Source organism: Nocardia sp. NPDC003979 (genome assembly GCF_053605015.1).
Genome location: NZ_JBSGIJ010000002.1, coordinates 514,576 through 570,392, shown reverse-complemented (window position 1 = coordinate 570,392; position 55,817 = coordinate 514,576). Strand labels below are relative to the sequence as shown.

General features: G+C 67.2%; 53 protein-coding genes and 1 tRNA gene (2 of these 54 only partly in view). 24 read left to right on the top strand and 30 right to left on the bottom strand.

The window, feature by feature from the left end; genetic code table 11:
• Together ACWEVR_RS06255 and ACWEVR_RS06250 are read right to left on the bottom strand one after the other, a co-directional pair.
• A protein-coding gene (locus tag ACWEVR_RS06255) for a class I SAM-dependent methyltransferase (RefSeq protein ID WP_452466051.1) crosses the window boundary here: on the bottom strand, positions 1–421 show its 5' end (the start). The gene continues 896 nt to the left of window position 1, outside the view; only the first 421 of its 1,317 coding nucleotides appear in the window; the start codon lies at positions 419–421; its stop codon lies beyond the left edge, outside the window.
• Positions 418–1,851, bottom strand: coding sequence for an FAD-binding oxidoreductase (locus ACWEVR_RS06250; protein ID WP_452466167.1), 1,434 nt, complete (start codon positions 1,849–1,851; stop codon positions 418–420). Before ACWEVR_RS06250 ends, ACWEVR_RS06255 begins: the two co-directional genes overlap by 4 nt.
• A gap of 312 nt (positions 1,852–2,163) precedes the next feature.
• On the opposite strand from ACWEVR_RS06250, the gene ACWEVR_RS06245 reads away from it, so the two are divergent.
• Complete coding sequence (locus ACWEVR_RS06245) at positions 2,164–2,598, top strand: SRPBCC family protein (RefSeq protein ID WP_357150941.1); 435 nt, start codon at positions 2,164–2,166, stop codon at positions 2,596–2,598.
• 1 nt (position 2,599) lies between these two features.
• Here ACWEVR_RS06245 and ACWEVR_RS06240 read toward each other — a convergent pair whose 3' ends face one another.
• Genes ACWEVR_RS06240 through ACWEVR_RS06230 form a run of 3 tightly spaced genes read right to left on the bottom strand, consistent with a single transcriptional unit; the run spans position 2,600 to position 4,370 of the window.
• The gene (locus ACWEVR_RS06240; RefSeq protein ID WP_225281210.1) at positions 2,600–2,950 is read right to left on the bottom strand and encodes a VOC family protein; all 351 of its coding nucleotides are present in this window, start codon (positions 2,948–2,950) and stop codon (positions 2,600–2,602) included.
• Positions 2,947–3,777, bottom strand: a complete 831-nt coding sequence (locus tag ACWEVR_RS06235; protein WP_452466050.1) for a MerR family transcriptional regulator — start codon at positions 3,775–3,777, stop codon at positions 2,947–2,949. Before ACWEVR_RS06235 ends, ACWEVR_RS06240 begins: the two co-directional genes overlap by 4 nt.
• A gap of 41 nt (positions 3,778–3,818) precedes the next feature.
• Positions 3,819–4,370 (bottom strand): hypothetical protein, encoded by a 552-nt coding sequence (locus ACWEVR_RS06230; RefSeq protein ID WP_452466049.1) that lies wholly within the window; start codon positions 4,368–4,370, stop codon positions 3,819–3,821.
• Positions 4,371–4,609: 239 nt separating this feature from the next.
• On the opposite strand from ACWEVR_RS06230, the gene ACWEVR_RS06225 reads away from it, so the two are divergent.
• Together ACWEVR_RS06225 and recR are read left to right on the top strand one after the other, a co-directional pair.
• Positions 4,610–4,924, top strand: coding sequence for a YbaB/EbfC family nucleoid-associated protein (locus tag ACWEVR_RS06225; RefSeq protein ID WP_210740525.1), 315 nt, complete (start codon positions 4,610–4,612; stop codon positions 4,922–4,924).
• Positions 4,924–5,532 carry a recombination mediator RecR gene (gene recR / locus ACWEVR_RS06220; RefSeq protein ID WP_067640390.1) on the top strand — a complete coding sequence of 203 codons (609 nt, stop codon included), beginning with the start codon at positions 4,924–4,926 and terminating at the stop codon, positions 5,530–5,532. Before ACWEVR_RS06225 ends, recR begins: the two co-directional genes overlap by 1 nt.
• On the opposite strand, the gene ACWEVR_RS06215 is transcribed toward recR, so the two are convergent.
• Positions 5,529–6,164 carry a hypothetical protein gene (locus tag ACWEVR_RS06215; protein WP_452466048.1) on the bottom strand — a complete coding sequence of 212 codons (636 nt, stop codon included), beginning with the start codon at positions 6,162–6,164 and terminating at the stop codon, positions 5,529–5,531. The genes recR and ACWEVR_RS06215 overlap by 4 nt on opposite strands.
• A gap of 126 nt (positions 6,165–6,290) precedes the next feature.
• On the opposite strand from ACWEVR_RS06215, the gene ACWEVR_RS06210 reads away from it, so the two are divergent.
• Together ACWEVR_RS06210 and ACWEVR_RS06205 are read left to right on the top strand one after the other, a co-directional pair.
• Entirely contained in the window at positions 6,291–9,056 is a 2,766-nt protein-coding gene (locus ACWEVR_RS06210; RefSeq protein WP_452466047.1) for a circularly permuted type 2 ATP-grasp protein, read from the top strand.
• Positions 9,053–9,916: a transglutaminase family protein gene (locus ACWEVR_RS06205; protein WP_452466046.1), complete on the top strand. Its 864-nt coding sequence runs from the start codon at positions 9,053–9,055 to the stop codon at positions 9,914–9,916. The genes ACWEVR_RS06210 and ACWEVR_RS06205 overlap by 4 nt, the downstream gene beginning before the upstream one ends.
• A 39-nt stretch (positions 9,917–9,955) precedes the next feature.
• Here ACWEVR_RS06205 and ACWEVR_RS06200 read toward each other — a convergent pair whose 3' ends face one another.
• The 3 genes from ACWEVR_RS06200 to ACWEVR_RS06190 form a co-directional block, all read right to left on the bottom strand.
• The gene (locus ACWEVR_RS06200; protein WP_452466045.1) at positions 9,956–10,672 is read right to left on the bottom strand and encodes a type 1 glutamine amidotransferase; all 717 of its coding nucleotides are present in this window, start codon (positions 10,670–10,672) and stop codon (positions 9,956–9,958) included.
• Positions 10,669–11,904, bottom strand: a complete 1,236-nt coding sequence (locus ACWEVR_RS06195) for a MurT ligase domain-containing protein (protein WP_452466044.1) — start codon at positions 11,902–11,904, stop codon at positions 10,669–10,671. Before ACWEVR_RS06195 ends, ACWEVR_RS06200 begins: the two co-directional genes overlap by 4 nt.
• Before the next feature lie 68 nt (positions 11,905–11,972).
• Entirely contained in the window at positions 11,973–13,634 is a 1,662-nt protein-coding gene (locus ACWEVR_RS06190; protein WP_452466043.1) for a hydroxysqualene dehydroxylase, read from the bottom strand.
• Between the two features lie 383 nt (positions 13,635–14,017).
• On the opposite strand from ACWEVR_RS06190, the gene mycP reads away from it, so the two are divergent.
• Complete coding sequence (mycP, locus tag ACWEVR_RS06185) at positions 14,018–15,352, top strand: type VII secretion-associated serine protease mycosin (RefSeq protein WP_452466042.1); 1,335 nt, start codon at positions 14,018–14,020, stop codon at positions 15,350–15,352.
• Here mycP and ACWEVR_RS06180 read toward each other — a convergent pair.
• Positions 15,301–16,290, bottom strand: a complete 990-nt coding sequence (locus tag ACWEVR_RS06180; RefSeq protein ID WP_452466041.1) for an EamA family transporter — start codon at positions 16,288–16,290, stop codon at positions 15,301–15,303. The two genes, mycP and ACWEVR_RS06180, sit on opposite strands and share 52 nt — an antisense overlap.
• 72 nt (positions 16,291–16,362) lie before the next feature.
• Between ACWEVR_RS06180 and ACWEVR_RS06175 the strand changes: the two genes are divergently transcribed.
• On the top strand, positions 16,363–17,262 hold the full coding sequence (locus ACWEVR_RS06175; RefSeq protein WP_452466040.1) for a LysR family transcriptional regulator: 900 nt from the start codon (positions 16,363–16,365) through the stop codon (positions 17,260–17,262).
• Positions 17,263–17,345: 83 nt separating this feature from the next.
• Here the strand turns inward: ACWEVR_RS06175 and ACWEVR_RS06170 are convergent, their stop codons facing one another.
• Positions 17,346–19,070, bottom strand: a complete 1,725-nt coding sequence (locus ACWEVR_RS06170) for a nucleotide-binding protein (RefSeq protein WP_452466166.1) — start codon at positions 19,068–19,070, stop codon at positions 17,346–17,348.
• A gap of 426 nt (positions 19,071–19,496) precedes the next feature.
• Positions 19,497–21,296: a 2-isopropylmalate synthase gene (leuA, locus tag ACWEVR_RS06165; RefSeq protein ID WP_452466039.1), complete on the bottom strand. Its 1,800-nt coding sequence runs from the start codon at positions 21,294–21,296 to the stop codon at positions 19,497–19,499.
• A gap of 284 nt (positions 21,297–21,580) precedes the next feature.
• Here leuA and ACWEVR_RS06160 point away from each other — a divergent pair, with 284 nt between their 5' ends.
• The 3 genes from ACWEVR_RS06160 to ACWEVR_RS06150 all read left to right on the top strand — a co-directional run bounded on the left by ACWEVR_RS06160 (position 21,581) and on the right by ACWEVR_RS06150 (position 25,011).
• A complete protein-coding gene (locus ACWEVR_RS06160) occupies positions 21,581–22,345 on the top strand; it encodes a sulfite exporter TauE/SafE family protein (protein WP_067640427.1) in 765 nt (254 codons plus the stop codon).
• Between the two features lie 83 nt (positions 22,346–22,428).
• Complete coding sequence (locus ACWEVR_RS06155; protein ID WP_452466038.1) at positions 22,429–24,063, top strand: GMC oxidoreductase; 1,635 nt, start codon at positions 22,429–22,431, stop codon at positions 24,061–24,063.
• A gap of 42 nt (positions 24,064–24,105) precedes the next feature.
• On the top strand, positions 24,106–25,011 hold the full coding sequence (locus ACWEVR_RS06150) for an ion transporter (RefSeq protein ID WP_452466037.1): 906 nt from the start codon (positions 24,106–24,108) through the stop codon (positions 25,009–25,011).
• On the opposite strand, the gene ACWEVR_RS06145 is transcribed toward ACWEVR_RS06150, so the two are convergent.
• The 3 genes from ACWEVR_RS06145 to ACWEVR_RS06135 all read right to left on the bottom strand — a co-directional run bounded on the left by ACWEVR_RS06145 (position 24,998) and on the right by ACWEVR_RS06135 (position 27,370).
• Complete coding sequence (locus ACWEVR_RS06145) at positions 24,998–26,200, bottom strand: low temperature requirement protein A (protein ID WP_452466036.1); 1,203 nt, start codon at positions 26,198–26,200, stop codon at positions 24,998–25,000. The genes ACWEVR_RS06150 and ACWEVR_RS06145 overlap by 14 nt on opposite strands.
• Positions 26,201–26,240: 40 nt before the next feature.
• Positions 26,241–26,699, bottom strand: coding sequence for an SRPBCC family protein (locus ACWEVR_RS06140; protein WP_452466035.1), 459 nt, complete (start codon positions 26,697–26,699; stop codon positions 26,241–26,243).
• Between the two features lie 98 nt (positions 26,700–26,797).
• Positions 26,798–27,370: a TetR/AcrR family transcriptional regulator gene (locus tag ACWEVR_RS06135; protein WP_067640437.1), complete on the bottom strand. Its 573-nt coding sequence runs from the start codon at positions 27,368–27,370 to the stop codon at positions 26,798–26,800.
• A gap of 71 nt (positions 27,371–27,441) precedes the next feature.
• On the opposite strand from ACWEVR_RS06135, the gene ACWEVR_RS06130 reads away from it, so the two are divergent.
• The 3 genes from ACWEVR_RS06130 (at position 27,442) to ACWEVR_RS06120 (ending at position 30,453) form a co-directional block, all read left to right on the top strand.
• The gene (locus ACWEVR_RS06130; protein WP_452466034.1) at positions 27,442–28,014 is read left to right on the top strand and encodes a dihydrofolate reductase family protein; all 573 of its coding nucleotides are present in this window, start codon (positions 27,442–27,444) and stop codon (positions 28,012–28,014) included.
• Between the two features lie 136 nt (positions 28,015–28,150).
• Positions 28,151–29,416: an aspartate kinase gene (locus tag ACWEVR_RS06125; protein ID WP_067494539.1), complete on the top strand. Its 1,266-nt coding sequence runs from the start codon at positions 28,151–28,153 to the stop codon at positions 29,414–29,416.
• Between the two features lie 2 nt (positions 29,417–29,418).
• The gene (locus ACWEVR_RS06120) at positions 29,419–30,453 is read left to right on the top strand and encodes an aspartate-semialdehyde dehydrogenase (protein WP_357150975.1); all 1,035 of its coding nucleotides are present in this window, start codon (positions 29,419–29,421) and stop codon (positions 30,451–30,453) included.
• A gap of 47 nt (positions 30,454–30,500) precedes the next feature.
• Here the strand turns inward: ACWEVR_RS06120 and ACWEVR_RS06115 are convergent, their stop codons facing one another.
• Together ACWEVR_RS06115 and ACWEVR_RS06110 are read right to left on the bottom strand one after the other, a co-directional pair.
• Entirely contained in the window at positions 30,501–31,841 is a 1,341-nt protein-coding gene (locus tag ACWEVR_RS06115) for a serine hydrolase domain-containing protein (protein ID WP_452466033.1), read from the bottom strand.
• 49 nt (positions 31,842–31,890) lie between these two features.
• Complete coding sequence (locus tag ACWEVR_RS06110; protein ID WP_452466032.1) at positions 31,891–33,129, bottom strand: APC family permease; 1,239 nt, start codon at positions 33,127–33,129, stop codon at positions 31,891–31,893.
• A 709-nt stretch (positions 33,130–33,838) separates the two neighbouring features.
• On the opposite strand from ACWEVR_RS06110, the gene ACWEVR_RS06105 reads away from it, so the two are divergent.
• Positions 33,839–34,501: an arsenate reductase ArsC gene (locus ACWEVR_RS06105; protein WP_067640448.1), complete on the top strand. Its 663-nt coding sequence runs from the start codon at positions 33,839–33,841 to the stop codon at positions 34,499–34,501.
• Here ACWEVR_RS06105 and atzF read toward each other — a convergent pair.
• Together atzF and ACWEVR_RS06095 are read right to left on the bottom strand one after the other, a co-directional pair.
• Positions 34,458–36,143, bottom strand: a complete 1,686-nt coding sequence (gene atzF / locus ACWEVR_RS06100; protein ID WP_452466031.1) for an allophanate hydrolase — start codon at positions 36,141–36,143, stop codon at positions 34,458–34,460. The genes ACWEVR_RS06105 and atzF overlap by 44 nt on opposite strands.
• 8 nt (positions 36,144–36,151) lie before the next feature.
• Positions 36,152–36,844 carry a GntR family transcriptional regulator gene (locus tag ACWEVR_RS06095; RefSeq protein WP_452466030.1) on the bottom strand — a complete coding sequence of 231 codons (693 nt, stop codon included), beginning with the start codon at positions 36,842–36,844 and terminating at the stop codon, positions 36,152–36,154.
• A 182-nt stretch (positions 36,845–37,026) separates the two neighbouring features.
• On the opposite strand from ACWEVR_RS06095, the gene ACWEVR_RS06090 reads away from it, so the two are divergent.
• Complete coding sequence (locus tag ACWEVR_RS06090) at positions 37,027–37,152, top strand: hypothetical protein (RefSeq protein WP_452466029.1); 126 nt, start codon at positions 37,027–37,029, stop codon at positions 37,150–37,152.
• 45 nt (positions 37,153–37,197) lie between these two features.
• On the opposite strand, the gene ACWEVR_RS06085 is transcribed toward ACWEVR_RS06090, so the two are convergent.
• From ACWEVR_RS06085 to ACWEVR_RS06075, 3 genes are read right to left on the bottom strand one after another with little or no spacing between them, the layout of a single operon-like run.
• Positions 37,198–37,692 (bottom strand): hypothetical protein, encoded by a 495-nt coding sequence (locus ACWEVR_RS06085; protein WP_452466028.1) that lies wholly within the window; start codon positions 37,690–37,692, stop codon positions 37,198–37,200.
• 55 nt (positions 37,693–37,747) lie between these two features.
• On the bottom strand, positions 37,748–38,959 hold the full coding sequence (locus tag ACWEVR_RS06080; protein ID WP_452466027.1) for a WXG100 family type VII secretion target: 1,212 nt from the start codon (positions 38,957–38,959) through the stop codon (positions 37,748–37,750).
• Complete coding sequence (locus ACWEVR_RS06075) at positions 38,956–39,279, bottom strand: hypothetical protein (protein WP_452466026.1); 324 nt, start codon at positions 39,277–39,279, stop codon at positions 38,956–38,958. Before ACWEVR_RS06075 ends, ACWEVR_RS06080 begins: the two co-directional genes overlap by 4 nt.
• A gap of 77 nt (positions 39,280–39,356) precedes the next feature.
• On the opposite strand from ACWEVR_RS06075, the gene ACWEVR_RS06070 reads away from it, so the two are divergent.
• A complete protein-coding gene (locus ACWEVR_RS06070; RefSeq protein ID WP_452466025.1) occupies positions 39,357–39,785 on the top strand; it encodes a YbaB/EbfC family nucleoid-associated protein in 429 nt (142 codons plus the stop codon).
• A 344-nt stretch (positions 39,786–40,129) separates the two neighbouring features.
• Positions 40,130–40,765, top strand: coding sequence for a hypothetical protein (locus ACWEVR_RS06065; protein WP_452466024.1), 636 nt, complete (start codon positions 40,130–40,132; stop codon positions 40,763–40,765).
• Positions 40,766–41,777: 1,012 nt separating this feature from the next.
• Here ACWEVR_RS06065 and ACWEVR_RS06060 read toward each other — a convergent pair.
• Positions 41,778–42,461: an HAD family hydrolase gene (locus ACWEVR_RS06060; protein ID WP_452466023.1), complete on the bottom strand. Its 684-nt coding sequence runs from the start codon at positions 42,459–42,461 to the stop codon at positions 41,778–41,780.
• Positions 42,458–43,303 (bottom strand): GntR family transcriptional regulator, encoded by an 846-nt coding sequence (locus ACWEVR_RS06055; protein ID WP_452466022.1) that lies wholly within the window; start codon positions 43,301–43,303, stop codon positions 42,458–42,460. Before ACWEVR_RS06055 ends, ACWEVR_RS06060 begins: the two co-directional genes overlap by 4 nt.
• 219 nt (positions 43,304–43,522) lie before the next feature.
• On the opposite strand from ACWEVR_RS06055, the gene ACWEVR_RS06050 reads away from it, so the two are divergent.
• The 5 genes from ACWEVR_RS06050 to ACWEVR_RS06030 are packed head-to-tail and all read left to right on the top strand — an operon-like array spanning position 43,523 to position 47,365.
• Positions 43,523–43,744 carry a hypothetical protein gene (locus ACWEVR_RS06050; protein WP_452466021.1) on the top strand — a complete coding sequence of 74 codons (222 nt, stop codon included), beginning with the start codon at positions 43,523–43,525 and terminating at the stop codon, positions 43,742–43,744.
• A 2-nt stretch (positions 43,745–43,746) separates the two neighbouring features.
• Entirely contained in the window at positions 43,747–44,208 is a 462-nt protein-coding gene (locus ACWEVR_RS06045) for a hypothetical protein (protein WP_452466020.1), read from the top strand.
• Positions 44,205–45,932 (top strand): replication initiator, encoded by a 1,728-nt coding sequence (locus ACWEVR_RS06040; RefSeq protein ID WP_452466019.1) that lies wholly within the window; start codon positions 44,205–44,207, stop codon positions 45,930–45,932. Before ACWEVR_RS06045 ends, ACWEVR_RS06040 begins: the two co-directional genes overlap by 4 nt.
• Positions 45,933–45,942: 10 nt before the next feature.
• Positions 45,943–46,143: a helix-turn-helix domain-containing protein gene (locus ACWEVR_RS06035; RefSeq protein WP_452466018.1), complete on the top strand. Its 201-nt coding sequence runs from the start codon at positions 45,943–45,945 to the stop codon at positions 46,141–46,143.
• Positions 46,112–47,365, top strand: a complete 1,254-nt coding sequence (locus ACWEVR_RS06030; protein WP_452466017.1) for a tyrosine-type recombinase/integrase — start codon at positions 46,112–46,114, stop codon at positions 47,363–47,365. Before ACWEVR_RS06035 ends, ACWEVR_RS06030 begins: the two co-directional genes overlap by 32 nt.
• Positions 47,366–47,486: 121 nt before the next feature.
• Here the strand turns inward: ACWEVR_RS06030 and ACWEVR_RS06025 are convergent.
• The 3 genes from ACWEVR_RS06025 to ACWEVR_RS06015 form a co-directional block, all read right to left on the bottom strand.
• Positions 47,487–47,560: transfer RNA gene (locus ACWEVR_RS06025), tRNA-Pro, on the bottom strand.
• A 66-nt stretch (positions 47,561–47,626) separates the two neighbouring features.
• Positions 47,627–48,910 (bottom strand): hypothetical protein, encoded by a 1,284-nt coding sequence (locus tag ACWEVR_RS06020; protein WP_452466016.1) that lies wholly within the window; start codon positions 48,908–48,910, stop codon positions 47,627–47,629.
• Positions 48,911–48,949: 39 nt separating this feature from the next.
• The gene (locus ACWEVR_RS06015) at positions 48,950–49,912 is read right to left on the bottom strand and encodes a metallophosphoesterase (RefSeq protein WP_452466015.1); all 963 of its coding nucleotides are present in this window, start codon (positions 49,910–49,912) and stop codon (positions 48,950–48,952) included.
• Between the two features lie 133 nt (positions 49,913–50,045).
• Between ACWEVR_RS06015 and ACWEVR_RS06010 the strand changes: the two genes are divergently transcribed.
• On the top strand, positions 50,046–50,510 hold the full coding sequence (locus ACWEVR_RS06010) for a GatB/YqeY domain-containing protein (RefSeq protein WP_067494932.1): 465 nt from the start codon (positions 50,046–50,048) through the stop codon (positions 50,508–50,510).
• Between the two features lie 51 nt (positions 50,511–50,561).
• Here ACWEVR_RS06010 and ACWEVR_RS06005 read toward each other — a convergent pair whose 3' ends face one another.
• Positions 50,562–52,940 carry a penicillin-binding protein gene (locus tag ACWEVR_RS06005; RefSeq protein ID WP_452466014.1) on the bottom strand — a complete coding sequence of 793 codons (2,379 nt, stop codon included), beginning with the start codon at positions 52,938–52,940 and terminating at the stop codon, positions 50,562–50,564.
• Between the two features lie 371 nt (positions 52,941–53,311).
• On the opposite strand from ACWEVR_RS06005, the gene ACWEVR_RS06000 reads away from it, so the two are divergent.
• Positions 53,312–53,635, top strand: a complete 324-nt coding sequence (locus ACWEVR_RS06000) for a WhiB family transcriptional regulator (RefSeq protein ID WP_019044565.1) — start codon at positions 53,312–53,314, stop codon at positions 53,633–53,635.
• Between the two features lie 99 nt (positions 53,636–53,734).
• Here the strand turns inward: ACWEVR_RS06000 and ACWEVR_RS05995 are convergent, their stop codons facing one another.
• The gene (locus ACWEVR_RS05995) at positions 53,735–54,865 is read right to left on the bottom strand and encodes an ArsA family ATPase (protein ID WP_452466013.1); all 1,131 of its coding nucleotides are present in this window, start codon (positions 54,863–54,865) and stop codon (positions 53,735–53,737) included.
• Positions 54,862–55,817, bottom strand: the 3' portion of a protein-coding gene (locus tag ACWEVR_RS05990) for an ArsA family ATPase (protein ID WP_452466012.1). The gene runs 82 nt beyond the window's last position; the window shows 956 of its 1,038 coding nt (coding positions 83–1,038); its start codon lies beyond the right edge, outside the window; its stop codon occupies positions 54,862–54,864. The genes ACWEVR_RS05995 and ACWEVR_RS05990 overlap by 4 nt, the downstream gene beginning before the upstream one ends.

Sequence of the window (55,817 nt, the reverse complement as noted above, 5' to 3'; positions counted from 1 at the left end):
TGCGACGCCAGCGTGGCAGGGTCTCCTGCGGCGGCGGGGCGATCGGCTTGAGCCGCTCCCAGCCGAGCGAGCGCGCGATGGTCACCAACGACAGGGCCGACGGACGATGGAACTTGATGTCCTGCATGGCCTTCAAGATGTCGTACGGGTCACCGGGGTGCACCCCCTGCGCCACCATGTCGCCCGCGATGTAGGCGCGGGCCATGCCGAGGTCGCCGGGGGCGGTGGCCAGGTAGTTGATGCCGCGCGGGTTCTTGATGTCGAGGGTGTAGGGCGAATCGGCGGGCCCGGTCGCGCTGCCGTCGTAGGCCGTCAGCCGGACCGGGATGTCACCGTCGATGAGGCTCTCGAACACCTCCGCGATGCTGAGCCGGGTTCCCAGCTCGGCGAGGATCTCTGATCTGTCCTTGAATGTCGTCACTTGCGTTGCACCGCCTTCGAATACAGATTCAGCAGTCGTTGGTCCGGGTCGTAACGGTTCTTCAATGCGGTATAGGTCTGGCCGCCGTAGAGCTTCGCGAATTCTGCCTCGTCGTAATAGGAGTCCGAGTACAGGGACTTGTGTCCGTCGAATTCGGAGACGATCTTCTCGATGGCGCGGTTGGCCGCCCCCTCCGGCTGACCGGGCACGGTGGGCACCGCCGACCAGAATCCGAAGTTGACGTAGGTGTGGCGCGGTTCGAGGGGGTACAGCGGCCACGGTCGGCTGCCGTCGGCGGCGCCGGTCTCGCGCAAACGCAACGGGCACAGCCAGATCGGTTCGATCGGGATCTCGCGCAGGAACCACTCGGCGAAGTCGGCGGTGCGGTGGACCGGCACCTCGATGTCCTGCACCACCCGCTCCTGCGGCGCGAGTCCCTTGCGGGCCCGGCGCCGGTCGTCGAAGTGGTACTTGCGGTCGAGCGCGACGAGCTTCCAGTAGAAGCTGCTGCGGCGCAACGACTTGGGCCAGAACCGGCGGATCTTCGGGTTCTGGGTGCCGAAGGCGCGTGAGCACCAGAACCAGTCGGTGTCCCAGCGCCACAGGTAGTCGGCGATGGTGAGCCGGTCGGTCCTCACGCCGTCGTCGTGCTGCAGGGAGCGGTAGTAGATGTCCATGCCGGTGTAGTCGCTGACCGGGCCGGGTTCGTCGGTCTGCCTGCCGAGGGTCAGGTAGCTCTCGGTGGCACTGAAGACGACGCCGTCCAGGTAGTCGACCTGTTCGCCCTGGTAGGAGCGTTCGGTGACGATGCGTTCCAGCTCGGTTTCCAGCGTGCGCAGGTCGTGGAACCGCACGTGCCGCAGCGCGACATAGGGCTTGACAGCTTCGAGCTCGATTTTCAGGCGAACGGAGTAGCCGAGGGTGCCGTAGGAGTTGGGGAAACCGTGGAAGAGGTCGGCGTGCTCGCCGGTCGGCGTCGCGGTGAGGATCTCGCCCGACCCGGTCAGGATGTCCATTTCCAGCACGGATTCGTGCGGAAGACCGTTGCGGAACGAGGTCGACTCGATGCCGAGCCCGGTGACGGCGCCACCGAGGGTGATGGTCTTGAGCTGCGGAACCACCAGCGGGGCGAGCCCGTAGGGCAGGGTGGCCGCCACCAGGTCCTCGTAGGTGGTCATGCCCGCCACGTCGGCGGTTCGGGCCTGCGGGTCGACGGCGATCACCTGCCCCAGCCCCGACACGTCGAGCCCGGGCGCGGTCGTCGCCGCCCTGGCACGGAAAAGGTTCGATGTCTTCTTCGCCAACCGGACGACGGCACCCGGTGGGATGGCGCGATAGCTTGCCAGCAGTCGCTCCACACCCGCGCGGTGCGCGGCGTATCCAGACTCGCGTGCGGCCGGTTCGTGGCCGGCCCTACCCAAAAGACTCACTGCCACTGTGTCGACGCTAGTACGCGCCCGCCTGCCCGGCTACCAGATAGATGCACGCCACGGTGAAATGTCACTCAGCTGTTTCTTCCAGCCCCTGATAGGCAACACAGTGGGACGCAAGGCAAGATGTATCCGAGCCCCGCACGACCCGACCTCGAGGAGGGTCCGCCGCGAAGCGGCGGTTCGCGGCCGTCCCGACGATCAGGTGCCGTGGCGTAGGCGACGAAGGAGCAAGCCACGGTGCCTGATCGTCGGGACATGCGGGGCCGCGAACTCGAGCGCGCCAGCGCTCCAAAAACACAGGAGTCAACGGTGGGTCAGGTCAGTGCCAGCAGTTCGATCGTCGTCGCGGCGGATCCGCAGCGTACCCTCGAGGCGATCGGCGACTACGAGACGGTTCGTCCGCGCATCCTCTCCTCGCACTACCGCGACTACAAGGTGATCGAGGGCGGTAAGGGCGCGGGCACCGTGGTGGAGTGGACCCTGCAGGCCACCGAGAAGCGGGTGCGCAATGTGCGCGCGAGCGTGACGGTCGCCGATTCGATCCTCACCGAGCGCGACGCCAACTCCACCATGGTCAACACCTGGACCGTCACCCCCGAGGGCGCCGGCTCGCGCGTCACCGTGCGCACCACCTGGAAGGGCGCGGGCGGTATCGCGGGCATCTTCGAGGGCATCTTCGCGCCGCTCGGCCTGAAGAAGATCCAGGCCGAGCTGCTGGAGAACCTGAAGCGCGAACTGGCCTGAGTCAGTATTTGCCGATGTCGAAGAGGTTGCCCTCGGGATCGGCGACGGTCACCCACTGCACGCCGTACTGGTCGAAGTCGCCGATGTGCTTGCCGCCCAGGCTGATCGCGCGTTCGAGGGCATCGGCCCACTGCGTCGAGTGGAAGTCCAGGTGCACGGCGTTCTTGCCCGGTGTCCGGTCGGGTACCTGGATGAACATCAGTACCGGCGACATGCCTGTCGACCGGCCGACCTCGGCGAAGAACGGTGAGGCCGCCGGTTCGACGGGCATGTCGAGCAGTTGGGCGTAGAACTCGGCGAGGGCGGCCGCGTTGTGGCAGTCGACGACGACATTGGCGATGGCGAGGGTCATCGGGTTTCTCCTTCGGTGATGGGCCAGCACACTTCGGTGCGGTATTCGGCCGGGTTGTCGGTGTGCTGCGGTCCCACGAGGTAGCGCTCGCGGATCGGTTCGTCGGCCAGGGCTTCGTCGTGTTCGGCGACATAGCTGCCGAGGGCGCCGTAGGTGCGGTCGAAGTCGTCGAACGCGCCGGTGTGCACGGCCACGGCGTAGCGGCGGGCCGGCATGTGGGTGAGTTCGAGGCCGGGTGGCGGGGTGAGTTTCGTGCCCGTGGGCAGTGGCAGGTAGGCACTCACCTCGCCCGACTCGTCGGTGAAGAATTCGGTCGAGTAGGTGGCGCCCGCGATTCCGCCCGGTGTCACGCCCGCGGTGAGCACCGTCTGGAACAGCTGGTCGAAGGCGAGACCGCACCATGCGCCGATGGCGTCGCGGGCGACCCGGTCGGTGCGGGTGAGCGCGGTGCACGCCGGCTCGATCCGGTATTCCACCCGCAGCATCGGCGCGGGCACGGTGAGCAGCGCGCGCAACGAGGTGACCACGTCCCTGGTGCGCTGCAGTTCGGCTTCCATCGCGCTCAGGTGCTCGCGCAGGGTCGCGTCGCGGGTGGTCGGGTCGGGTGCGGCGAGTACCTCACGGATCCGTGGCAGCGGCATGGCCAGATCGCGCAGCCTGCGGATGAGGTGCGCCTGCTCGACCTGGTCGACGGAGTAGCGGCGGTACCCGGAACCGGGCGCCACCGCGACCGGCTCGAGCAACTCGATCTCGTGGTAGTAGCGCAGCGTCTTGACGCTCAGAAGCGTGAGGCGGGCGAACTCGCCGATCGTCACGGTGGCTGTCATGCAGACAAGCCAACACCCTCCAGTAGCGGGAAGGTCAACGATCAGGCCGGGGTGAGCACGAACGCCGCGAGCAGGCCGCCGCCGCGCCACCACGAATAGCCGAGCCAGACGCCGGGCGTCACCTCTCTGATCTCGTCGTACACCGGCGTGGGGTAGTTCAAGGCCCAGGCCGGGGCGGCGTCGAGGATCGAGGGCGCCCGGTAGACATCGGCCGGGAAGGCCTCGAATCCGGCACCGGTGACCCGGTTCGTCAGCGTGCCGCCGTCAGGGCCCGTGCGGAACACCTTGCCGATCCACACCGACTGCGCGATGCCGTCCAGTCGTTCCGGACGGAGCACCCAGCCGTTGGTGACGCCCATCGGCACCGCACCGGCGCCCGCGTCGCGGTAGATCTGGTCCTGTTGGCCGACGCTGCAGCGGAACCGGAGCGCGTCGATGGTCGCGGCACGATTGCCGGGGTCGAGCACACATCCGGCGCCGTAATCGGCGACGGGTGTCGGTGGATCGGCGGCGGCGGCGCCGACCGGGGTGAGAACGAGCAGGCTCGCACACAGAGCCGATGTGGTCACCAGACGAGCACGCATGGCATTCATCCGATCTCCTAGGGTTGTCGACCCATAGCCCGACCTGTGTCGATCCTAGGCCGCGCGCAACGCCGAAGGCCAGGCACCGCCCGCCGAGTCCCCCGACTAGGCTGGTACGTGGACAAGGCCCGAGCCCCCACCCGATGCACCACCCGGTCGTCGGCCGCGGCTCACGGGGCCGAAAACCCGCGGCGCCAGCCGCCAACGACACAGGAGCCTTTGTGCAACCCGGTGATGGTCAGTTCGACATGCAAGCGCTGCTTGCCCAGGCCCAGCAGATGCAGCAGGCCGTGATGCAGGCCCAGGCCGAGCTCGCCGAATCGGAGGTGCAGGGCCAGGCCGGTGGCGGTCTCGTGCAGGCGACCATCAAGGTGAGCGGCGAGATCACCGCCCTCACCATCGACCCCAAAGTCGTCGACCCGTCCGATGTCGACGGTCTGCAGGATCTGGTGATCGGCGCGATCAACGACGCGATGGCCAACGCGCAGCAGCTGGCCGCCGAACGGCTCGGCCCGCTGTCGCAGGGCCTGGGCGGTTCCATGCCCGGACTGCCTGATTTCTGATGTATGAGGGGCCGGTACAGGATCTGATCGACGAGCTGGGCAAGCTGCCCGGTGTCGGTCCGAAGAGCGCGCAGCGCATCGCTTTTCATCTGCTGCAGGTGGAGCCGCCGGAGATCGACCGGTTGCAGGCCGTGCTGCAGAAGGTGCGCGACGGCGTGCAGTTCTGCGTGTCGTGCGGCACCGTCGCCGACGGTGAGCTGTGCCGGATCTGCGCCGACCCCCGCCGCGACCGCACCATGATCTGTGTGGTCGAGGAACCCAAGGATGTGCAGGCGATCGAGCGCACCCGTGAGTTCCGTGGTCGCTACCACGTGCTCGGTGGTGCGCTCGATCCGCTCAGCGGTGTCGGGCCCGACCAGCTGCGGATCCGGGAGCTGTTGACCCGCATCGGCAATCAGGACGACGGTGTCGACGTGAGCGAGGTCATCATCGCGACCGACCCGAACACCGAGGGCGAGGCCACCGCCACCTATCTGGTGCGCATGCTGCGCGATTTCCCCGGCCTCACCGTGACCCGGTTGGCGTCGGGCCTGCCGATGGGTGGTGACCTGGAGTTCGCCGACGAGCTGACGCTCGGTCGCGCGCTGTCGGGTCGCCGGGCGCTCTAGAGCTCGACCCGGGCCCAGTTCGCTTCGTCGGCAACGGGTTTGCCGTCGGTCCAGTCCCAGATGATGCGGGCGACCTCGTCGGCGTCGCCGAGTTTCGTCCCGAAATGCCGGTCGGCCGAGCCGTCGCGGTATTCCAGGGTGTAGGCGCCGTCGGGGTCGCGGTAGGTCTGGATGTAGTTCTGTTCGCCGCGTTCGACGATCAGGTACGGGTTCGGTGCGGCCAGGCCCGCCACCCAGCGGTGCGCCAATTCCTCGGTGAGGTAAGGGAATTCGCCCGCGCCGCCGTGGGTGACGGCGATCGGGATGTGCCCGGCGGGATCGATCAGCCACGACAGCTGCGGGTCGTAGACGGCGTAGCCGCGCGGGGTGGCCAGGTCGAACAGCAGATTGCGGACGAAGCCGATCGCGTCGTACGGCGACGGCACGAACAGGGTGTCGCCGGTCGGGCCGCTGACGGGACTGCTGAGAAAGCCGTCCTCCTCGGGCAGCGCGCTGTCGCGGGCGTTGAGTTCGGCCGCGATCTCGGCGATGGCGTCGGTCTCGGGCAGACCTTCCTGCGCGGTCAGGTAGGCGTCGATCTCGTCGAGGGAGGAGGCCGCGCCCGACGGCAGAAGGATGTGGTCGTAGCTCACCTGGTCAACCCTACGTAGGTGCTCGGACCGAACTCACCGAGGGCGGGAACACTCCGCCCGGGGCGGTGGCGGGGGAGAATCGGGGCCGATGTGCGTGGTGTCGACCGGCGACGATACGGAGGGCCCGTGACCGAGCTCGATGAGGCGCGACTCGCGCCGGGCGTGCGGGCGCAGGTGGCCGAGCAGTTCGCCCGGTACCGGTCCGCGAGCCGGGCCGACGCGCCGTTCGACGAATGCGGCGGGCCGACCCCGGGCTATTACGACGAACTGGTCGACGGCCAGGGCCGGGTTCGCCCGATGTGGGCCGAGCTGTCGGCGGCCTTCGCCGAGCGCGGTGTCGCGGGCCTGGCCGACATCGATCGCCGGGTGCGCAGGCGGATCGAGGACGACGGCGTCACCTACACCGGCCCCGACGGCAGCGCCGGACCGTGGCGGCTCGATCCCATCCCGCTGCTGGTCTCCGCCGACGACTGGACCCGCCTGGAAGCGGGCCTCGTGCAGCGTTCCCGCGTGCTCGACGAGGTACTCACCGATGTGTACGGGCCGCGCAGGCTGCTCACCTCCGGTGTACTTCCGCCGCAGGTGGTGTTCGGCAGCGCCGGGTACGTGCGGGCCGCGCACGGCATCACCGTCCCCGGCACGCATCAGCTGTTCTTGCACGGCTGCGACATCAGCCGGTTCGGTGACGGTGACTTCCGGGTGCTCGCCGACTGGGCGCAGGCGCCGTCGGGCGCCGGGTACGCGCTGGCCGACCGCCGCGTTGTCGCCTCGGCGATCCCGGAGTCGTTCGAACACGCCGGGCCACGTCCGCTGAGCCCCTTCGCGCGGGCGATGCGGTCGATGCTCGCCGAGGCGGCCCCCGAATCGGCCGACGGCGCGGAACCCGTTGTGGTCGTGCTGAGTCCGGGTGCGCAGTCCGAAACCGCCTTCGACCAGGCCTATCTGGCGCAGACCCTCGGTTTCCCGCTGGTGGAGAGCGCTGATCTGGTCGTGCGCGACGGTGCGCTGTGGATGCGGTCGCTCGGCAGTCTCGAACGGGTCGATGTGGTGTTGCGGCGCGTCGACGCGGAATTCGCCGATCCGCTGGACTTGCGTCCCGATTCGCGGCTCGGAGTCGTGGGGTTGGTCGAGGTGTTGCGGCGCGGAGCGGTGACGGTGGTCAACACCCTCGGCAGCGGGCTGCTCGAATCACCCGCGCTGAGCGTGTGCCTGCCACGGATCGCGCGGACGGTACTCGGTGAGGAACTGCTGCTCGACGGGGTGCAGTCGTACTGGGGCGAGGTGGAAACCGAACGCGCCCATCTGGTTTCACATGTCGGTGACCTGGTGATCCGTTCGGCCGTCGACGGGACGACCATCTTCGGACCGAATCTCACCGCCGCCGAACGCGCGAAACTCGCGGCACGGATCGAGGCCGAGACGTGGCGGTGGGTGGGTCAGGAACCCGCCGAATTCTCCGTCGCGCCGTCGGTGCGGGAGCGGTCGGGGCTGGCGCCCGCCCCGGTGGGGATGCGGTTGTTCTCGCTGGCGCGGCGTGGTGGGTACACGGCGATGGCCGGTGGTCTCGGCCAGCAGTGGTTGCGGCGCGAACCGGGACATGCCGCGATCAAGGTGGCGGCCAAGGATGTCTGGGTCCGCGCGGCCCCGGCCGCCGCGCCCGCCGCCGCCGATCTCCCGCACGAGGACCGCACGCGCCGCGCCACGCCGGTGGTGGAGGCGGTGAGTTCCCCGCGCGTCCTCAACGACCTGTTCTGGATGGGTCGCTACGGCGAACGAGCCGAAGCGGTGGTCCGGCTGCTCGCCGCGACCCACAGCGTCTACCAGGACTATCGCTACCGGCCGTGGCTGGAAGGCGGTGCGGCGCTGCCGGTTCTGTGGCACGCGCTCGCGGTGACAACCGGTACCGACCGTGTTCTCGAGGCGATGGAGGAGCCCGCCGAGCGAGCGGCGGCGGTGCCTGCCGACAGTGGGTCCGGTGCGGACTCGCCGGAGGCGTCGACCGCCGGAGTGTCTCGCGTACCGAGAGCTGCCGAAGAAGAGTCGTCTCCCGGTTCGGCGGTCGCGGACGTAACGGCCGCGGAGTCTCGCGTCGTCGGAGCATCGGCGGAAGGGTTCCGGTATCTGGCGGCGTTGACCGGGGACCGGCAGCGGGCCGGGTCGTTGGCCTACGCGATCGACCATTACGGGTCGGCGGCTCGGGCTGTGCGCGACCAGGTGTCGGGGGATACCTGGATGATCCTCGGTGCGGTGGACCGGGCGCTGGCCGAATTCCGTGGTGCCGAGGGTGAGACGGCGATGTCGTCGGTGCATTCGCTGTCGCTGGCGGCCCTGCTCGCCCTGTCGGGCATCGGGGCGGAATCCCTTGTGCGCGACACGGGTTGGCAGGTGATGGAGATCGGCAAGCGGGTGGAGCGCGGGCTCGCGCTGACGGCACTGCTCGAATCGACGCTCGCGCGTGAGCAGCCGCCGGAGGAGGAGCAGGTGCTGTTCGACGCGGTGCTCGCGGCCACCGAGTCGGCGGTCATGTACCGGCGTAGACATCGTGGGGCACCGCAGATCGTTGCCCTGGCCGATCTACTGCTGTTCGACGCCGCCAACCCCCGCTCGCTGGTGTACCAACTCGACCGGCTCGAAACCGGTTTCCAGGCGCTGCCGGGCAGTTCGGGTACGTCGCGTTCGCAACGCCTGCTCGCCGACGCGCAACGCATGGTGCGGCGGGTCGACCCGGCCGATCTGGAACACGCCGACGACGGTGTGCGCACCGAACTGGTGGAACAGCTGGAAGGGGTGCACTTGCGGTTGCGCAAGCTGGCCGAATCGTTCGAGACTTCCAAGTTGACCGTGCCGCAGGGCATTCAGCCCCTGTGGGGCAGCACGCGGGTGGTCGGATGAGCACCTACCGCGTGCTGCACCACACCACCTACACCTACTCCGACGAGGTGAGCAGTTCCTACGGACGTGCGTATCTCACACCACGAGAGTTCCCCGGCCAGCGCTTGCTCGCCCACGACATCCACATCGACCCAGGCCCGTCCGACCGCTCGGCAGGCCCCGACGTATACGGCAACGCCACCACGTATTTCCATGTGACACAGGAACATCGCCGGCTCGTGGTGACCGCCGAATCGCTCGTCGAAGTCGACCAACCCCCACCACCGGACGCCGATCTCCCCTGGGAACAGGCCCGTCCGACCGCGAGCACCGGCCCCCTCGCCGTCGAATTCACCCTCGACCTGACCCAGCCCGAAATCACGCCCGACGTCAAAACCTATGCCGCGCAGAGCTTCACCCCGGGCCGCCCACTCCTGGAGGCGATCACCGAACTCAACTCCCGCATCCACCACGACTTCCACTACCGCACCGGCTCGACAACGGTGAGCACCAGCGTCGCCGACGTCTTCACCGCCCGCGAAGGCGTCTGCCAGGATTTCGCCCGCCTCGCCTGCGCCTGCCTACGTTCCCACGGCCTTGCCGCCCGCTACGTCTCCGGCTACCTGGCCACCGAGCCACCCCCCGGCCGCGAACGCATGATCGGCGCCGACGCCACCCACGCCTGGACCGCCGTCTGGCTCCCCACCCCCACCACCTGGCTCCCCTTCGACCCCACCAACAACCAACTCCCCGACGACCGCTACACCACCCTCGCCTGGGGCCGCGACTACCAAGACGTAGCCCCCCTCCGCGGAATCATCTACACCGAAGCCGCCACCTCCACCATCGACGTCTCCGTAGACGTCGCCCCGGTCGGCTGACGGTAGTGCAGTACGAGGTGTCCGTACTACGGTGTTGACTCAGGCGCGGAGGCGTTCGCGGCGGAGGCGGTCGACTACCGGGAGGTCGAGGGGGGTGAGGTCGGTGGGGGAGATGCCGAGGGCTCGGGCGATGAGGTAGTCGGCCAGTTCGGGGTTGCGGGCCAGGGCGGGGCCGTGCAGGTAGGTGCCGAGGACCGAGCCCTGGACGACACCTTCGGTGCCGTCGCCGACACCGTTGCCGACACCACGGGTGACGCGGGCGAGGGGCTTCGCGTCGGGGCCGAGAGTTGTCCCACCGCGATGGTTTTCGAACCCGGTGAGCGGAGCGGAGAGGCCTTCGAGCAAGGGCGTGGTTGTCACCTCACCGATGGCGCGGGTGTCCTGGGGTGAGGTGGTGACATCGAAAAGGCTCACACCGTCGACCTTTTCGCCCGCCGAGGTCTCGTACCAGTTGCCGAGCACCTGGATGGCGGCGCAGATGGCAAGCACGGGAGCACCTTTGGCGGCTGCCTGCTGCAGGCCGGGGTAGCGCTGGAGGTGACGGGTGGCCAGGCGCTGGGCGGAATCCTCCGCACCGCCGAGGGTGTAGATGTCGAACGAATCGGGGACCGGGTCGGCGAGGGTGATCTCGACGACCTCGGCGTCGTACCCGCGCATCCGCAACCGCTGACGCAGCACGAGCGCGTTGCCGCCGTCGCCGTAGGTACCCATCACATCGGGCAGCACCAGCCCGATACGCACAGTGGACTCGCTCATTTGCGGGCCTCCAGATCACGATTCAGATCGCGGAACGCCGTGTAGTTGGCCAGCACCTCGACATGCCCGGCGGGGCACGACGCGATGGCACGCACCGGATCGGGCACCAGCGTGTGCTCCACACCGGCATAGGTCAGGCGGACGGCCAGGTCGGTGGCCCGCTCACCGGAGGCGACCACCTGCACCCCTTCGAAGTGTTCGAACCGCACATCCCACAGCCACGACAGATCCTCACCGTCGGGCACCTGCCCGTTCACGGCGATCACCAGCCCCGCCGAGGACGGCTCGATCATCGACAGCGCCTCCTGCCAGCCCGCCGGGTTCTTGGCGAGCAGCAGCCGCGCGTCGTGTTCGCCGACGGTGACGGTGCGGTAGCGGCCCGCGATCTCACGCACCGTCGCGGTGGCATCGGTGGCCTTGGTCGCGTCGGCGCCGAGCGCCACGGCGGCGGCAACGGCCTGGGCCGCGTTGCCGCGGTTGGCCCGGCCGGGTAGGGCCAGGTGCAGGGGCGCGCGGAAACCATCGGGACCGCACAGCTGTTCGCCCTCGAGCCACCAATCCGGTTGCGGGCGATGGAAATCGGTGCCGGTGGAACGCCAGTTCTCACCCTCCCAGACGATGGGTTCACCGCTGCGCGGGCAACTGGTCGCGTCGACGGCCCAGCCGCTGCCCGCGGCGACCCACACCACATTGGGATGGTCGTAGGCGATCGACGCGACGAGCACGTCGTCGCAGTTGGCGATCACCACGGCATCGGGATGACGTTGCAGCCCGGCGCGCAGTTTGCGTTCGATCATGTTGATCTCGCCGACCCGGTCCAGCTGGTCGCGGCTGAGGTTCAGCAGCACGACGGCGGCGGGGTCGAGCGCGTCACACACGTGCGGCAGATGCAGCTCGTCGACCTCGATCGCGGCAAGCGCCACCCCGGGGTGCAGGCTGAGCGCCGCGACGATGCCCGCGTCCATATTGGCGCCGTCGGCCTGGGTGGCGACCTGACCGAGGCTGCCGAGCGCGGCCGTGGTCATCCTGGTTGTCGTCGATTTGCCGTTGGTGCCGGTGATGAGCACCGTCCGGCGGTCGCGACCCAGTTGAGTCATGATCGTCGGATCGATTTTCAGCGCGATCAGGCCGCCGATCATCGAACCCTTGCCGCGGCCCGCCTTCTGCGAAGCCCACGACGCTGCCGCCGCCGCTCGCAAGGCCAGGCGCCCACGCACCGAGATGTCTGCCACGACGCGAGTCTATGTGCGCGGTGTTACGGCTGACTTTCGGGAGCGGTGTGAGCTGTGTCCGGTCGCGTTCACAGTGGCACGTCGAACAGGTTGGGCAGGCCCTTGGCGTAGCGGTCGGCGTCGATCACGCGCAGCGGTTCGAGGCCGGGCGTGCGGCGCAGATGGAACACCTCGCAGCGCGGGGCCGCCGAACCGGCCACGTCGAGCAGGGCGTTCACCGCCGCGCGGGCGGACTCGTTGGCGCCTTCCATCGTCGCCAGGTCCACATCGGTGCGCACGTAATCGCCTGCGAGGAAAAGGTTTTCGATGGGGCCGTGGGGTTCGGGGCGGTGGTCCCAGGAACCGGCGGTGTTGATGAGCAGCGGGTCGGCGTTGGCATTGCGGCCGCCCTGCCAGGAGATTCCCGGATCGAGGAACCACGAATGCACCTCGGCGGGACGCAACAGCTGTTCGCGATCGTTGAGGTGCTCGCTCAGCTGTGCCCACACCTCGCGGAAGATCTCCTCGTGCGTGCAGTCGGTGGCCGGTTTGCCGTAGAGGATGCCGGGGGTGTGCCAGTCGGAGATGTCGACCGACAGGCAGTCGGCCACCGAGCCGTCGCCGAAGGTGGGCAGCTTGCGCGTCCACAACTGGTTCTGGCTGATCGAGGTGAGCGACCACGGCGAATCCACGTATGCCGCGTGACCACGTGAGATGCGCAGCGGCGCCCGGAAATAGATCTGTATGCCGTTCATCCAGTCGACGTACAGCCGGTCCATCGCCGCGTAGTGCGGCGCCAGCTCCAGCACGTCGGCCGACCACAGGGTCCGCGCGTGTTCGACAGGCATCGCGACCACGAAGTAGTCGGCGTCGACCTCGCCGACCCCCGCCACCCGCGCGGCGGCGATGCGCCGATCGCGCACGACGAGCTCCTCCACTCGCGCGTTCAGCTCGAAACGCACACCCAGCCCGCGCAGATGTGCCACCCACGGGTCGATCCAGGCGGTATTGGTCGCGTTGTTGAGCACCCGGTCGAGCCCGCCGTCGTTGCCGATGCCGAGCGGGTTGCCGAGGAACTGTTCACCCATGCTGCCGATGGTTCTCGTGCTGGCCAGGTCTTCCTTGGCGGCCACCATGATGCTGGTGAGCGTGCGGGCCACGATGGCGCGGAACTCGTGCGAGCGCGTGTGCCCCTGCACGAAATCACGCCACGAGGTGTGTTCCCACTGCCCGAATCGGCGGGCCTGGCAGCTGCTGTTGAACACCAGCAGCCGGTTGGCGAAATACGCGGCCTCGTTTGCGGGCATTCGCGAGGTGGTGGTGATCGTCGCGGTGAGCGTTTCGCGGACCGCGTCGGCGGTGGTCACGGGCAGCCCCGTGCCGGGCAGGGCGAGCGAGATGTCGTCGCCGCCGCGCCGGGAGAACCGCGCCTCGGGCACGGCGATCAGGTTGTTCCACACCCCATCGGCGTTGCCGGGCACCGGGATTCGGCGCATCGTGTCGGGCAGGTTCCGGTAGAAACCGGGGAAGAATCGGAAACCGTGCTCACCGGGCAGGTCGGGGCGGCCGTCGCGCCCGGTGCCGGGAACAGCGATGCTGCGCGCCTTGCCGCCGAGCGCGCGCGCCTCGTAGACCGTCACCTCGAAGCCGCGCTCGGCGAGTTCGTGCGCCGCCGTCAACCCGGCCACACCACCGCCGAGCACCGCGACCCGGCGTCCGGGTGGAGCGGCCTTCGCGGGCACTCCTGTCACGGCCCCCGCCGCTACCACCCCCGCTGCGACCGTGCCGTGCAGAAAATTCCTGCGCGATACGGGCCACCGCTGTTCCGCCATACGCTGTTCAGCTGCCTTGCTCGAGTATTGCCTGCTATTTGCCACCACTCTAGAGCGCGGCGAAGACCTGGCTATATCGACCTGTGCGCAGTTCGCCGAGCTCGAAACCGACCGGTCACATGCTAGCGACCACCCGCCGGTCGCGGCGGCGATTCGGCAATCGGGTCCGGCCGTTCACCGGCGAACCGGGTAGGTGGCGGATGTGCGACAATGCCGCAGTGCGTGGGAATTGGTGGGGGCGCCGGCGGGCGCACAACGTAGTCACACGGGTTGTTCTCGTCGCGGGGATCGTCGGCTGTTCGGTGAGCATCGGCACGCCGACCGCCGCCGCGGCACGGCCGCCCGCCATCGACGCCTCGGCCCTGCCGGGCGACGGGGCGCCCAAGCCGTACACCGAGGTCGAAGCGGCGAACCCGTGCACGAGCACGCGGACCAGCCCGTCCACCTCCACCCCACCGGCCCAGAAATTCCTCGGTCTCGAACCGGCCTGGCAGTTCAGCCGTGGCGCGGGGCAGACCGTCGCGGTGATCGACACCGGCGTCGCCCGCCATCCGCGGTTGCCGGACATCATCGGCGGCGGTGACTATGTCGCCGACAGCGACGGCACCGTCGACTGCGACGCCCACGGCACCTTCGTGGCGGGCATCATCGCCGGTCAACCGTCCTCGACGGACGGTTTCTCCGGTGTCGCACCGGAGGCGCAGATCATCGGGATCAGGCAGTCGTCCAGCGCGTACCGGCCCAAGGGTCGCGAGGTCGACCCGAACGACCCCAAGAACGGCGGCGGTGTCGGCAATGTGTCGAGCCTGTCGGAGGCCGTGGTGCACGCGGCCAACATGGGCGCGACCGTCATCAACATCTCCGAGGTCGCTTGCGGCTCACCGACGATGAACGACCGCAAGCTCGGCGCGGCCGTCGCGTACGCGGCGACGGTGAAGGACGCGGTCATCATCGCCTCGGCCGGCAACAGCGACAACAAGGCCTGCACCGGCAATCCGGGCATCAACCCGCTCAATCCTGGTGCGGATCCGTGGGATTCGCTGGCTACCGCCGTGACTCCCGCCTGGTACGACGAGTACGTGCTCTCGGTCGGTTCGGTCGACCTCAACGGACAGCCCTCGTCGTTCACCGTGCCCGGCCCGTGGGTGGGGGTGTCGGCGCCCGGTGAGCAGATCGTGTCGCTGGATCCCAACAGCGGTGGGCTCGCGTACGCCACCGTCACCAACCAGGGCGACAGCAATATCGCCGGCACCTCGTTCGCCGCACCGTATGTCGCCGGGGTGGCGGCGCTGGTGCGGGCCCGATTCCCGCATCTCACCGCCGCCCAGGTGATCCATCGCATCCAGGCGACCACCCACTCCACCCCGGAGGGCTGGAACCCCTACGGCGGGTTCGGCACCATCGACCCCGTCGCCGCGCTCACCCACGATGTCGACACGACGACACCGCTGGTGAAGAAGCCGTCGAGCGCGGAGGGGCGCCAGGTGCAGCTGGCCGTGCCGCCCACTCCGCCCGCGCCCGACAACACCGCGCGGAATGTGGCGTTGATCGGGTTGGGCGTCGTGGTGGTGCTGTGTGTGCTCGGCTATCTCGCCTCGTTCCCGATCGTGCGTGCGCTCGGCGGACGCAGGGACTGACCAACCGCGGCATCGACCGGGACAGGTGCCGGTCCGGTGGTCGGTGTCGAGACCAGAAGGGCCTTGGCGGTGGTCGCCGCGAAGGCTCCCGCGATGACGATCACGCCACCGAAAAGGGCTGCGGCCGTAGGCTGTTCGTCCAGCACGAGCCACGCCGCGGCGATGCCGACGACCGGGACGAGCAGCGACAGCGGGGCCACGGTACCGGCCGGGTAGCGGCTCATCAGGTACGTCCACAGCCCGGAACCGCAGACGGTGGCGAGGATCGCGATGTAGGCGACGGCGATCAGCGCGGGCGGCCCGGTTTCGGTGACGAAGGCCGAGCCGAGTGCCGCGAAACCGGTCGTCGGGCCCTCGACGGCCATCGACAGGGCGAGCAGCGGCAGCACCGGGACCACCGACATCCACAGCGTCAGATGCAGCGGGTCGAAGCCGGGGGAGTCGGCTCCTGCCTTGCGGGCGCCGATATTGCCGAACGCCCAGCCGAGGCCGCCGGCGAGGGTGAGCAGGACCGGCAGCAGCGTGGCATGGGCCATGCGGTCGGCACCGATGATCGTCATCCCGAGCACGGCGACCACCAGGCCCGCGATCTGCACCGGCCGCAACCGCTCGCGCAGCAGCACCGCGCCGAGCACGACCGTGAACGGCGCCGAGGACTGCAGGACCAGTGAGGCGAGGCCGGTCGGCATGCCGAGGTGCATGGCGGTGAACAGGAACGCGAACTGCGCGATGCCGAAACCGGCGCCGTAGAGCAGCAGCCAGCGTGTCGGTACAGCCGGGCGGGGGATGAACACGAGCACCGGCAGCGCGATGACGGCGAAGCGGAGGGCGGCGAAGAAGAACGGCGGGAAGTGGTCGAGGCCGATGCGGATGGCCAGGAAGTTCAGGCCCCACAGAACGACGACGGTCAGGCCGAGCAGGCGGTCACGGGTGGTCACATGGTCCATCGTGCGGTCGGCTAATCATCAGGACAATCGAATTAAAGTGGATGAATGAAGTAGATTTACTTCATGTTTTCGGTCGACCGGTTGCGGATTCTGCGGGAACTCGCCGAACGCGGCACCGTCGCCGCGGTGGCCGAGGCGCTGTCGATGACACCCTCGGCGGTGTCGCAGCAATTGAAGGTGCTCGCCAGGGAAGCGGGCGTCGCCCTGCTCGAGCCGGACGGCAGGCGGGTGCGGCTCACCGACGCCGGGCAGGCTCTCGTGCTCCGCGCGGACGACGTGCTCGCCGCCATGGACCGGGCCGTGGCGGAGATGGCGCACTATCGCGGGTCGCCGCGTGGTCAGGTGCGGGTGGCGTCGTTCCCGTCCGGTGCCGCCCTGCTGCTGCCGCCGGTGCTCACCGCGCTCGCCGACAGCGGTGTGGAACTCGTCGCGGGCGACGAGGATCTGCCGCCGAGCGAAGCGTGGAAACTGCTCGCCGACTACGACATCGTGCTCACCCACCGCGACGAACGCGCACCCTCGCTGGCCGGGCCGCGACTCGCCGCGCGGGTGCTCATGCGCGAACCGATCGATGTGGTCGTCGCGGCGGATCACCCACTGGCAGACCGTGATTCGGTGCGGCCGGAGGAACTGGCCGACGAGACCTGGGTGAGTGTGCGCGGCGGTTTCCCGGTCGACGACGTGCTCAACTCCATCGCCACCGTCACCGGGGTGCGACCACGGATCGCCCAGCGGCTCAACGAGTTCCGGGTGATCGAGACCGTGGTCGCCTCGGGCTACGGCGTCGCGCTGATGCCACGATTCGCCGTCGCCCACCCGGACCTGACGGTGCTGCGGCTCGACGGGGTGCGGGCGGCGCGGGTGTACGAGATCGTCACCCGGCCACAGGCGCATCGCCGTCCGGCGATCGCCACGGTGCTCGCGGCCTTCGAGGCAGCCGCAGCGGACGTGCTGACTCGCTGAGGCCGGTCGACTCGACCGGCGCGCATCGACCTGGCCTGTGCGGTGCGACGGCCGACGTGGCGAGGCCACGCCGGCCGACTACGTCAGAACTGACCGTGCTGGTACTGGCCCGGCTGGAACTGCCCGGTCTGGAACTGGGCCTGCATACCCGGCTGGAACTGCTGCTGACCGTGGTAGCCGAAATCGTCGGCGACCATCGCGGCCAGCTCGAGCAGGGCGCGCCGGGTCGGCTTGCTCACCAGTTCGAGGTCGATCTCGGCGCCCTCGGCCAGGTGGTCGTCGAACGGGACGACCTGCACCGCGCGGGTGCGGTCGAGGAACAGCTTGCGCAGCTGGTCCAGGTCGACCGTCGAGGCGCCGCGCCGCGACGCGTTCACCACCACGACCGTGCGCTCGACCAGCTTGGAGTAACCGTGGTGGTCGAGCCAGTCCAGCGTCGCCGACGCACTGCGCGCACCGTCGATCGCGGGCGAGGTGACCAGCACCAGCGAGCTCGCCATATCCAGCACACCCGCCATCGCCGAATGCATCAGACCAGTGCCGCAGTCGGTGAGGATGATGTTGTAGAACGACTGCAGGATGCCGATCGCCTTGCGGTAATCGGCCTCGCTGAACGCCTCCGACACGGCCGGGTCCTGCTCGGACGCAAGCACTTCCAGCCGGCTCGGCGCCTGCGAGGTATGTGCGCGCACATCCGAGTACCGGGTGATGCTCTGGTCCTCGAGCAGGTTGCGCACCGTCGAACGGGTCTGGCGCGGCACCCGGTGGGCGAGAGTGCCCAGGTCGGGGTTGGCGTCGATGGCGATCACGCGGTCACCACGCTGGGAGGCGAAGGTGGAGCCGAGGCCGACGGTGGTCGTCGTCTTACCGACACCACCCTTGAGCGAGAGGATCGCGATCCGGTAGTCGCCGCGCACCGGCTGATTCACCCGCTCGACTAGGTCGCGATGCACCACATCGGCCGCCGACTCACCCGGATTGATGACACCACCGGACACCTTGTGCACAGCCTTGCGCCACCCGCTGCGCGGCGACTTACGCGCCCGCTTCAGCAGATTCAGGTCGTTGACCGAATGACCCGGCTGCCCGGGCTGCGTCATGTGCTGCGGCTGGAACGGCTGCTGCTGCGGTGCGCCCCACTGCTGCCCGGGCGCACCCATCGGCGCGCCACCGGGGAACTGCCCCTGCGGCTGCATCGGCTGCCCACCGAATTCACCCGGTTGCGGTTGACCCGGCATCTGGCCGGGCTGCCCGAATTCCCCGGACGGCATCTGACCCGGCTGGCCGAACTCACCCGGCGGCGGACCCGGAGGCATCCCACCCTGCATGGGCGGCTGGTACATCGGCGGAGGCGGCGGCGCCCAGCTGTAGATCGGCTCCGACTGCGGGCCCTGCGGCGCGACCGGTTCCTGTCCCGGGAACTGCGGCTGCTCCAGGCCCGGGAACTGCTGTCCGGGGAACTGCGGCTGATCGAACCCGGCTTGCGGTTCCTGGCCCGGATGCTGCGGCGGCGCACCGGGATACGGCTGCTCACCCGTCGGATACTGACCCGGCTGACCCGGCCACGGCTGCTGCTCCGGGGCATTCGCCACCGGATGCGCGCCACCGCTCTGATACGGGTCGGGTACCGAAAACGTGTTCTGCGCAAAGGGTCCGGGCACGAACCCGCCCGGCTGGAAGACGGTCTGCTCGGAGATCCCGACCTCCGCCTCGGCGGGCGGCTGCTCATCGGGCTTGTCGGTGCTCTCGGCCGCCGGGTCGGCAGCGGCCTCGACGGCTTCGTTCTCGTCGTCGCGCACCGTCTGCACCCCGGAGGGACCGGACGCAGCGTCGGCCGTATCAGCCGACGGACTCTGCAGCCAGGGCGGAGAGGTCGGATTATGGTCGTTGTCGGTCACAGTTCCCCCACTTGCTCGATCGACTCGAGCAGGAAAGTCGGCCTGAATGTGCACTAAAACGCTAACACGGAGCTGCCTTACGCGAGGTCCCGGTGTACTGGCAGGTAGGCCGCCACCCCCCAGTCCGACAGCACACCTAAGTCCGCCACGACCGCATTCCCAGCCCCCACCCTTCCCCGACCTCGAGGAGGGGACGCCGCGAAGCGGCGTAGCGGCCCTCCAGGGGCCGCGCTCGAGCGCGCCAGCGCTCCAAAAATACAGCCCAATACCTTTGTGGTGCACAAAACCCTGAAGGCCGGGCAACGCGTGTGCGTGCCCGGCCCTCGGTGGGGTAGATCAGCGGTTGGCAGCCCGGTTCACAGCCGAGACGACCGCGCGCAGCGAGGCCGTGGTGATGGAGGTGGCGATGCCGACGCCCCAAACCACCTTGTCACCCACAGCGACCTCGACGTAAGCGGCGGCCTGAGCATCGTCACCTGCCGACATGGCGTGCTCGCTGTAATCCAGCACCCGCACGTCGTAACCGACAGTGGCCAGAGCATCGACGAAGGCAGCCAGCGGACCGTTGCCCGACCCGCTGATCTCCTGCTCGACCCCATCGACCTTCACCGTCGCGACGATGGAGTCCACCCCACCATCGGTCTCGGCGGCGGTAACCGTCTGCTTGATACGTTCCAGCGGCAGAATCGGATTCAGGTACTCCGTGGCGAAGACGTCCCACATCTCCTTGGGCGTCACCTCGCCGCCTTCACCGTCGGTGATCGCCTGGATGGCCTGCGAGAACTCGATCTGCAGGCGGCGCGGCAGCACCAGCCCGTGATCGGTCTTCATGATGTAGGCCACGCCGCCCTTGCCGGACTGCGAGTTCACCCGGATCACGGCCTCGTAGGTGCGGCCGACGTCCTTCGGGTCGATGGGCAGGTACGGGACCTCCCAGACGATGTCGGCGACGTCGGCGTCCTGCGCGTCGGCGGTGGCCTTCATCGCGTCCAGGCCCTTGTTGATGGCGTCCTGGTGGCTGCCGGAGAACGCGGTGTAGACCAGGTCGCCGCCGTAGGGGTGACGCTCGGCCACGGCCAGCTGGTTGCAGTACTCCACCGTGCGACGGATCTCGTCGATGTCGGAGAAGTTGATCTGCGGGTCGATGCCACGGGAGAACATGTTCATGCCGAGGGTCACCAGGCAGACGTTGCCGGTGCGCTCACCGTTGCCGAACAGGCAGCCCTCGATGCGGTCGGCACCGGCCTGGTAGCCCAGCTCGGCGGCCGCGACGGCGGTGCCGCGGTCGTTGTGCGGGTGCAGCGACAGCACGATGGAGTCGCGGCGGGCCAGGTTGCGGTGCATCCACTCGATCGAGTCGGCGTACACGTTGGGCGTGGCCATCTCGACGGTCGCGGGCAGGTTGATGATCAGCGGCTTGGCCGGGGTGGGCGCGATGATCTCGGAGACCGCGTCGCACACCTCGCGCGCGTAGTCCAGCTCGGTACCGGTGTAGGACTCCGGGCTGTACTCGTAGCGCCACTCGGTGTCGGGGTAGCGCTTCTCGATCTCCAGGCACAGCGCGGCGGCGTCGGTGGCGATCTTCTTCACCGCGTCGCGGTCGGCGCGGAACACCACCCGGCGCTGCAGGATCGAGGTGGAGTTGTAGAAGTGCACGATCACGTTCGGCGCGCCGTTGCACGCTTCGAAGGTGCGCTCGATCAGCTCTGGGCGGCACTGGGTGAGCACCTGGATGGTGACGTCGGCGGGGATCGCGCCGTCTTCGATGATCTCGCGGACGAAGTCGAAATCGGTCTGGCTGGCGGCCGGGAAGCCGACCTCGATCTCCTTGTAACCCATCCGGACCAGCAGGTCGAACATGCGGCGCTTGCGGGCGGGACTCATCGGGTCGATGAGGGCCTGGTTGCCGTCGCGCAGGTCGACGGCGCACCACGCGGGCGCGCGGTCGATGATCTTGTCCGGCCAGGTGCGGTCGGGCAGCGTGATCGGCTCGACCTCCTCGCCGTACGGGCGGTACCGGAAGGCCGGCATCGAGGAGTTCTTCTGGTTGTTCCAAGCGGGCTGGTCGGCCGGGGCAGGTTTGCTGGGGGCCGTGATGGTGCGCGAAGCGGATACGAATGCGTCAGCCGAGGACATGCAAGTTTCTCCGTGGGTGTGGTGGATTCCCTGATGGGAGCGGGTCGACCGGCGCGTTGGAACCCCGCGACGGGAGCCGGTCCGTATCAGAACCCGTCGCGGCGGCCGAGAAGAAGTGCCCGCTGCATGATTCCCCGAGCTTACCGTGTGCGAAGCCGCGCTGGTAAGCGGCCTGCGGAATTGGGTACGCCGATATCTACCGCACCGTCCGACCGGTACGGTTTCCAGGGACAGCAACGCTTGTACGTGCCTGGCGCACGACGAGACGTCCCAAAGGAATTCGCATGACTTGGTTCGAGCAACTGGCCGTCTTCGTGGCCGGAATCGCGGCGGGTGGCATCAACACCATCGTCGGGTCCGGCACACTCATCACCTTCCCCGCGCTGTTGGCCTTCGGTTTGCCACCGGTGACGGCGAACGTCTCCAACACCATCGGTCTGGTCCCCGGCTCGGTGAGCGGGGTGATCGGATACCGCCGCGAACTGGTCGGCCAGCGCGAGCGGCTGCTGCAACTGGGCACCGCCTCGCTGCTCGGTGGCATCACCGGCGCGGTACTGCTGCTGACCACGCCCGAGGCGGCGTTCAAGGCGGTGGTCCCGGTGCTCATCATCGCGGCCCTGATCCTGGTGATCGTGCAGCCGCGCCTGGCGGCCTGGGTGAAACGTCGCCGCGGCGAGGACACCCCCGCACCCGCGCACGGGGGGCCGATCCTGCTCGTCGCGGTGTTCGGCACCGGCATCTACGGCGGCTACTTCGGCGCGGCCCAGGGCGTACTTCTCGTCGGGCTGCTCGGGGTGTTCGTGCACGAGGACATCCAGCGGCTCAACGCGGTGAAGAACGTGCTCGCGCTGATCGTGAACGCGGTGTCGGCGGTGATCTTCATCGTGATCGCCGACGTGAACTGGCAGGCGGTGGCGCTGATCGCGGTCGGCTCGATCATCGGCGGTCAGCTCGGCGCGAAGGTCGGGCGCAAGTTGCCGCCGAATGTGCTGCGCGCGGTGATCGTCGTCGTCGGCTCCATCGCCGTGATCCGCCTGCTGACGACCTGACGTGGGCGCCCACTGGTGATCGGTGACAAATCCGGCCACTAGCGGGGTCGATTCGGAAGTTGCGCGGTATTCTGCGCTCGGCCATGCGTGATGAGGGAGGTGGCCTGGTGCACAGACGCGCCTTCTTCAAGGCGGCGGGACTGGCGACGCTCGCCGGGACTGTCGGATCGACCCTGACGGGCACGTCCGCGCACGCCGACCCGCGATCGGCGATGTTCGAATCGTGGGTTCCCGAGATCTTCGCCCCCGTCCCGGACGCGCCCGCGCACACGAGCGCCATCGTCATCGGCTCCGGCTTCGGTGCCGCCGTCACCGCCTTGCGCCTGGCCGAGGCGGGCATCGACAACACCGTGCTCGAGCGCGGTTCGCGCTGGCCCAACGACCCGTGGCGCGAGATCTTCACCGGCGACGACCTGCCCGACGGGCGTGGCTTCTGGCACCGCACCAGCTTCACCGGGGTCACCAAGGTGCCGATGAGTTTCGGTACGTTCGGCGGTGTCCTCGACGTCACCGAGTTCGCGGGTATCGACGTGTGGCGGGCGGCGGCCGTCGGCGGTGGTTCGGTGATCTTCACCGGTGCCATGGTCGCTCCCGAGCGCAGGCTCTTCGACCAGGTCTTCGGCGGTGTCGTCGACTACGGCGAGCTGGAACGGGTGTACTTCCCGAGGGTGCGCCAGATGCTGCGCCTCGACCCGATGCCCGGTGACATCTACCAGTCCCAGCCGTTCACGCACTCCCGTGCCTGGGACGATCAGGTGCGGGCGGCCGGGTACCAGCCGGTGCCCAACGACTCGATCTTCACCTGGGACGTGCTGCGCGCCGAGCTGGCGGGCGGCTCGCGCCCGTCGGCCACCGTCGCCCGGTCCAACCTGGGCAATTCCAACGGCGCCAAGTTCGACCTGAACCAGAACTACCTGCGCTACGCCGAGCAGACCGGCCGTTCACGGGTGTATCCCGGTCACCGGGTCGACAGCATCGCCCAGGAACCCGGCGGCAAGTTCGTGGTCACCGTGACGAAACTGGCCCCGACCGGCGCGCAGCTCGGCACCCGCACCCTGACCTGCGACAAGTTGTTCCTCGGCGCCGGTTCCGTCGGCACCTCCGAACTGCTGGTTCGCGCCCAGGCCACCGGCGCGCTGCCCAACCTCAACGAGCACATCGGCGACGGCTGGGGCACCAACGGTGACGTGGTCCTGGCCCGCGGCGCCAGCGGGCTGGCCGGTTTCGGTCAGGGCGTGCCGAGCGCGAGCCGCATCTACGACGAGTCCACGATGCCGTTGACGCTCGAGAACTGGTACATCCCCGGCATCCCGTTCGAAACCGGCGCGCTCGCCTCGCTCGGCATGGTGCTCGACCCGACCCGCGCCCGCTTCGGTTACCACCCGGCCACCGGCGGCGTCGGCCTCACCTGGCCGACCGCCGCCCAGGATGCCGTGGTGCACGCGGCACGCACGGTCGACCGCCGGATCGCCGACCGGGCCGGTGCGCTGGCCGAATACGGCGCCCTCGGCTACGACGCCAACGCCGAGTTCACCGCCCACCCGCTGGGCGGCGCCGTGCTCGGCAAGGCCACCGACGCCTACGGCCGGGTACACGGACACCCCGGGCTGTACGTGATGGACGGTGCCGCGATTCCCGGCAGCACCGCCACCGTCAACCCGTCACTGACCATCACGGCGCTGGCCGAACGCAATATCGAGGCGATCCTGCGCGGCTGACACGCGCCGAAGCCCACTCGCACGGCGCCGCAACCAATTAGCGTGGGCAAAGTACTGGCCGCCGATCGGGCGGGCCGAGTAGCGGCGTCAGCCGCCGGAACCACAGGAGCGGTCGAGTTGGCGTCACCGGGGATCGAACCGGTCGAGGTACAGGACGTGCGGACCACTACGCCGTCGATGCGCCTCGACATTTTCATGCTCGTCCTGGCGATCGTGTCGGTGGTGCTGGTCGCCTGGATCACCTTCTTCCCGGTGTCGGGCAAGACCTATCACGCCATCGTGGTGGTCGACTGGACCATCTGCGGCATCTTCGCGATCGAGTTCCTGTGGCGCTGGCGGCGAGCGGGCTGGCCGTGGACGTTCCCGTTCGTCTACTGGTACGAAGTGCTCGGCATGATCCCGGTGACCAGCCCGATCTTCCGTGGCTTCCGGTTGCTGCGGATCGTGGTGATCCTGATCCGGCTCGGCCGGGTGGCCGACCGGGCGTTCGGTGAGCGGGTGACGGCCAAGATCGTCAACCGGTTCGTCGGCACCATCGTCGACGTGATCCGCCGCCCGATGACCGTCGCGATCCTCGACGAGGTCTCCAATGTGCTGCGCGCGGGCCACTACACCAAGAACATCGCCGCCGCGCTCGAGGAGAACCACGCCGAGATCGACCAGCTCATCGTCGATCTCATCAAGAACGACCCACAGACCGGCAAGCTGCGCTACGTGCCGTTCCACGACGACATCATCCGGCTCGTCGCCGACACCGTGTATCGCATGCTGAACCAGCTGCTCGACGATCCGCGCACCGACGAACTGGTCGCCGACATGCTGCGCGAGAACCTCGACCAGATCAACGAGGCCGTGCGCGCCGGCGTGCGGGTGCCGCCCTCACAGCGCGGCGCGACGCCGGCCGAACACGGTGTGCGCCATCATCTCGCGCAGATCAAGCGTGCCTGATCTCGTCGCGCCTGCGCGCATAGTGCACCGTCTCCCAGATCACCGGCGCGGCGAGGATCGCGCACAGCAGGCCGAGGGAGACGAGCGCGGGCAGCTGCGCGGCGACCGGGATCAACGCGAACAGTAGGGCCGCCACCAGCACTCGGGCGGTCGAGAACTGCCGCACCGCGGCGTATTTCGCGCCGACGACCGCGAGCAGGAACACCGCGGGCCCGGCGTAGAGCGCGCCGAGCGGGATGCCGTACAGCGGATCGGTGAGTTGATGGTGCGAGGAGTCGCCCACGTAGTACAGCACCTTCTTCAGCCCAAGCGAGAGCGCGATGACACCGGCGATCATCGGGAAGTGCCCGTAGGTGTAGCTGAACTGGGCGATCTTGATCTGCGCCGAACCCTTCGCGTTCGCCAGACCTTCTTCGATCGAGATGGCGGCCACGTCGAAGTACAGCCACCACAGCAGACCCGACACCGTGAGCCCGAGCATGGAGGCCACCGTGATCGGCCACGAGATCGGCAATCCGGCCACGCCGATGCCGATGGACACGATCGACTCACCCAGCGCGACGATGACGATCAGCCCGTACCGTTCGGCGAAATGCTTGGCCGAGTTGATCCGCCAATCCGTGCCCGCCACCGCCGTCCAGACCATGTCGCCGACGATCGCGGCGAGCCACAGCAGTATCTGGGCCAGCCCGGAGGTGGTCGCGGCGATCACCAGCAGTGCGGTGCCGATCGTGATCGACCCGAGCGCCCAGCGCAGCAGCTGCCCGCGCAACGTGGGGTCGTCGCGGCTCACCGTCCAGAAGATGACGACGTGCACCAACCGCACGACCAGGTAGGCGATGGCGAAGACGAGCGGTCCGTACCAGCCACCGGGCAGGTCGGCGAACGCCTCGGGGATGGTGAGCGCGGCCAGGAACGCCCCGCCCATGGCGATGAAGATGCCCACTCGGGCGATGCCCTCGTCGGCGCGCACCACATTGCCCAGCCACGAATAGGCGATCCACAACCACCACATGAGCGCGAGCACCAGCAGGGCGCGCAGCATGTTCACGGCCGAGGTGTTGTCGGCGGCCAGGTCGGTGACCATCGTGAAGGCGAAGACGATCACCAGGTCGAAGAACAGTTCGAGCTGGGTGACCGAGCTGCCCTCGGTCACGGGCTGGAATCTGGCCCGTGGTTTTCCGATCATGGGCCTATCGTGTCACCTCGGAGCCGAGGCGGCGCGCTACTCAGCCGACGGCGTAACCCTCGTTCTCCGGGAATCGCTCGGCGAAGTCGATGAAGTTGGCGACCGCTTCCTCGTTCTGCTTGCGCAAGGTGCGATTGAACAGGATGCCGGGGATGGGCAGCGGATAGCGCAGCTCGACGTGCAGATCGACCTCGGTGCCCTCGCCCGCTTCGAACAGCTCGAACGAGCCGCCACCCTTGGAACCGCGACTGCTGTCGACGACCTCCCAGGACACCCGGTTCGGTTCCCAGTGATATTCCAGCACCTGGGTGTCGGAATCACCCATGAAGTGGGCGGTGACGAACACTCGCCGCGGTCTGCCTTCGGCATCGGGCGGGCCCATCCGCACATCGCTGTAGGACGGCGACCACTCCGCTAGGCGATCGACTGCCAGTAGGGCATCCATGACCTGGTCGATATGAGCATCAACGGTGAAACGGATGTCGATCTTCGAGCGCATCTTGCCTGTCCTCCGAACCCCCGCTGTCTCTCGCGCCCGATTGTGCACAGTTGTACCAGTGATCGTCAACACGTCTATGGTCTGGACAAACGACCGGGTCAGCCGCGAATTGCCCGCTCGACGGCTGTTTCGATCAGCTGGGAACTCTGTTGCTCGGTGAACACCCCTGGGAGGGTTAGGTGTTCGAGGATCAGCCAGTTCAGCGCCAGGTACAGCAGTAGTACGGAGGCTTCGTCGCCCGGCTGGCCCGACGCCAGGTGATTGCGGACATTGAATTCCAGATCCGCGCCGACCCGTTCGGTGAGCACCTTGCGCAGCTCCGGACGACGGGTCGCTTCGAGACGTAATTCGAGCAGCGCGAGGTAGGCGGTGCGGTGCGATTCGAGCCTGCCGACGACCTCTTTCATCAACGCGGTGATGTTCTCGACGGTTTTGGGTCCCTCGCTGACCAGGGCGAGCGTCTCCTCGGTCGGCTGGACCACCTCGTAGAAGCGGCTGCCCGCCTGGGTGAGCAGTTCGTCGCGGTTGGCGAAGTAATTGGAGGCAGTCCCGGCGGGCACGTTCGCCTGTTTGTCGACGGCGCGGAAGGTGAGGCCGCGGGCGCCCTCGGCGGCGAGGACCTCGATGGCGGCGTCGAGCAGGGCTTGTCGGCGTTCGGGATTTTTTCGCACTTGACACCACTCCGTCTGTAGTACTACGTTTTAACCACTTCACACATAGTACAACAACTGAGGCGGTACCCATGCGAAAGCTCGTCTACTACATCGGCGTCTCCCTCGACGGCTACATCGCAGGTCCCGGCGGTGAGGTCGACTTCTATCCGGTCACCCCGGAGTACGAGGCCACGCTCACAGCGGAGTTCCCCGACTCCATTCCCACGCACATGCGCGCCCACCTCGGCATGGACGTCGATGCGCCGAACAAGCGCTGGGACACCGTGCTGATGGGCCGCGGCACCTATGAACCGGGGCTGCTCGTCGGTGCGGTCGACCCGTTCGCGCACCTGAAGCAGTACGTCTTCTCCTCGGCACTCGAGGTCGACCACCCGAACGTCGAGATCGTCTCCGGCGACGCGGCGGAATTCGTGCGCGGACTCAAGCAGCGGGAAGGCCTCGACATCTGGTTGTGCGGCGGTGGAAAGCTGGCGAGTCAGCTGGTCGACGAGATCGACGAGATGATCGTCAAGAGCTATCCGGTCGTCGCGGGCGACGGCATTCCGGCCTTCGGTGGTGTCTTCAAACCGACAAACTTCGCGGCTGTACGGCGCGAGGTACACGGCAACGGCGCCCAGGTCACTTGGTTCGAACGAGCCTGATCGGCGCAGTCGTGCGCAAGTGACGAGCCTGTGTCGTTTTGCACAGGTCAGGGAGGTAGCGGCAGATCACGGGACCGGCGGCCGGTACTCTAGGTCCCTGATACCGAACTGATACCCGATCGCGAAGGACCTTGCTGTGGCTCTCGTTGTTCAGAAGTACGGAGGATCCTCGGTGGCCACCGCCGAGCGGATCCGGCGCGTCGCTGAACGGATCGTGGAGACCAAGAAGCAGGGCCACGACGTGGTCGTGGTCTGCTCGGCGATGGGTGACACCACCGACGAACTCCTCGATCTCGCCGAGCAGGTGGCCCCCGCGCCACCCGCTCGCGAGATGGACATGCTGCTCACCTCCGGCGAGCGCATCTCGAACGCGTTGGTGGCCATGGCCATTCACACCCTCGGCGCCGAGGCGCGCTCGTTCACCGGCTCCCAAGCCGGTGTCATCACCACGGGCGCGCACGGCAACGCCAAGATCATCGACGTCACTCCCGGCCGCCTGCAGGAAGCCCTCGACGAAGGCCAGATCGTGCTGGTCGCCGGCTTCCAGGGCGTGAGCCAGGACAGCAAAGACGTCACCACACTGGGCCGCGGCGGCTCCGACACCACCGCCGTCGCCCTGGCCGCGGCACTGAAAGCCGATGTCTGCGAGATCTACACCGACGTCGACGGCATCTTCAGCGCCGACCCGCGCATCGTCAAAGACGCGCAGAAGCTCGACAACATCTCCTACGAGGAAATGCTCGAGATGGCGGCCTGCGGCTCGAAGGTGCTCATGTTGCGCTGCGTCGAGTACGCGCGCCGCTACAACGTGCCCGTTCATGTCCGGTCGTCCTACACCGACAAGATCGGCACCACTGTTTTCGGATCGATGGAGGACATTCCCGTGGAGCAGGCAATCCTGACCGGCGTCGCGCACGACCGCAGCGAAGCCAAGGTGACCGTCGTGGCACTGCCGGACGAGCCGGGCTACGCGGCCAAGGTGTTCCGCGCGGTCGCCGACGCCGAGATCAACATCGACATGGTGCTGCAGAACATCTCCAAGGTCGACACGGGCAAGACCGACATCACCTTCACCCTGCCCAAGACCGACGGTGCCCGCGCGGTGGAGATGCTCACCAAGCGTCAGGACGAGATCGGTTTCGCGCAGGTCCTCTACGACGACCACATCGGCAAGGTGTCCCTGGTCGGTGCCGGCATGAAGTCGCACCCCGGCGTCACCGCCACCTTCTGTGAGGCGCTGGCCAACGCGGGCGTCAACATCGACCTGATCTCCACCTCGGAGATCCGGATCTCGGTGCTCGTGCGCGACACCGAACTCGACGAGGCCGTGCAGGTGCTGCACAAGGCCTTCGATCTCGGCGGCGACGAAGACGCTGTCGTCCACGGCGGAACGGGGCGCTGATCATGGGTGTACGTGTAGGTGTTGTCGGCGCGACCGGTCAGGTCGGCGCCGTCATGCGCAAACTGCTCGAGGAGCGCAACTTCCCGGCCGACGAGGTGCGCTTCTTCGCCTCCGCGCGCTCGGCCGGTAAGACGCTGCCGTGGCGCGGCGGCGAGATCGTCGTCGAAGACACCGAGACCGCCGATCCGTCGGGTCTCGACATCGCGCTGTTCTCCGCCGGGGCGACCATGTCGCGGGTGCAGGCGCCGCGCTTCGCGGCCGCCGGTGTCACCGTCATCGACAACTCGTCGGCCTGGCGCAAGGATCCCGATGTGCCGCTGGTGGTCTCGGAGGTCAACCCCGAAGTCACCCGCTCGCTGCCCAAGGGCATCATCGCCAACCCGAACTGCACGACCATGGCCGCGATGCCGGTGCTCAAGCCGCTGCACGACGTGGCCGGGCTGCAGCGTCTGATCGTGTCGTCGTACCAGGCGGTGTCGGGTTCCGGACTGGCCGGTGTCGAGGAGCTCGCCTCGCAGGTGCGCGCGGTGGCCGCCGACGCCGAGAAGCTGGTGCACGACGGTTCGGCCGTCGACTTCCCCGCCCCGAACAAGTACGTGGCGCCCATCGCCTTCGACGTGATCCCGCTCGCGGGCGCGCTCGTCGACGACGGCTCGGGGGAGACCGACGAAGACCAGAAGCTGCGCAACGAGAGCCGCAAGATCCTCGGCCTGCCCGACCTGCTGGTGAGCGGCACGTGTGTGCGCGTGCCGGTGTTCACCGGGCACTCGCTGTCGATCAATGCCGAATTCGCCGAACCGATTTCGGTGCAGCAGGCGCAGGAGTTGCTGGCGAAGGCGCCGGGTGTGCGGTTGGTCGATGTGCCGACTCCGCTGGCTGCCGCGGGTCAGGACGATTCGCTCGTCGGGCGCATTCGTCAGGATCCGGGTGTGCCGAACGGTCGGGGTCTGGCCCTGTTCATCTCGGGTGACAACCTGCGAAAGGGCGCCGCGCTGAACACGATTCAGATCGCGGAAGTTCTGCTGAACAACCGCTGACAGGTACTTTCCGAAGCCGGGTCACCCTGCGGGGTGGCCCGGCTTTGTCAGCGGATGCCGGGGGTTCGGGGGTCGTTGCCTACGCAGGCGAGGATGGCGCAGCCGGGGGGAATGCTGGCGAAGGGGGCGGCAAGGGGTTGGTTGAGGCAGTTGAAGACGGTGCAGCCGGGGTAGGCGCCGGGGCCGATGCCGAAGACGGCCAGCAGGATTTCTGCGTCTACCAGGGATTTCGGGTCGAAGTTCAGGGGTGGTTCGACGTAGGGGGCCGGCGTCGGGACGGGGGCGTCGGTGACGGCGGCGAAGAGGCGGCGGAAGAATTCGTGGGGGAGTTCTTCGGCGTGGGCGAGGATTCCGCTCGGGCCGTAGGCGGAGATGTTGCCGAAGGCGCCGGTCCACATCACCATCATGTCCAGCTCGGGCAGGAAGAAGACGTTCTGCAGGGCCAGGCCCGACATGAAAAACGTGTTGTCCGGTAGGAATTCGGGTGACTCGTTGCATCCGGCGCCCACCCAGAACAGGTAGCCGTAGCAGGGGTTCTGCTTCGACGGTGTGCGTGCTCTGCGCAGGTAGTCGGCCGAGATCACCTGCTCGGCGCCCCAGCGGCCGTCGTTGGCGACGAGCAGGCCCACCTTGGCGAGGTCGTCGGGCGGCAGCATCAGGTGGGCGTAGCCGTAGGTGTGCCCGGAACGGTCACGTGCCCAGTAGTAGTCGGTGGCGGGGATGCCGAGCGGGTCGAACAGCTCGCGCTGCGCGAACTGCTGCAGCGGTTCGCCGACCGCCAATTCGATGACATACGACAGCAAGTCGACATTGCGCTGGCTGTAACTGAACGCCGTGCCCGGTGGGTTCGCCAGCGGGACGGCCAGCGCCTGCACCGCACTGTTCGGGTCGACCGGCACCACGGCGGTGATGCCCTCGGTGAGCACACCGACCTTCATCCCGGAGGTTTCGGTGAGCAGATGTTCCACGGTGATCGACCGGTGCGTCGCATCACCGAGACCAGGTGGCAGGTAGCGGTCGATAGGGGCGTCGATGGCGAGTTTTCCCTGGTCCGAAGCGATTCCGGCGAGCATGGATGTCACCGATTTGGTGACGCTCCAGATGTTCCACGCCACCTTGCCCGTCTCGTGATTGCGCAGGCCCTCGCCGACGAGGCAGTTGTGCCGGAACACCTGCACATTGAGCCGGTTGCGGGTGGCCGCGAACTGCAGTGCCTCGGTGAGTTTCGCCGAATCGAGGCCGACTGCTTCGGGTTCGGCGCGTTCCAGGTCGCGGGCGGAGGTCACCTCGCACGTCGTCGACGGTGCGCTCTGGGCGGGGGCGGCGAACAGCGTCGCCGATACCAGCGCCGTGACGAATACCCCTGCGAGAACACCCCTGATTCGCATAATTCGAGGTTAGTTCGCTCGCGGCGCCGTAACCCGTAAAGCGAGGCCCCTAACCCGCGGGTATGTTCCGCCGCACTCCGTACACCGCCGCGCCGAGGGCGAGCACCGCGAGTCCGGCCAGCACCGAGCCGATCGGCAACGAGAAGCCGACCACCACACAGCCGAGCGCACCGACCACCGGCACCCACCGCGCCGGACGGTTTTCGGCAGTGCTCAGGGTGGCGGCCGAGAGATTGGCGATCAGGTAGTAGGCGAGCACCGCGAACGAGGAGAACCCGATGGCGGCGCGCAGGTCGACGGTCGCCGCGAGCACGGCGACCACCGCACCGACGGCCAGTTCCGCGTGGTGCGGCACCGAATAGCGCGGATGGACTGCGGCCAAGGTGGCGGGCAGGTGCCCGTCCCGCGCCATCGCCAGCGTGGTGCGCGAGACGCCGAGGATCAACGCCATCAGCGAACCGGCCGCCGCGAGCACCGCCCCCACCCGCACCACCGGCGCCAGCCACCCGGCACCTGCGGCCTCGACGACGCGGGCGAGCGGGTCGTGCGCGGCGGCCAGTCCGCCGGAGCCGAGCGTCAGCAGGGCGGCCACCGCGACCAGCGTGTACACCGCGAGGGCACCGGCGAGTGCCAGCATGATCGCCCGCGGGATGGTGCGTTGCGGATCACGCACCTCCTCGCCGAGAGTTGCGATGCGCGCGTATCCGGCGAAGGCGAAGAACAACAACCCAGCGGCCTGCAGCACGCCGTACGGACCGATCTCGGAGTCGAGAACGACTGCCGCCGAATGGTTCCCACCCATCCCGGCCACCACAACGGCCGCCAGCACGGCGAGCACCGACCCCACGATCACCCGCGTGGCCAGCGCCGACTTCTGCACACCCACATAGTTGATGCCCGTGATGACGACCACCGCCGCCACCGCGACCACGTGCGCGTGTTCGGGCCACGCGTAGCTGCCGACCGTCAACGCCATCGCCGCGCACGAGGCGGTCTTCCCGACCACGAACCCCCAGCCGGCCAGGTACCCCCAGAACGGTCCGAGCCGCTCCCGTCCGTACACGTACGTCCCACCCGACACGGGATAGAGCGCGGCCAGCCGGGCCGAGGACTGGGCATTGCAATAGGCGACGACGGCCGCGATGCCCAAGGCGAGCAGCATCCACGACCCGGCCGCACCGGCGGCGGGACCGAGCGCGGCGAACACCCCGGCACCGATCATGGCGCCGAGCCCGATCACCACACAGTCGCGCAGACCGAGACCCCGCGTCAGCTCCATGGCAACCATCGTCGAGCATCGCGGTCACCGGCGCGACCCGAGAAACGACGAACGCCGCCAGGTCGATGAGGGTGACCTGGCGGCGTTCGCGAGTCGAACGGATCGCGTGGGGCGATCCGGTCTCCGGTGTCGACGCCCCACAAGCGCCTCTCGGCGAGTGGTCGCTCGTAGCGACAAAGGGGTGAGGCCCGGGGCTGTTCGGACGCCGACAGTGGTGTTCAACCGGTGCGCCTCGCGAACTATTCCGGGATCCGGGTGGTGACGCTGCTCACTGCCCGAGGAGGTCGGGGCGCGGAGCTGTTCGGCTCCGCGCCGTTGTGCGTGTCAGAAGTTGCTGAACCAGTACAGCAGGCTCGCCAGCAACCAGACGATCATCGTCTCCATCGTCGTACTCCATCTCTTCGGTCCTTCCATTCTCGCCGAGAACCGACAAGTTGTTCTTAAGAACCTCTAGAGACCCAGGTCGCATTCTTTTCTCGGGCACCGGGAGCAACCGGGTCCGGCAGGTCTCGAGGGGTGATCAGCCGGACCCGGCGGTGTAGCCGGAGGGTGGCTCTTCCAGACGCTGAAGACGAACTGCCGACGGTAACCACACCGAGGACTACAACCGAAGCCGCTTCCGATGGGGTGTCACAGGAGGATATCGGCCGGGCCGGTCGACGAGGGGTGAGCGGCCCGGTCGTTTGCGTTACGTGGACAGTGCGGTAAGGGTTGAGGAGTGGTCGACATAACCGAGCACTCCGATGCCCTTGATCGTGCCGAAGAACGGTTGCGTGAAGAGTTCGCGACAATGTTCGATCCGGCGACGATCCACCAGTTCCTCCACAGTTCCTACGAGGATTTCGCGGCGCGAGCGACGGTGACGTTGTACCTGCCGTTGCTGGCCGAGCGGTTCGCCGCCCAGCGCCTGAACGCCGTCGCCAAGATCGAAGGCAAGGTGGCCAAGCCGCGGCCGACCGTGCTGTTCCTGTGCACCCACAACGCGGGCCGTTCCCAGATGGCGCTCGGCTACTTCGAGGCGCTCGCCCTGAACCGCGCCGTGGCCTGGTCGGGCGGATCGGTGCCCGGTGGGCAGCTCAATCCGGCGGCGGTCGCCGCGATGGCCGAGGTGGGGATCGACATCTCCCGCGAATACCCCAAGCCGTGGACCGACGAGATCATCCGCGCCGCCGACGTGATCGTCACCATGGGCTGCGGTGACACCTGCCCGCTGGTTCCCGGCGTGCGCTACGAGGAATGGATCATCGAGGACCCCGCCGGTCTCGAGGTGGAGCAGGTGCGACCCATCCGCGACGATATCGGCCGCCGCGTGACGGGTCTGCTCGCCGAACTCGGGATCAGTGTTCCCGCAGATACCGTGGCCAAGATCCATAGCGCGTGATGTCGGTGGCGGCCACGGCCGCGTCGTAGGTGCAGGCGAAGCCCACAACTGTTGTGCCGTCGGATAATTCGATACTCGTCAAGGCCATGGGCGCGGGTAGGTCGGCGAGGAAACGGCCGAGTGCGCCGGGTGAGAGCAGGAACAACTCGCCCGCGATGGGGGCGCCGAGGCCGTCGCCGTGGCGGACCAGGCCCGGCTTCGGCGGGGTGGTGTCCAGGGCGGTGAGGCGGTAGGCGTCGCTGGTGGTGATCCCGCCTGCGAAGCGGGCGCCCAGGTCTTCCAGCTGCCAGTGCAGGGGTTGGCCGCGCAGGTGGGCGCCGAAAACAGCAAGGGGCACACCGGTTTTCACCAGCAGGGGCGCTGGGGTGCCGGTGATGAGTGCGGCGAGGTCGACGGCGATCTGGTCGGCGAAGGTGGGGACAACCACCATCACGCCGAAGGGGAGGCCGTCGGTTGTCGTGGCGCCGGGGACGGCGACGGCGGCGAGGTCGAGGAGGTTGCAGAAGTTGGTGTAGGTGCCGAGCCGGCGGTTGATCGTCAGCGGATCTGCCTGCACTGCCGCGATGGTGGGGTGCTCGGTGGTTGTCGGCAGGAGCAGGCCGTCGTAGTCGACGAGTAGGGCCTTGGCCTCCGCGCGGATTCTGGCGAGGGTGTCGAGGTCTGTGGCGAAAGTATGCGCGTCCAGATGCTTTGCCGCGCTGATGATTCCCGCGACGGTCTTGTCGAGACCCTTAGCGCCCTTGTCGATGAACTCACCCACCGCCGCATAGCGTTCGGCGACGATGGCGCCGTCGTAGAGGAGGCGGGCGGCATCGAGTAGTGGGGTGATGTCCACCTCGGTGATCTGGACGTCCTGATTGCGCAGGGCCGCAACTGTTTCGGCGAAAGCGGCGCGGTATTCGGTGCTCAGCGGGCTGAGGTCGTGGGGGACGGCAAGTTTTCGGGTGCCCGCCAAGGGGACATCCGCGGGCCAGGTGCGGCTGCGTGGATCGCGCGCGTCCGGGCCCGCCATGATCGCGGCGGCCGTGACGGCGAGGTCGAGCGTGCCTGCGAAGACGGTGACGGCGTCGTAGTCTGCGCAGGCCGGGACCACGCCGTGAGCCGGGATGATGCCGAGACTCGCCTTGATCCCGACGATGCCGTGGAAGGCGGCCGGGACACGGCCCGAACCGGCCGTATCGGTGCCGATCGCGATATCGGCGATGCCGAGGGCCACCGCGACGGCCGAACCGGAACTCGAACCGCCGGAGACCATTTCGGGACTTTCGGCGTGGCGGACCGCGCCGTACGGGCTGCGGGTGCCGACCAAGCCGGTGGCGAACTGGTCGAGGTTGGTTTTGCCGAGGATCAGTGCGCCCGCGTCCGCCAGTCGCCGCACGGCCGAGGCGGTTTCGGTCGGCGTGTAGGCGAACTCGGGGCACGCGGCGGTGGTCGGCAGGCCCGCGACATCGACGTTGTCCTTCACCGCGAGGAGCAGACCCGCCAACGGGAGCTCGGCGCCGTCGGCGAGCCTTCGCTCCAATTCCCGTGCCTCGGCGTCGAGTTCGCTGTGCGGGCGCAGAGTGATCCAGACTTCCGGCCTGTCGACCTCGGCAATGCGCTGATAAGCGGCGGCGACCCGGGTGGTGGGGGATTCGGACATCGGTTCCTCTATTCGCTCATGGACATGGCGGCGATCGCCCGCGAGATCCGCTCGAGCACGACATCGAGCGAATCACCGATGTGGGTGTGCAGCAGCCGATGTGCGCGGGGGAGGTCCCGCGCGAACACGGCGTCGAGGATGCCGAGATGCTCGCTGATCGTCGTCTCGATCCGGTTGTTGATCATGAAGTCGTACATCCGCACATGCCGGATCCGGGAGTTCACCGCCACCAGCGCGCGCACGAGTTCCGCATTGCCCGCCGCCGTCAGCAGGGCGACGTGGAATTCCTCGTCGACCACGACGAACCCCGGTTCCTTGGCCGGCGGGTCGGCCTGCAGGGCCAGCCAGCGCTGCTGTTCGGCCCGCAAGCGCTCCTCGTCGTGGGTGAGGTCCGGGTTGTCCATGATCCGGGTCATCCCGCCGAGTTCGAGGGTGAGTCGCAGCTCGTACAGATCCCGAATCCGCGCGACACTGGGCCGCACCGGACTGAACCCGAACTCCTCCCGCTGGAGCAGCCCGTCCGAGCACAGCATCGTCAACGCTTCCCGCACAGGCGTCCGCGACATCCCGAACCGCGCCGAAAGCTTGGGCTCGGTGAGCCGCTCCCCGAACCGGATATCCCCGTTCATCAACTCACCACGCAAGGTGGAATACACCACGTCACGCAGCGATTCCCCCGCGGTACCCACCCTTGTCGACATGCCTGTATACGCTAGGCACCCCGAATTTCTATCAAGTGACAGAAAGTAAGCACCACGTTATCCCTTCCTCACACCTCACCACCCGCCCCACCCCGCCGAGAGCACTTCTCAACCACCCCTCAACACCCACGGACCCCTCACCGACACACACCGAGCGCACCCTTCTCTACAGAGGAGGGCCCATGAACAACTCGACCGCGATCCTGACACTCATCCTGTGCCTGGTAGCCATCACCGCCATCACAGTCTGGTGGCCCAACCCCGCCGACCGCCGAAGCCGCGGCGATGCTGATTCACCACCCCCGTAACCGACGCGGATCCCGCGACGGCCGCAACCGATGGGGCGCGGCCGATCACGAGAACCCCTGTACCTCCAGGTACCAGATCGTTTGGTCACCGCCGATGCCCTTGGTGACCATGGACGTCGGGCTCACGGTGGAATCGGGAGTGGCGTAAGACCGCCGCTCGACAATCGGGCCTCGTTCGCTGTCGTCATAGGCAAGAACGACTTTGCCATCACGTACGAAGACCTGCGTTGTCGAGTCGGAGTGAGTGTGCAGCCCGGTCCATTTTGCGCCGTCCGTCCCCAGTGCTCGATTCAGTTCGTCACTCGTATTCGGGGAACTGAAGCTGTACATGCGGTCCCATGGGCCGATCTCGGCTCCGGACGATGCGACGACGTCGCCCAACCGGGCAGTGCCCCTTTCCGCCAACAGTCGATTGAACGCTGCTGTCAACGCGGGGTTCCCATCCTGAACGGTGATCTGGTCACCACTCGACAGAGAACCGCATGCCACGACCGGGGCGGAGGCTGCTGTGACAACGACGGCCAGCAATGCGACGCTCATTCGTTTCCGAGTATCCACCGATATCCTCGAGATTCCGATATTGGCCAAGCGGAGGTCACTTGGGCGAAGGCTTGTTGTCCGGGATCAGTGAGCCGGGCAGGCTCGGCTGTTCATCGATTCGCGCGGTAGGTGGTGTGTACCCGAGGGTGGTTCCTCGTGGTCTGGCGAGGTTGCCGTCCTGATCGATGACGGCTCCGTCCCCGTTGTTCCACGCATCGATGATCTTGTTCTGCAACCCGACCGGCCCGAGCCCGGGATTCTCGGTGGCGATCCTGCGGCCGAGTTCGTTGTTGTACAGGTCCATCGCCTCACGGCTCATGCGATTGTCTTCTCTGCCTTCGTGTTTGGTGGTGTACTCCTCGGTCCACTCCGCACCGAATTCCTCGGTCAACATGGCATTCCAGTAGGCGTGCCGGAAGGCGTCGGCGTGGTTGTCCTGAAAGTTTCCGTCGTACTGGTCGTCCACGCTTCTATCGGGAAACAGGCGCTCGGCAGTATCGCTGGCGTCCTCACTGATCTGATAGAACTTGTACTGGTCCATGAGGCTCAGATTGTTCAACATCTCGGCCTCGCTGACCGTTACGTCTTTCTGCTCGACGTCCGAGCCGGGTTTGAATCGGTTCACCCATGTGATGAAGTCTTCGCTCGGCCATTTCGTCATCTTCTGTTGGTCGGGGTTGACCTGATATGTGTAGAGAATCATTTCCAGGTCGGCGCCGAGCGGAATGGGCACATCGGCGAAAACTTTGATGATCGCGTCACCGGCGGAGGCTGCGGCGTCGCCCGCCTCCCTGAGCGCCTTCTTGATCGCGTCCTCGTGCTGACGCTGTCCCTGGTCGAGGGCGGCCTTCGCCACCTCGAGCGACTTTCCCTTTTCTGTGGCCAGCCACGAGACCACATCGCTGGAGTAGCTGACCGCTCCGTCCTCGGCGACGGTGTATCGCTCGTCCTCAGCGGACTTGATCGCATTGACCGCCGACGACTTCGCGAATCCAAGAACGTGGACGATCTGGGTAACGGCGGGCTGAGCGTTGTCGAAGGCCGTGACCACTTTCGACAACGAGGTCTTGGCTTCCTCGCCTTTGACGCGCATGGCGTCTCCGGCCTGGCCACGCCAGAATCCGGGAGAGTCGGCGAGCTGCTGATTGACGGTGTTGTACTCGGTCGTGACCGCCACCGCCCCGCGGCCCCACTCGTTCCCCTGCTCGGTCAGTGAATCGAAATTCCACTGGCGGACTTCGGACTTGGTGGGTGGTAGCGAACTCATCGTGGACCGTCCAACGGGCCTGCCTCGGCCAGCTCTGCCTGTGCCTTCGCATAGGCAGCTTGTTGTTCGTTGTAGGCGATGATGCTCGCGGTCGCGGCCCGGTGGATCTCGTCGAGCTGCACGGCGACTCCTCGCACACTGAGTCTGGCACGCACACCGGCCCGCATGAAAGCAGCCCCCAGTCCGGAGCCCGGCAGCGCCGACTCGATCGCGGCGATGAAACTCTCTGTCGGCAAAGTATTGAGCACCCCGTGGGAACCGTTGAACGCCCCGATCATCCCTTCGAGTGCGGACTGATCTACATACAGATCGTCGGTCATCGCAGTCCTCTCCCCAATCAGCGATCTTGTTACGCTAACACGGTCGTGTAGACCACTTTGGGGAGCGTGGACAGCAGTTGCATTCGAACAACAATGACATCGACCCGATCACCGAGCGAATGAGTGCCGTGCGGCGTGCGCTGCTCACTGACCGGTTCACCGAGTCTCGGTACGGTGTCGCGGTCGATGTCCGAGCGGATGGAACGCTCGAAGCGGTCCGCATCGATGAGAGCGTCACGCCCTACGGGGCCGAGCTCGGCAAGCTCATCACAACCCTTGTGCACGATGCCTTGGACAAGGCTCGTGGGAATGCGCGTGATCGCCTCGATGAACTGACTGCGGACCCACGCATAGCCGCGGCAGTCGAGTCGATCGAAATCGCTGCCGAACAGCCCGCACCTAAACCGGCACGGATGCCTGCGCAGGAGCGTATTCCTGAAGACGAGCTCACCGAGGAAGAGCTCATCGAGCTCAACGAGCAGCGCAACCGCGGGTGGTTTCGTTAGCCGTCTCGGAAAGAGGGCAACCCGGCTGCGGACATGCAAAAAGCCTCTGACCAGGTGAACCAGGTCAGAGGCTTTTTGGTGTCTCAACCAACACGTCGGGGTGACAGGATTTGAACCTGCGACCTCTTCGTCCCGAACGTTGCTCCGGGGTGCTTGGTGTTCTCACCGAGTGCCATGGAGCTGGGAGCGAGTCTCTTCTAGTGCGGTCGTGTACCGGGCCGTGTCGGGGCGCCTGCTGCCTTTTCGCTGCCTAACCTGCGTTCACGGGTCCGGCGTCCCGGCTGAGCCCAGGTTAGCGATCAATTGAGCTGCGAGTCAGGGAGACGGTAGGGCATGGTGGTTCGATGAAGCATGCCACTATGGGCGGTGAGTTCGATGAGCTGTACACAGCTTTGGGCATGTTGGTAGTTCGAAGCAGTGCGCTTGAATGTGAGCTCAGACACCTAGTTTCGTGGTTCGCAAACAGTCCAGAGACAGACATCTTGTTCGACGGCCAGTCTGTGGACTGGCTGATCAGCTCGGGAAGGGCGATCCTAGGCGAGGCCGAGGGTCTGCGAAGTTTTGACCTGCAAGAGGTTGCGCGCTTCGACTCGGCGCTGGTCGCAGCGAGAGAATTGTTCCGAGTTCGCAACCTGTATGTTCACGGTGACTGGTCGAAGAAGAGCTACCTTGACGGGTGCACACTCCGCCCGCGAAACAGCCCGGAAGACTCCCGCATCTTTTACGTGGTGCGTAGCCGGCTCCGGAAGGGGCTTGAGGAATATCAGGCTGCCATCGTTGATATAGAGAATCTCGCAGACAAGATGCATGGACTAGCCGTCGAAATCGACGACGCTGTGCGCCGCGGCAACCGCCTACGGTGGGCCATGGACAGCTGTGGCATGGATGGGTACTACGAGCTTGACTGGGATAGGGATGTGGTTTTGGAGGCCCTCGCCCGCGCAGGCCGAGCTACCCACGTCAATACCGACGCCGGGTGACTTCCCTTCCCCTGCTTCCTCATACTGGCCATCTCTGTACTGAGGGAAGGGCTAGTCAAGGGTGCCGGTAGGCATCACGGAGTGACGCGAAGCGCCCTTGACTCGCCCGTACCGAAGTCAGATCATCGGGCCATGAGGAGGCGGGCGTCTGGCACTATATGCCGCGCTGGTCTTCGGGTAGGCACAGGAGGTACAGCCAGTCGCGTACCGCCAAGGTTGCATAGATCTGAGCTTGTGCCTGGATCGCGGCCAGCGGGACTTCATTCGGGGGTGTGGCAGCGAGAATGGCGTCGGCCTGGTCTGCGTACCTCGTAGCGCGAGTCAAATAGTCGTCCATGGGCTGAACGTACGCCGCGCAGACCGATGAACCGTGTAGGCATCGGGCGCCAGTCGGGACCACAGCCAGTTGATCCCGGCGAGTAGCCATCACGTAGTGACGCCGCAGGCGCCCTTGACGCGTGAGTGGTGTACGAACAAAATTCAGGCCGACCCAGACCAGGGCCACGCGGCCAACGGTCGCGATAGCAACCGACCTCACCGCGGCTTCGTTCGGCAATTCCTCGCACCCGGTGAGTGCCTTGGTGGGCGGGCAGAGAAGCTGAGCATTTCGACCGACCGGATCGCACTCGGTGACCCGGTACGCGAGTCCGGCAGGCTGGTCTAAGAGGCAAGCGAGCGAAGCTCGTGCGGCAGCACCGTATGAGAGGCGGTGTGCTGGTAGCCGTCGATCGGGCAGAGTGCCGGCCGATTCGTGCTCGCGAATTCCGTTCAGCAATTTGGTTCGGGCCGCATCGTGTCCAGGCCAACAGCGATGCTGTCTGAGCTGTCGGAAGTCTGGCGGCCTGCTGATAGCGCGTGCTCGTCGCCGACGTGCCGACGCGCCCAGGCGGCGCCTTACCAGCCTGGGTGCGCGTCGCAGCGCGGCGGCGGCGCGCACGCGCCGCCGCAGGCGCCTTGACTCTATATAGCGAAATTCAGCAACGACTCCGTGCGGTGACGGGCGCTGCGGTGGCTACCGCGAGTCGACTTGGCAGTGAACGGCGTCGAGTAGCGCGGACATGCTGGTGATCGTCGCGGCTGGCGCGTAGGGAGCGAACCGCTCGACCTTGCCGGGCTTGTTCGCGTATGCGATCGCGGGGATGGCTGCGGAGTTGGCGGCCTGTAGGTCGGTAGCTGAATCGCCGGTGAACGTGGCGGCCGCGGCCTCGATTCGTAGGCTGGTCAGGGCGGTGTGGAGTAGGTGCGGGCTCGGCTTGAGTGCTGTGTCGGCTGAGCTGCGTGCGTAGATGCCTGCGACGTGGGTCCGCAGGCCGTGGCGGCGGAGATAGGCGTCGATCGCGGCAACGGAGTTGTTGCTGACAATTGCGACTGAACCGCCGTGCCTGGCTGCTCCATCACGAATTACGTTGTGGGCGTGAGGTGTTGGGGTTGCGACTGCGACGGCTTCGACCTCGAGGCGGGTTAGTTCTTGCTCGGTGGAAACGGCTACGTCGTCGGAGAGCTGAGCGGCGTAGTCGAGTAGGTCGAACGGGTCGGACGTGGCGCTGAGGTGCGCGGGGAGAGGAACACCCATCGCGGCGCCGAGTCGTTCGGCAACACGTCGGCTCGACAGACCAGCGAACACGGAACAAACGGGGCCGTCGAAATCGAGCAGGAGGCACGGCCGGGCGGCGATGAGGGCAGGGAGTTCGGTCATGGCCGGTAGTCCTGTGCGACCGAGTTCCAAATGCTGTCGAACCACAACAGCGACTGCGCGACGAACTGGCTGCCGGTCGAGTCGGGGTCGGCATCGCTGGCGTGGTGGAACAGTGTCGCGTCCTTGCCCATCAGGTCCCACATCGCGACGTTCTCGCCTTCGAGCGGGATCGTGTGCTCGACAACGGGGTAATACCCGGAAAATGCCTGTTCGCCGTTGAGTATGTACAGCTTGAACAGCGGGACAGCCGGGTAGGTCCTGATCTGAGCGGTTGCGGCGGGGACCAGGCCGAGCCGACCGAGTTCCTCGACTGACTCGACGATCGCGCTGCCGTGGCGCTCCATGATCTTGGTTGCACGCTTGCGGAAGGCAGGGCTGTCCTGGAGGTCATCCACGCGGGCCGGGAGTGACCACGGCTGCGACGGGTCGGGGAGTAGCAGCCGAATGCTCAGGCTTTCGGGTCGAAGCCGTCCCTCTCGGATGCGGTCGAGGGGTTCGGCAATCGCACCATGCAGGGTTTCCCCGGAGAATCCGGCGAAGTCGACGGTGACGTTGGCCGACTCGAATGCCTGCTCGATGTGTGGGCGAAGGCCGACGGGGCGTTCCGTCCGTTCGCGAACGTAGGTGCCGCTGCCGGGCCTGCTGACCACCAGACCCTCTTCGCGAAGTGTGCGGATGGCGGATTCCGCGGTGGCCTTCGCGACTCCGAACCGCTCGACCAGTTGGGGGCCGGACGGTAGCCGCTCGCCCGGCGCGAACTTCCGGGTGAGGATGGCGGCGCGCAGGATATTGGCGATCTGCTGCGAGGCCGGACGCGGGTCGTCGGGGTCGATGGTCTCCATTCGCCCAGCATAAGGGTCATTCCCTAGGTAAGTCATGTAGCTATTGACCTCCCTAGGGAGGTAGGTTAACCTGAAAGCTACCTAGGGAGGCTAGGAAGCATTCAACGACACTGGGGAGCCTCGAAAATGTCTAGTCACCTCAACACTCAAACCGCAATCGCCGGTAGCCGACCGTTCTGCTCGACCAACTCCGTCCGTCCCGTGTCGCCCTCGGTCGAGGTGTCTGGCTGGGTCGTTACCTATCCGCCTCGTCCGGCCGCTGGTTCGGATCAGGGTCTGTGCGCGGTCTGCCGGACCGATCACCTCGACGGCGCTGCCGATCACCTGTTCGAGCTGTCGGAGATGGCCCGCCGCACCTCGGTGGTCGAGCCGTGGGACTACCACGCCGCCGCCAAGCGCTACGCCGCTGAGGCCGCGCCCGCTTACGGGATGGGGTACTGATCATGTCCGCTCAGGTGATCCCGCTGCGTCGCTCGCACACCTCGACCCGCCAAGCCCTTCGCCCGCCGCGCTTGACCTTCGCCGGTGTGTGCATCTGGTGCGATGAAACCGACTGCGTGCACCCGGAATGCCTTGCCCTGCACGATGTTTCGGAGTGGCGGGTGTGCCGGTTCTGCGGTGGCTCCGGCCAAGCGTTCGCGAACTCGTTCGACTCCGGTGGTGCCTGCTCGTGCGCGTTCGGGCTCGCCCTGGTCGCTCCGGTGGTCTACCGGTTGCGTCCCTCGCCGGGCTCTCGCGGGAGTCGTGAGGTCGGGCACTGGTCCTCGTACTGGGATGCGGAGTTCAACCCGCATTATCACCGGCCGCTGTTGCCCGCTCGGTGCACGACGGCCGATCCCTTGCCCGAAGCGATGTCGATCGCCGAACGCGAAGCCCGTGCCGCCCAGGAGGCCACCGCTCTATGACCACCGCACCGATTGTCGGGCTCGCGCCGAACCGCGAAACCGCTGCCGATCGTCGCGCGATGCCAGACCTGACCGACATCGCCGAACAGCTGGCCGAGAAGGAAGGCGTGTGCGCCCGGGTGGTGCCCATGCGGGCCTTCGACCCGACCACTTCCCGCACCTCGTACGTGGGTGCGCCGTGCAAGTCGACCGTGGCGTCGGTCTGCCCCGCGTGCGCCAGGGCCAACCGGTACCTGCGGATGACCCAGCTTCGCGAAGGGTGGTGCGCCGAACGTGAACCGGTCGACCCGACACCGGTCGTCACCCAGGCACAGCAGGACGTATTGGGCGCTCGCGCACTGCTTTTCACCGACTACCACGACGCTCGCCGCGCCGGGGATCACGAACTCGCCGAAGCGATCAAGGCTCTGGTGGCCGACCTCGACACCGAGCTCCGCGAACTCGGCGTGCGTGGCCGACTCCCGGCCCTCGATGAGAAACCGCGCCGGAAAGCGAAGTCGACTCGTCGCCGGGATGATGTGCCGGACCTGCCGCGTAAGAAGGTGAACAAGAACCTCACCGTCGGCGCTGCCTTCGCTGAGGGCAAGTACCGGCCCTCGACGTTCTTCACGCTGACGCTGCCGTCGTACGGGTCGATCAACCGGGTCTGGGATCCCGAGGCGAACAACGGCAAAGGCGAGTGGGTCTCGGACGGCTCCCCGCGTGACCCCGAGACCTACGACTACACCCGGCAAGCCCGTGACACGATCCACCTCGCGAAGCTGTTCGACCGGTGGGTCCAGAACCTCCGGCGCGCGGTCGGCTGGAACGTGCAGTACTGGGCTTCGGTCGAACCGCAGAAGCGTGGCGCCCCGCATCTTCACATCGCGATCCGGGGTTCCATTCCGACGAAACTGCTGTACCAGGTGACGGCCGCGACCTACGTCAACGTGTGGTGGCCGCACTTCGACCGGCCCGTCTACAACGACGACAACATGCCGGTCTGGGACTACAGCGTCGGCACGTTCGTAGACCCCCGAACCGGTCGCCCGTTGACGTACTGGGACGACGCGCTCGCGGTCATGGATACCGTCGATGACCTCGAACCGGCCCACACGATGCGGTTCGGTGGGCAGGCCAAACCGGTGCAGATCATCGCCGGGACCGAGGAAATGGACAACAAGGTCCGCTACCTGACCAAGTACCTCACCAAGTCGATCGCCGAAGTCCTCGAACCGGACTCGACCCGCGTCGCCGTGCACTACGACCGACTCCACGCCGAACTCCAAGACACCCCGTGCACGCCCGAATGCGGGGTCTGGCTGCGGTACGGCATCGTCCCCAAGGGCGCCGACGAGAAGACCCAGCCCGGCCGGTGCAAGCGCAACGCACACCGCCGCGACACTCTCGGCCTGCCCGGTCGTCGCTGCCTGACCTCGGGCAAATGGTCGGGCAAAACGATCCCGGACCACAAAGCCGAACGCATGGACTTCGTACGCGCCGAACTCGCCAGTGTCGGCATCTTCCCGCCTGACACCTCGCACCTGCGGATCACCCCGGTACGTCCCGGCGACAAAGATGCGCCACCGCGCTCGCACCTGGTGATGAACCTCATCACGCGACGGATCAACGAACGCGCCCAGTACACAACGGCCCGCCTCGCGAGAGACGAGGGACCACCAGGTGTTCCACGTGAAACCGTTGTGCCACAACAGATTTCATCCATTCAGCAGTCGGCGGCATAGGAGGAGAACAATGCACATCGTCAAGGCGGAACCGGCCACGTACACGGTCGATCAGGTTGCCGGGTTGCTCGGCATCTCGCGGGGCATGGCCTACATGTTCGTCAACGAGGGGGTGATTCCGGCGAAGCGGATCGGTCGCCGGTGGGTCATCTCGCGAACCGCTTTCGCTGCATGGCTCGATGCGTCCGACAACCTCCCGAAGGCGGGGTAGAGCGGTGGGATTCATTGACCAGACCAGCGCGGGGAAGTGGAAAGCGTTCTGGCGCGACCCGTCGGGTAAGCAGCGGTCCAAGACGTTCCGGACGAAGAAGGAGGCCTCGACCTTCCTCGCTCAGGTCGAGCTGTCGAAGTCGAGCGGTGTCTACGTGTCGCCGCATGCTGGCCGGGCGCTGTTCGGTGCTCACGCCGAGGAGTGGATGAAGTCGTGGAACACCGAGCGGACTACGCGCGCCCGTGATGAGTCGATCATGCGTACTCACGTCCTCCCCAAGTGGTCGACCTGGCAGCTTGGGAAGATCGATCACCTGTCGGTTCAGACCTGGTTGGGTGAGATCGGTAAAGAGCGGTCGCGGGCAACGGTCGCCGAAGCGAAGAGGATGCTGGCCGGGGTGATGCAGTCGGCGGTGAAGAACAAGCTGATCGGTTCCGATCCGACTGCGGGCGTGCGGATTCCGAAGCGGCGCGAGCGGGACACCGACGAACGGCTGTTGACGCGGGAAGAGGTTCGGCAACAACTGCTCCCGGCGATCCAGCCTGCTCGTTACCGGGCGCTGGTGGCCTGCGGTGCCTTCGCCGGTCTCCGCTGGGGTGAGGCTGCTGGGCTGTGCGTCGATGCGGTCGACGTCGACAACGGGCTCATTCACGTGATCCGCACCGTGACCGAGGTAGCTGGACATGTCGAGTTCAAGGCGTTTCCCAAGTCGCGCGCTGGTCGGCGAAGTATCCCTATCCCGGGGTGGCTGGTGAACGAACTCGTGAGCCACATGGAGGACTACGAGCAGGGCGCAAACGGGCTGATCTTCACCAATGAGGTCGGCGGCCCGCTGCGTCGGACCCTGTTCCGGTCTCGGGTCTGGCGGCCCGCGCTGGTTCGTGCCGGTCTGCTCGGCGAGGTGTCCGAAGTCGGGGACAAGTTCGAAGCGGTGTGGAAGAACGCTGAGGGTGAGGTGGAGTCGGAAGTGTTCAGCAAGTACGACCAGGCCGTCCGGATGGTGGCTCGGTCGGAAGCTGGGGGAGTCCGCTTTCATGATCTGCGCGATATGTTCGGAACCTGGCTTGCTGATGACAAGGTGCCGCCGCACAAGATCGCGGTGGTGATGGGGCATGAGAACGTCGCGACGACCTATCAGCACTACATCCGCAAGACCGACGATCACGACGCGGTTCGCCGGGCGATGGGCGACGGTGACGACGATGATTACGGCGACGCCTGAGCGGTGATGCTGCCTTTTCGCTGCCTCGGCGGGCCTGCCAAGGGGGAGAAGACGCGGACATGCAAAAAGCCTCTGACCAGGAGAACCCGGTCAGAGGCTTTTTGGTGTCTCAACCAACACGTCGGGGTGACAGGATTTGAACCTGCGACCTCTTCGTCCCGAACGAAGCGCGCTACCAAGCTGCGCCACACCCCGTGAGGCGAACCTGAAGTAGCTTACAACGTGGGGGTGTGAAACGTTAAATTGGCTGGTCAAGTGGGGTTAGAGGGCGCGGATGGAGCTGAAGATGCGTTTGGCGGTCGCGGGGTCTATGGCGTCGGGGACGCCGGTGTCGGCGATCATGACCATGACGAAGCTGCCGTCCTTGGTGCCTTTGAAGGCGTAGGTGTAGATGGCGAAGGTGGGGGCGCAGCCGGGTGTGGGGGTGGGGACGGTGCCGGTGGTTTCGGTGAACATGCCGGTGGTTGTGCCGTCGATCGAGGTGAGGGGTTCGGCGGGGTGGGGTGTGCCGGTGGCGCCGTCGTAGGCGAGGCGGGCCGCCTTGGTGCCGAGTTCGGCGCCCGCCGCGGCGTGGTCGGTTTGTTTGGAGCCGGTGAGCAGGGACATGGTTCGGGTGGAGCCGGGGCAGTAGTCGCGGCCGTCGGTGGCGTAGCCCTTGCCGATCACCGTGTCGCCGGGCGGTTCGCCGACGCCGCCGATGGTTGTCTCGGTCGCGACCTTCCAGCCGGGTGGGACGTCGTAGGCGGCGCCGCGGTCGGGGGCGGCGACGACCTGGTAGCCCTCGATGAGCGGGGTCTTCCCGGCTGCCGCACCCGTCGGCGAGGGGGTGGTGGATTTCGGCTTGGTCGACGACGGGGCCGGTGAGGTGGTCAGGGCGCTGACCATCGAGGGAGTGCTGGTGCCTGCCGTCGAGGATGCCTCGTCACCGGACAACGCGACGGCCGTGATCGCGACTCCGCCAAGCAGCAGCGCCGCCACACCCGCAGCCACCCAAACCCAAGCTTTCCCACCGGATTTCGGCCCGCCGGGAAGGGGCTGCCCATAAGGCTGCACCCCGTAATGCTCGAGCGGCGGAACCTCACCGTACTTCTGCACGGGCTGGACCCATGAGCCGGCCTGTCCCGCACCGTGATTCCACTGCGCGTTCGGCTGCATCCCGAATCCCGGTGCGCCCCATGAAGACTGTGCGGGGGATTGCCCGGCGCCCCACTGCTGCCCGCCGGGTGCTGATCGGTTCTGGGCCGGGTTGCCGGGCGCTGCCCACGGATTCGGTTGTCCGCCCGGCCCCACCTGGTTCGGAAGCGGCTGCCCCGGACTGCCGGCCGCCTCCCACTGCCCTCGGGCCGGCTGTGCGCCGGGATCCTGCCAAACCTGCGGCCCAGCCGGATTCCACGGCGTCGGATCCGGCAGCCCGGGCGGCGGCCCGGACCCGTCCCACCGCAAGGTCGGCGGCAGACCCGTGCCGCCCGGCGCCCACACCGCCGTGGGATCTGCTGGTTGCGCGCCGGGGTCGCCGGACAGGTTCGGATCGTCGGATGCACTCACGGCCGCCCCCTCGAGACAAGAATCGTTCGGGGGACGACCTTAGCGGGCGACGGCCTCCGAGGCCGAGATGTCGTGTCCCGCATCGGCGGCCGGACGCTTCGGGGGCGCGCCGACCAGTGTGAGCAGGGTGGCTTCGGGGCGACAGCAGAAGCGGTAGGGCGCCCAGGGTGAGGTGCCGATGCCGGCGGAGACGTGCAGCTGGGTGTGCGCACCCCACTGCGACGGACCCTTCACCCGCGACTTGTCGATACCGCAGTTGGTGACCAGCGCGCCGTAACCGGGTACGACCAGCTGACCGCCGTGGGTGTGACCGGCGAGCACCAGGTCGTAACCGTCTTCGGCGAAACGGTCGAGCACGCGGGGCTCGGGGGAGTGGGTGAGGCCGATGCTCAACTGCGCCAACTGGTTCGGCGCGCCTGCCACGGTGTCGTAGCGGTCGCGCTGCAGGTGCGGGTCGTCGACGCCCGCGGTGGCGATGCGGATGCCGGCGACTTCGAGGTCACGGCGGGTGTGGGTGAGGTCGAGCCAGCCGCGTTCGGTGAACGCGGCGCGCAGATCCTGCCAGGGCAGCGGGTCACCGTAGACGCGGCGATGATCCTTGTCGAAATACTTCAGCGGATTCTTCGGAACCGGTGCGAAATAGTCGTTGGAACCGAACACGAACAAGCCGGGACGGGCCAGCAGCGCACCGAGGGATTGCACAACGGCGGGCACGGCCTTGGGGTGGGAAAGATTGTCACCGGTATTCACGACCAGGTCGGGTTCGAGGCGGTCGAGTTCGCGCAGCCACTGCTGTTTGAGTTGCTGACCCGGCATCATGTGCAGGTCGCTGAGGTGCAGAATGCGCAGGGTCGGCGACCCGGGTGCGAGCACCGGCATCGTGGCCTCACGCAGGACGAACGCGTTCCGTTCGATCAGAGTGGCGTAACCGATGCCTGCGACGGCGGCCCCGGCGGCTCCCAACGCGGTTCGGCGGACAGCGGTCGTCGAGATAACGGGCATTTGCCCAGCATAGGTGACCCCCTCCCGGATCGGCGCGTGTGTTTCCGCACAAGAGTCGGGAATTTCACCCGGATGTATCTGTCGGTGTCGAAATGTGATGGGAGTTTTCGGGCGTTCGGGCTACCGTGACCCCATGTCGGAACTGAAAGCACAGCTGCGCGCGGATATGACTTCCGCGATGAAAGCCAAGGACAAACTGCGTCTGTCGACCCTGCGGATGCTGCTCGCCGCGATCCAGAACGCCGAGGTCTCCGGAACGCAGGCGCGCGAACTGTCCGATACCGATGTGGTGGCCGTCCTGCAGAAGGAAGCCAAGAAGCGCAACGAGTCGGCGACGGTCTACGAGCAGAACGGGCGCGGTGAGCTGGCCGCGAACGAGCGCGCCGAGGAAGCGATCATCGAGGAGTACCTGCCAACGCAGCTCACCGAGGCGGAGCTGGCCGAGGTGGCCGATACCGCCATCGCCCAGGTCGCCGAGGAACTCGGTGAGCGGCCCGGAATGCGGCAGATGGGGCAGGTCATGAAGGCCGCGACGGCACTCGCGAACGGCCGGGCCGACGGCTCGCGGCTGTCGGCGGCGGTCAAGTCGCGCCTGTAGAACCGAACGACAAGGGCCGCCGTCCGGACTGGACGGCGGCCCTTGTGGTGTCTAACGCGGCACCGGGATCGGGATCGGTGGCAGACGTGGAATCTGCGGCAGACCCGGGATGGCCGGCGGCGGCGCGGCGGGTGGCGGCGTGGTCGGCGCAGGCACCCGGACCGACCCGTCACTGATGTAGATCGTGACGACCGAACCCGGAATGGCCGAACCGTTCGGCGAGCTGCCCATCACCGTGCCCTTGGGCTGCGAGCCGGGGCTGGTCACCGCCGACACCTGGAAACCGGCACCGACCAGGATCGAGGTGGCCTCGCCCTGTGACTTGCCCGCCACGTCCGGAACCTGGGAGTTGTTCGCGCCGCGCACGTACTTGTCGTCCAGCGGCGGCAGGGCGGGCGGCGGGAACCGGTCGATCACCGGCTTGATCGCGCCGAACCAGGTGCGGGCGGGCTCGTTACCACCGAACAGGCCGTTGGCGTCGCTCGCGCCGCAGTTGCGCAGCGGGAACGAGCAGATCTCGCCGGGGGTCGGGCTGTCGCCGTACACGTAGACCGACGAGGCGAGCGAGTTGGTGAAACCGAGGAAGGCCGAGGAGCGGTGGCTTTCGGTGGTTCCGGTCTTGCCGGACATCGGCGCGTTCCAGCCGTTGGCCCGGGCCGCCGCGGCGGCGGTACCGGAGGTGTCGTCCTTGCTCATGGCGTTGGCGAGGGTGTTGGCCAGACCGGGGTCGACCACCTGCTCGCAGGCCTGCTGGGTGAGCGGCACAGTCTTGCCATACCGGTCGATCACCTCGCGGATCGGCGAGGGCGGGCACCACTTGCCGCCCGAAGCGAGCGTGGCGGCCACATTCGACAGCTCGAGCGGGTTGATCGCGAACGGGCCGAGGGTGAACGAACCCATGTTGTTGTTCTTGATGTGGTCGGCCAGGCTGGTGTTGCCGTGGCCGGAGGTGCCGGGCTGGGTGTAGGCGCGCATGCCGAGGCGCACGGCCATGTCGACCGCGGCGGAGACGCCGACGTCCTGGATCATCTTGACGAACGTGGTGTTCGGCGAGGTGGCCAGCGCGTCGGTGACCGACATCGAACCCGGGTAGTTGCCCGCGTTCTTCACACACCAGGAGTCGGCGGGGCAGCCGGGCGAGTTGCTGTAACCCATGCCCTTGGCCGCGTACACACTCGGCACGTCGACCTGGGCGTTGATGCCGAGGCCCTTCTCCATGGCGGCGGCGGTGGTGAACAGCTTGAAGATCGAGCCCGCGCCGTCACCGGCCAGCGAGTACGGCTGGCCGAGCAGCGTCTCGTTGGCGTCGCGGTTGAGGCCGTAGGTGCGGCTCGACGCCATCGCCAGCACGTGGTGTGCATCCTGACCGGGGGAGACCACCGACATGACCTCGGCGATGTTCTCGAGGTCCGGCGGCGCGTGCTCGGTGACCGACCGCTTCACCGATTCCTGCAGCACCGGGTCGAGGGTGGTCCTGATCAGGTAGCCGCCCTTGTCGATCTGTTCGCGGCTGATGCCCGACTCGGCCAGGTACTGCAGGGCGTAATCGCAGAAGAAGCCCCTGTCCTGGGCGGCGATGCAGCCACGCGGCAGACCCTTGGGCTCGGGCAGCACGCCGAGCGGTTCGGTCTTGGCCTTGCGGAACTCCTCGGCCCGGCTCGGGATGTTCTGGATGAGCGTGTCGAGCACGGTGTTGCGGCGGTCGGTGACGCCCTGGACGTTGGTGTAGGGGTTCAGCTTGGAGCTGGACTGCACCATGCCCGCCAGCATCGCCGACTGGGTGATGTTCAGGTCGGCCGCGTCGACACCGAAGTAGGTCTGGGCGGCGTCCTGGATGCCGTAGGAACCGTTGCCGAAGGGCACCAGGTTCAGGTAGCGGGTGAGGATCTCGTCCTTGGACAGCTCGCGGTCGAGGGTGAGCGCCATCCGGATCTCGCGCAGCTTGCGCGCGGGGGTGGTCTCGATGGCGGCGCGGCGTTCGGCGTCGGTCTTCGCGACGACGAGCAGGTTGAAGTTCTTCACGTACTGCTGATCCAGCGTCGAGGCGCCCTGCTGCACCTCACCGGAGGACGTGTTGGTCAGGAACGCGCGCAGCGTGCCCTGCCAGTCGACACCCTTGTGGTCGGCGAAGCGCTTGTCCTCGATGGACACGATCGCCAGCTTCATGTTGTTCGAGATCCGATCGCTCGGCACCTCGAACCGTCTCTGCTCGTAGAGCCAGGCGATGGGTGTCCCGTTGGCGTCGACCATCGTCGACACAGCCGGGACGGTGCCCTCCACCAGCTCGGCTGACACGTTGTCGACGGCATCGGCGGCCCGGTTGGAGATGAACCCGAACCCACCGGCCAAGGGGAACAACAGCCCGGCGACTAGCACGGCGGCCAGCGCGCAGCTGCCGGCCAGCCTCGCAAGCGTTTGAGTGATCGGCACCGGTCCAGACTAAAGGGTGGCGTGTCGAGGGACACGGTCTGCTGGCCGACGTCGGTTGTCCGGCCGGTGCCAGGGGGGTTGCTCGGGCGTGTCAACAAAATGATCACATCGGCGTGTCGCGGCCGGGCACGCCGGTGAACAGCGCCGCTGCCGCGTCGACACGCGATTTGAATGGACGCCCGTACCAAAAAATCGGCGGCCGGTCTTGCGTAACGGCCATACCTTTACCTAGATTGAGAACCCAGTGTGATAGAGCTAACACTCAAAGTGGAATGTGGTGCGGAACGCAGCGGTAGTTGGGTTGCTGTGATCCGCGCTCGCGATTCTGGAGCGCCGCACAACGGTGTTCGGACTGCAAAGGGGCACATCAAATGCACATCACAACCCCCATCGCTCGACTGGATGTAGAGCAGGCCGAGGCAAGGATCGCTTGGGTTGCCCAGGCGCGATGCAAGGAAGTGGACCCGGATCAGCTCTTCGTGCGCGGTGCGGCGCAGCGCAAGGCGGCCACGATCTGCCGTCATTGCCCGGTATTGATGCAGTGTGGCGCCGATGCCCTCGACAATCGGGTGGAGTTCGGCGTGTGGGGCGGCATGACCGAACGCCAGCGACGAGCGTTGCTCAAGCAGCACCCCGATGTGACCTCCTGGGCCGACTTCTTCCAGGCTCAGCGACAGCACCAAGTGGCCATCTGACACAGCGAATACCACAACGGCGCCGAGACCGCTGGGTTTGCGGGATCGGCGCCGTTGGCGGGTACCACCGCCGAAGCAAGCGATAGCCGATATGTCTGATTAGGAAGCGGCTTCGCCGGTCAGCTGATCGCCGACCGCACGCAAGGCGGTGAGGTCGGAGACCTCGAACGGCAGCGCGGTCACGGACACGATCCGGACCTTGGGATGCGCCCCGGTGAACCGGTGCAGCAGCCGTTGCTCCCGTTTGGCGGTGGCTACCCGCTCGGCATGGATGCGCAACACCGACGCGGTGAGCGGGTCGGTGTCGGCGAGCTGATCGGCGGCGGTGAGCGCGTGATCGCCGGACAGGCTCGTCAGCACGGGATGCGTTCGGTTGAGCACCAGACCGGCCAGCGGCATCTGCTCGGTCGACAACCGGTCGACGAAGAACGACGCCTCCCGCAACGCGTCCGGTTCCGCCGCGGCGACGACGAGGAAGTGGGTGCCCGGCTTGGCCAGCATCGCGAACGTGCGTTCGGCCCGGTCCTGGAAACCGCCGAACAGCGACTCGAGCGACTGCAGGAACGTCGAGGCGTCCTTGAGCATCTGCCCGCCGACGATCGTCGACACCCCGCGCATGGCCAGGCTCATCGCTCCCGTGACGAACCGGCCGACACCGCGACCCGGCGCCATGATGAGCCGGATCATCTTCCCGTTGAGGAACGTGCCGAGCCGTTTGGGCGCGTCGAGGAAGTCGAGGGCGTTGCGCGAGGGCGGGGTGTCGACCACGATCAGGTCCCACTCCTTGCGCGCGGCCAGTTGCCCCAGCTTCTCCATCGCCATGTATTCCTGCGTGCCGCCGAACGACGACGCCACCGTCTGATAGATCGGATTGGCGAAGATCTGCTCGGCCTTCTCGGGGCTGGTGTGCTCGAGCACCATGTCGTCGAAGGTGCGGCGCATGTTCAGCATCATCGCGTGCAGTTCGCCCGGCACCTCGGGGCCCAGCTCCACGCGCTGCGGTGAGTTGTCGAGTTCGGCGACGCCGAGCGACTGGGCGAGCCTGCGCGCCGGGTCGATGGTGAGCACAACGACCTTGCGGCCCGACTCCGCCGCGCGCAACGCGATCGATGCGGCGGTCGTCGTCTTGCCGACACCGCCGGAACCGCAGCACACGATGACCTTGGCCTGCGGGTCGGCGATGATCTCGGCGACATCGAGGGGAGGCGGGGTGGTCACACGGTCGTTCATCGCACTCCCTGCGCGGATAGCTGTTCGGCCAGTTCGTAGAGCCCGCCGAGATCCATGCCGTCGCTCAGCGCGGGCAGATGCAGCTGGGGGACGTCGACCTCGGCCAGCTCGGCGGCGCTCGCGTCCTGGGCGGTGAGCATCGTCGCGTGGTCGGCCGTTTCGGTGATCAGGCCGGCGAAATCGTTGTCGGACAGGGTGATTCCGGCCTTGGTGAGTCCGGCGGCGATCGCGGCGGTGTCGAGTTCACCGCGGACGGCGGCGACCCGGTCGGCGGGCGTGAGCTGACCGGCGGCCGCCCGGTTGACGATCACCGTGCCGATGCGCAGATCGTTCGCGGTGAGTTCGGCGACCGCGTCGGCGGTCTCCTGCACCGGCAGCGCCTCGAGCAACGTGACCAGGTGGATCATCGTCTGATCGGAATGCAGCAGCTTGGAGACGCCCTCGGCCTGCGAGGCGATCGGGCCGCCCTTGGCGATCTCGGCCATGGCCTGGGTGACGTCGAGGAACGACGCGATCCGCCCGGTCGGCGGCGAATCGACGACGATGTCGTCGTAGGCGGGTTTGCCGTCCTTGCCGACGCGCACCGCGCATTCCTTGATCTTGCCGGTGAGGATCACATCGCGTAGACCGGGCGCGATGGTGGTGACGAACTCGATGGCGCCCATCCGGCGCATCGCCCGGCCCGCGAAGCCGAGGTTGTAGAACATGTCGAGGTATTCGAGGAAGGCGTACTCGGTGTCCAGCGCCAGGGCCACCACCTCGCCGCCACCGTCGGCAGTGGCGATCTGGGTTTCGGTGGGCGGCAGCGGCGGCCGGTCGAACAGCTGCGCGATGGACTGGCGGTTCTCGACCTCCACCAGCAGCACCTTGCGTCCCCCTGCGGCCAGGGCGAGGGCGAGCGCGGCCGAAACCGTCGACTTGCCGGTGCCGCCCTTGCCTGTCACGTAATGCA

What these genes read in the sequence shown, in the direction of transcription:
- ACWEVR_RS06035 (WP_452466018.1), top strand. Translation starts at nt 45,943, where the DNA reads ATGCACATCGTCAAGGCGGAACCGGCCACGTACACGGTCGATCAGGTT.
- ACWEVR_RS06055 (WP_452466022.1), bottom strand. Translation starts at nt 43,303, where the DNA reads ATGGAGACCATCGACCCCGACGACCCGCGTCCGGCCTCGCAGCAGATC.
- ACWEVR_RS06045 (WP_452466020.1), top strand. Translation starts at nt 43,747, where the DNA reads ATGTCCGCTCAGGTGATCCCGCTGCGTCGCTCGCACACCTCGACCCGC.
- ACWEVR_RS06040 (WP_452466019.1), top strand. Translation starts at nt 44,205, where the DNA reads ATGACCACCGCACCGATTGTCGGGCTCGCGCCGAACCGCGAAACCGCT.
- ACWEVR_RS06010 (WP_067494932.1), top strand. Translation starts at nt 50,046, where the DNA reads ATGTCGGAACTGAAAGCACAGCTGCGCGCGGATATGACTTCCGCGATG.
- ACWEVR_RS06160 (WP_067640427.1), top strand. Translation starts at nt 21,581, where the DNA reads ATGACTTGGTTCGAGCAACTGGCCGTCTTCGTGGCCGGAATCGCGGCG.
- ACWEVR_RS06085 (WP_452466028.1), bottom strand. Translation starts at nt 37,692, where the DNA reads ATGAGCGTCGCATTGCTGGCCGTCGTTGTCACAGCAGCCTCCGCCCCG.
- ACWEVR_RS06030 (WP_452466017.1), top strand. Translation starts at nt 46,112, where the DNA reads ATGCGTCCGACAACCTCCCGAAGGCGGGGTAGAGCGGTGGGATTCATT.
- ACWEVR_RS06200 (WP_452466045.1), bottom strand. Translation starts at nt 10,672, where the DNA reads ATGAGCGAGTCCACTGTGCGTATCGGGCTGGTGCTGCCCGATGTGATG.
- ACWEVR_RS06145 (WP_452466036.1), bottom strand. Translation starts at nt 26,200, where the DNA reads ATGATCGGAAAACCACGGGCCAGATTCCAGCCCGTGACCGAGGGCAGC.
- ACWEVR_RS06235 (WP_452466050.1), bottom strand. Translation starts at nt 3,777, where the DNA reads ATGACAGCCACCGTGACGATCGGCGAGTTCGCCCGCCTCACGCTTCTG.
- ACWEVR_RS06230 (WP_452466049.1), bottom strand. Translation starts at nt 4,370, where the DNA reads ATGAATGCCATGCGTGCTCGTCTGGTGACCACATCGGCTCTGTGTGCG.
- ACWEVR_RS06015 (WP_452466015.1), bottom strand. Translation starts at nt 49,912, where the DNA reads ATGCCCGTTATCTCGACGACCGCTGTCCGCCGAACCGCGTTGGGAGCC.
- ACWEVR_RS06075 (WP_452466026.1), bottom strand. Translation starts at nt 39,279, where the DNA reads ATGACCGACGATCTGTATGTAGATCAGTCCGCACTCGAAGGGATGATC.
- ACWEVR_RS06240 (WP_225281210.1), bottom strand. Translation starts at nt 2,950, where the DNA reads ATGACCCTCGCCATCGCCAATGTCGTCGTCGACTGCCACAACGCGGCC.
- atzF (WP_452466031.1), bottom strand. Translation starts at nt 36,143, where the DNA reads ATGTCCGAATCCCCCACCACCCGGGTCGCCGCCGCTTATCAGCGCATT.
- ACWEVR_RS06225 (WP_210740525.1), top strand. Translation starts at nt 4,610, where the DNA reads ATGCAAGCGCTGCTTGCCCAGGCCCAGCAGATGCAGCAGGCCGTGATG.
- ACWEVR_RS06095 (WP_452466030.1), bottom strand. Translation starts at nt 36,844, where the DNA reads ATGTCGACAAGGGTGGGTACCGCGGGGGAATCGCTGCGTGACGTGGTG.
- ACWEVR_RS05995 (WP_452466013.1), bottom strand. Translation starts at nt 54,865, where the DNA reads ATGAACGACCGTGTGACCACCCCGCCTCCCCTCGATGTCGCCGAGATC.
- ACWEVR_RS06090 (WP_452466029.1), top strand. Translation starts at nt 37,027, where the DNA reads ATGAACAACTCGACCGCGATCCTGACACTCATCCTGTGCCTGGTAGCC.
- ACWEVR_RS06175 (WP_452466040.1), top strand. Translation starts at nt 16,363, where the DNA reads ATGTTTTCGGTCGACCGGTTGCGGATTCTGCGGGAACTCGCCGAACGC.
- ACWEVR_RS06065 (WP_452466024.1), top strand. Translation starts at nt 40,130, where the DNA reads ATGAAGCATGCCACTATGGGCGGTGAGTTCGATGAGCTGTACACAGCT.
- leuA (WP_452466039.1), bottom strand. Translation starts at nt 21,296, where the DNA reads ATGTCCTCGGCTGACGCATTCGTATCCGCTTCGCGCACCATCACGGCC.
- ACWEVR_RS06205 (WP_452466046.1), top strand. Translation starts at nt 9,053, where the DNA reads ATGAGCACCTACCGCGTGCTGCACCACACCACCTACACCTACTCCGAC.
- ACWEVR_RS06080 (WP_452466027.1), bottom strand. Translation starts at nt 38,959, where the DNA reads ATGAGTTCGCTACCACCCACCAAGTCCGAAGTCCGCCAGTGGAATTTC.
- ACWEVR_RS06110 (WP_452466032.1), bottom strand. Translation starts at nt 33,129, where the DNA reads ATGGTTGCCATGGAGCTGACGCGGGGTCTCGGTCTGCGCGACTGTGTG.
- ACWEVR_RS06155 (WP_452466038.1), top strand. Translation starts at nt 22,429, where the DNA reads ATGCGTGATGAGGGAGGTGGCCTGGTGCACAGACGCGCCTTCTTCAAG.
- ACWEVR_RS06140 (WP_452466035.1), bottom strand. Translation starts at nt 26,699, where the DNA reads ATGCGCTCGAAGATCGACATCCGTTTCACCGTTGATGCTCATATCGAC.
- ACWEVR_RS06000 (WP_019044565.1), top strand. Translation starts at nt 53,312, where the DNA reads ATGCACATCACAACCCCCATCGCTCGACTGGATGTAGAGCAGGCCGAG.
- recR (WP_067640390.1), top strand. Translation starts at nt 4,924, where the DNA reads ATGTATGAGGGGCCGGTACAGGATCTGATCGACGAGCTGGGCAAGCTG.
- ACWEVR_RS06060 (WP_452466023.1), bottom strand. Translation starts at nt 42,461, where the DNA reads ATGACCGAACTCCCTGCCCTCATCGCCGCCCGGCCGTGCCTCCTGCTC.
- ACWEVR_RS06130 (WP_452466034.1), top strand. Translation starts at nt 27,442, where the DNA reads ATGCGAAAGCTCGTCTACTACATCGGCGTCTCCCTCGACGGCTACATC.
- ACWEVR_RS06115 (WP_452466033.1), bottom strand. Translation starts at nt 31,841, where the DNA reads ATGCGAATCAGGGGTGTTCTCGCAGGGGTATTCGTCACGGCGCTGGTA.
- ACWEVR_RS06120 (WP_357150975.1), top strand. Translation starts at nt 29,419, where the DNA reads ATGGGTGTACGTGTAGGTGTTGTCGGCGCGACCGGTCAGGTCGGCGCC.